At 61.9% G+C, this 56,214-nt stretch carries 53 protein-coding genes, 2 tRNA genes, 1 pseudogene and 1 riboswitch (1 of these 57 running past the window's edge); of the genes and pseudogenes, 29 read left to right on the top strand and 27 right to left on the bottom strand.

The window, feature by feature from the left end:
- Positions 1-79: 79 nt before the first annotated feature.
- Both AO692_RS16640 and AO692_RS16635 read right to left on the bottom strand, forming a co-directional pair.
- Positions 80-1,135 carry an LLM class flavin-dependent oxidoreductase gene (locus AO692_RS16640; protein WP_054311141.1) on the bottom strand — a complete coding sequence of 352 codons (1,056 nt, stop codon included), beginning with the start codon at positions 1,133-1,135 and terminating at the stop codon, positions 80-82.
- Between the two features lie 130 nt (positions 1,136-1,265).
- Positions 1,266-2,207 (bottom strand): LysR substrate-binding domain-containing protein, encoded by a 942-nt coding sequence (locus AO692_RS16635; RefSeq protein WP_054311140.1) that lies wholly within the window; start codon positions 2,205-2,207, stop codon positions 1,266-1,268.
- A 76-nt stretch (positions 2,208-2,283) separates the two neighbouring features.
- Here AO692_RS16635 and AO692_RS16630 point away from each other — a divergent pair, with 76 nt between their 5' ends.
- Positions 2,284-2,463 carry a hypothetical protein gene (locus tag AO692_RS16630; protein WP_054311139.1) on the top strand — a complete coding sequence of 60 codons (180 nt, stop codon included), beginning with the start codon at positions 2,284-2,286 and terminating at the stop codon, positions 2,461-2,463.
- 15 nt (positions 2,464-2,478) lie between these two features.
- On the opposite strand, the gene soxR is transcribed toward AO692_RS16630, so the two are convergent.
- Positions 2,479-2,934 (bottom strand): redox-sensitive transcriptional activator SoxR, encoded by a 456-nt coding sequence (gene soxR, locus AO692_RS16625; protein ID WP_054311138.1) that lies wholly within the window; start codon positions 2,932-2,934, stop codon positions 2,479-2,481.
- A 113-nt stretch (positions 2,935-3,047) separates the two neighbouring features.
- Between soxR and AO692_RS16620 the strand changes: the two genes are divergently transcribed.
- The 6 genes and pseudogenes from AO692_RS16620 (at position 3,048) to AO692_RS16595 (ending at position 8,982) form a co-directional block, all read left to right on the top strand.
- Positions 3,048-3,452: an AraC family ligand binding domain-containing protein gene (locus tag AO692_RS16620; protein ID WP_054311137.1), complete on the top strand. Its 405-nt coding sequence runs from the start codon at positions 3,048-3,050 to the stop codon at positions 3,450-3,452.
- Between the two features lie 7 nt (positions 3,453-3,459).
- On the top strand, positions 3,460-3,837 hold the full coding sequence (locus AO692_RS33155; RefSeq protein WP_054311136.1) for a hypothetical protein: 378 nt from the start codon (positions 3,460-3,462) through the stop codon (positions 3,835-3,837).
- 171 nt (positions 3,838-4,008) lie between these two features.
- On the top strand, positions 4,009-4,392 hold the full coding sequence (gene yidD, locus AO692_RS16610; protein WP_054311135.1) for a membrane protein insertion efficiency factor YidD: 384 nt from the start codon (positions 4,009-4,011) through the stop codon (positions 4,390-4,392).
- Positions 4,393-4,538: 146 nt separating this feature from the next.
- Complete coding sequence (locus tag AO692_RS16605) at positions 4,539-5,744, top strand: D-alanyl-D-alanine carboxypeptidase (protein WP_054311134.1); 1,206 nt, start codon at positions 4,539-4,541, stop codon at positions 5,742-5,744.
- Between the two features lie 231 nt (positions 5,745-5,975).
- On the top strand, positions 5,976-7,961 hold the full coding sequence (gene thrS, locus AO692_RS16600; RefSeq protein WP_054311133.1) for a threonine--tRNA ligase: 1,986 nt from the start codon (positions 5,976-5,978) through the stop codon (positions 7,959-7,961).
- A gap of 84 nt (positions 7,962-8,045) precedes the next feature.
- Positions 8,046-8,982 (top strand): annotated as a pseudogene (locus AO692_RS16595) (lysophospholipid acyltransferase family protein).
- 9 nt (positions 8,983-8,991) lie between these two features.
- Here AO692_RS16595 and AO692_RS16590 read toward each other — a convergent pair.
- Positions 8,992-9,900, bottom strand: a complete 909-nt coding sequence (locus AO692_RS16590; protein ID WP_161808076.1) for a hypothetical protein — start codon at positions 9,898-9,900, stop codon at positions 8,992-8,994.
- Positions 9,901-10,108: 208 nt separating this feature from the next.
- On the opposite strand from AO692_RS16590, the gene AO692_RS16585 reads away from it, so the two are divergent.
- Positions 10,109-10,696 (top strand): nitroreductase, encoded by a 588-nt coding sequence (locus AO692_RS16585; RefSeq protein WP_054311131.1) that lies wholly within the window; start codon positions 10,109-10,111, stop codon positions 10,694-10,696.
- Between the two features lie 7 nt (positions 10,697-10,703).
- On the opposite strand, the gene AO692_RS16580 is transcribed toward AO692_RS16585, so the two are convergent.
- Complete coding sequence (locus AO692_RS16580) at positions 10,704-11,585, bottom strand: CoA ester lyase (RefSeq protein ID WP_054311130.1); 882 nt, start codon at positions 11,583-11,585, stop codon at positions 10,704-10,706.
- Entirely contained in the window at positions 11,585-12,037 is a 453-nt protein-coding gene (locus tag AO692_RS16575; RefSeq protein WP_054311129.1) for a MaoC family dehydratase, read from the bottom strand. Before AO692_RS16575 ends, AO692_RS16580 begins: the two co-directional genes overlap by 1 nt.
- Positions 12,038-12,248: 211 nt before the next feature.
- On the opposite strand from AO692_RS16575, the gene AO692_RS16570 reads away from it, so the two are divergent.
- A complete protein-coding gene (locus tag AO692_RS16570) occupies positions 12,249-13,370 on the top strand; it encodes a DUF2336 domain-containing protein (RefSeq protein ID WP_054311128.1) in 1,122 nt (373 codons plus the stop codon).
- Between the two features lie 39 nt (positions 13,371-13,409).
- A complete protein-coding gene (locus tag AO692_RS16565; protein ID WP_082407398.1) occupies positions 13,410-14,243 on the top strand; it encodes an endo alpha-1,4 polygalactosaminidase in 834 nt (277 codons plus the stop codon).
- Positions 14,244-14,389: 146 nt separating this feature from the next.
- Here AO692_RS16565 and AO692_RS16560 read toward each other — a convergent pair whose 3' ends face one another.
- Together AO692_RS16560 and parE are read right to left on the bottom strand one after the other, a co-directional pair.
- Positions 14,390-16,447, bottom strand: coding sequence for an FUSC family protein (locus AO692_RS16560; protein ID WP_054311127.1), 2,058 nt, complete (start codon positions 16,445-16,447; stop codon positions 14,390-14,392).
- Between the two features lie 68 nt (positions 16,448-16,515).
- Positions 16,516-18,579 carry a DNA topoisomerase IV subunit B gene (gene parE / locus AO692_RS16555; protein WP_054311126.1) on the bottom strand — a complete coding sequence of 688 codons (2,064 nt, stop codon included), beginning with the start codon at positions 18,577-18,579 and terminating at the stop codon, positions 16,516-16,518.
- A gap of 218 nt (positions 18,580-18,797) precedes the next feature.
- Between parE and AO692_RS16550 the strand changes: the two genes are divergently transcribed.
- Positions 18,798-19,970: a diguanylate cyclase gene (locus AO692_RS16550; RefSeq protein WP_054311125.1), complete on the top strand. Its 1,173-nt coding sequence runs from the start codon at positions 18,798-18,800 to the stop codon at positions 19,968-19,970.
- Positions 19,971-20,114: 144 nt separating this feature from the next.
- Here the strand turns inward: AO692_RS16550 and gcvP are convergent, their stop codons facing one another.
- From gcvP to ald, 4 genes are all read right to left on the bottom strand, one after another.
- Positions 20,115-22,928 (bottom strand): aminomethyl-transferring glycine dehydrogenase, encoded by a 2,814-nt coding sequence (gene gcvP, locus AO692_RS16545; protein ID WP_054311124.1) that lies wholly within the window; start codon positions 22,926-22,928, stop codon positions 20,115-20,117.
- 15 nt (positions 22,929-22,943) lie between these two features.
- The gene (gene gcvH, locus AO692_RS16540; protein WP_054311123.1) at positions 22,944-23,312 is read right to left on the bottom strand and encodes a glycine cleavage system protein GcvH; all 369 of its coding nucleotides are present in this window, start codon (positions 23,310-23,312) and stop codon (positions 22,944-22,946) included.
- 8 nt (positions 23,313-23,320) lie between these two features.
- Positions 23,321-24,421 (bottom strand): glycine cleavage system aminomethyltransferase GcvT, encoded by a 1,101-nt coding sequence (gene gcvT / locus AO692_RS16535; protein ID WP_054311122.1) that lies wholly within the window; start codon positions 24,419-24,421, stop codon positions 23,321-23,323.
- Between the two features lie 155 nt (positions 24,422-24,576).
- Positions 24,577-24,663: riboswitch (glycine riboswitch) on the bottom strand.
- A gap of 209 nt (positions 24,664-24,872) precedes the next feature.
- Complete coding sequence (gene ald, locus AO692_RS16530; protein ID WP_054311121.1) at positions 24,873-25,988, bottom strand: alanine dehydrogenase; 1,116 nt, start codon at positions 25,986-25,988, stop codon at positions 24,873-24,875.
- Positions 25,989-26,147: 159 nt separating this feature from the next.
- Here ald and AO692_RS16525 point away from each other — a divergent pair, with 159 nt between their 5' ends.
- Together AO692_RS16525 and AO692_RS16520 are read left to right on the top strand one after the other, a co-directional pair.
- On the top strand, positions 26,148-26,621 hold the full coding sequence (locus AO692_RS16525; RefSeq protein ID WP_024924815.1) for an Lrp/AsnC family transcriptional regulator: 474 nt from the start codon (positions 26,148-26,150) through the stop codon (positions 26,619-26,621).
- 97 nt (positions 26,622-26,718) lie between these two features.
- Complete coding sequence (locus AO692_RS16520; protein WP_054311239.1) at positions 26,719-27,981, top strand: NAD(P)/FAD-dependent oxidoreductase; 1,263 nt, start codon at positions 26,719-26,721, stop codon at positions 27,979-27,981.
- On the opposite strand, the gene AO692_RS16515 is transcribed toward AO692_RS16520, so the two are convergent.
- Positions 27,956-28,615 (bottom strand): 5-formyltetrahydrofolate cyclo-ligase, encoded by a 660-nt coding sequence (locus AO692_RS16515; protein WP_152979859.1) that lies wholly within the window; start codon positions 28,613-28,615, stop codon positions 27,956-27,958. The two genes, AO692_RS16520 and AO692_RS16515, sit on opposite strands and share 26 nt — an antisense overlap.
- A gap of 212 nt (positions 28,616-28,827) precedes the next feature.
- Between AO692_RS16515 and AO692_RS16510 the strand changes: the two genes are divergently transcribed.
- A complete protein-coding gene (locus AO692_RS16510) occupies positions 28,828-30,807 on the top strand; it encodes a bifunctional 2',3'-cyclic-nucleotide 2'-phosphodiesterase/3'-nucleotidase (RefSeq protein WP_054311120.1) in 1,980 nt (659 codons plus the stop codon).
- A 173-nt stretch (positions 30,808-30,980) separates the two neighbouring features.
- Here AO692_RS16510 and AO692_RS16505 read toward each other — a convergent pair whose 3' ends face one another.
- On the bottom strand, positions 30,981-32,237 hold the full coding sequence (locus AO692_RS16505) for a cyclopropane-fatty-acyl-phospholipid synthase family protein (protein WP_054311119.1): 1,257 nt from the start codon (positions 32,235-32,237) through the stop codon (positions 30,981-30,983).
- A 58-nt stretch (positions 32,238-32,295) separates the two neighbouring features.
- Here AO692_RS16505 and AO692_RS16500 point away from each other — a divergent pair, with 58 nt between their 5' ends.
- The 3 genes from AO692_RS16500 (at position 32,296) to AO692_RS16495 (ending at position 33,087) form a co-directional block, all read left to right on the top strand.
- On the top strand, positions 32,296-32,523 hold the full coding sequence (locus AO692_RS16500) for a hypothetical protein (protein WP_054311118.1): 228 nt from the start codon (positions 32,296-32,298) through the stop codon (positions 32,521-32,523).
- A gap of 9 nt (positions 32,524-32,532) precedes the next feature.
- Positions 32,533-32,661, top strand: a complete 129-nt coding sequence (locus tag AO692_RS33880) for a hypothetical protein (protein WP_280138630.1) — start codon at positions 32,533-32,535, stop codon at positions 32,659-32,661.
- 135 nt (positions 32,662-32,796) lie between these two features.
- Positions 32,797-33,087, top strand: coding sequence for a Dabb family protein (locus AO692_RS16495; RefSeq protein WP_054311117.1), 291 nt, complete (start codon positions 32,797-32,799; stop codon positions 33,085-33,087).
- 153 nt (positions 33,088-33,240) lie between these two features.
- Here the strand turns inward: AO692_RS16495 and AO692_RS16490 are convergent, their stop codons facing one another.
- Entirely contained in the window at positions 33,241-33,807 is a 567-nt protein-coding gene (locus tag AO692_RS16490) for an AraC family transcriptional regulator (protein WP_054311116.1), read from the bottom strand.
- Here AO692_RS16490 and AO692_RS16485 point away from each other — a divergent pair.
- Entirely contained in the window at positions 33,801-34,415 is a 615-nt protein-coding gene (locus tag AO692_RS16485; RefSeq protein WP_082407397.1) for an iron ABC transporter permease, read from the top strand. The genes AO692_RS16490 and AO692_RS16485 overlap by 7 nt on opposite strands.
- On the top strand, positions 34,412-35,200 hold the full coding sequence (locus AO692_RS16480; protein ID WP_054311114.1) for an ABC transporter ATP-binding protein: 789 nt from the start codon (positions 34,412-34,414) through the stop codon (positions 35,198-35,200). Before AO692_RS16485 ends, AO692_RS16480 begins: the two co-directional genes overlap by 4 nt.
- 135 nt (positions 35,201-35,335) lie before the next feature.
- Here the strand turns inward: AO692_RS16480 and AO692_RS16475 are convergent.
- Positions 35,336-35,410, bottom strand: a tRNA-Asn gene (locus AO692_RS16475).
- A 204-nt stretch (positions 35,411-35,614) separates the two neighbouring features.
- Between AO692_RS16475 and AO692_RS16470 the strand changes: the two genes are divergently transcribed.
- The 5 genes from AO692_RS16470 (at position 35,615) to AO692_RS16450 (ending at position 39,390) form a co-directional block, all read left to right on the top strand.
- A complete protein-coding gene (locus AO692_RS16470; protein ID WP_054311237.1) occupies positions 35,615-35,872 on the top strand; it encodes a hypothetical protein in 258 nt (85 codons plus the stop codon).
- 177 nt (positions 35,873-36,049) lie between these two features.
- Positions 36,050-36,123, top strand: a tRNA-Cys gene (locus tag AO692_RS16465).
- An 83-nt stretch (positions 36,124-36,206) separates the two neighbouring features.
- The gene (locus AO692_RS16460) at positions 36,207-36,875 is read left to right on the top strand and encodes a protein-L-isoaspartate O-methyltransferase (RefSeq protein WP_054311113.1); all 669 of its coding nucleotides are present in this window, start codon (positions 36,207-36,209) and stop codon (positions 36,873-36,875) included.
- 175 nt (positions 36,876-37,050) lie between these two features.
- Positions 37,051-38,430 carry a TolC family outer membrane protein gene (locus AO692_RS16455; protein WP_054311112.1) on the top strand — a complete coding sequence of 460 codons (1,380 nt, stop codon included), beginning with the start codon at positions 37,051-37,053 and terminating at the stop codon, positions 38,428-38,430.
- Between the two features lie 192 nt (positions 38,431-38,622).
- Positions 38,623-39,390, top strand: coding sequence for a PopZ family protein (locus tag AO692_RS16450; RefSeq protein WP_054311111.1), 768 nt, complete (start codon positions 38,623-38,625; stop codon positions 39,388-39,390).
- A 169-nt stretch (positions 39,391-39,559) separates the two neighbouring features.
- On the opposite strand, the gene AO692_RS16445 is transcribed toward AO692_RS16450, so the two are convergent.
- The 7 genes from AO692_RS16445 to AO692_RS16415 form a co-directional block, all read right to left on the bottom strand.
- Positions 39,560-40,366, bottom strand: a complete 807-nt coding sequence (locus AO692_RS16445) for a DUF72 domain-containing protein (protein WP_054311110.1) — start codon at positions 40,364-40,366, stop codon at positions 39,560-39,562.
- A 411-nt stretch (positions 40,367-40,777) separates the two neighbouring features.
- Positions 40,778-41,212, bottom strand: a complete 435-nt coding sequence (locus AO692_RS16440; RefSeq protein ID WP_054311109.1) for a DUF302 domain-containing protein — start codon at positions 41,210-41,212, stop codon at positions 40,778-40,780.
- Complete coding sequence (uvrA, locus tag AO692_RS16435) at positions 41,209-44,130, bottom strand: excinuclease ABC subunit UvrA (protein ID WP_054311108.1); 2,922 nt, start codon at positions 44,128-44,130, stop codon at positions 41,209-41,211. The genes AO692_RS16440 and uvrA overlap by 4 nt, the downstream gene beginning before the upstream one ends.
- Positions 44,131-44,892: 762 nt before the next feature.
- The gene (locus tag AO692_RS16430; protein ID WP_348271462.1) at positions 44,893-45,210 is read right to left on the bottom strand and encodes a hypothetical protein; all 318 of its coding nucleotides are present in this window, start codon (positions 45,208-45,210) and stop codon (positions 44,893-44,895) included.
- A gap of 44 nt (positions 45,211-45,254) precedes the next feature.
- The gene (locus AO692_RS16425; protein ID WP_054311107.1) at positions 45,255-45,866 is read right to left on the bottom strand and encodes an ATP-dependent Clp protease proteolytic subunit; all 612 of its coding nucleotides are present in this window, start codon (positions 45,864-45,866) and stop codon (positions 45,255-45,257) included.
- A gap of 19 nt (positions 45,867-45,885) precedes the next feature.
- Entirely contained in the window at positions 45,886-46,344 is a 459-nt protein-coding gene (locus tag AO692_RS16420) for an SRPBCC domain-containing protein (RefSeq protein ID WP_054311106.1), read from the bottom strand.
- Complete coding sequence (locus AO692_RS16415; protein ID WP_054311105.1) at positions 46,341-46,655, bottom strand: metalloregulator ArsR/SmtB family transcription factor; 315 nt, start codon at positions 46,653-46,655, stop codon at positions 46,341-46,343. The genes AO692_RS16420 and AO692_RS16415 overlap by 4 nt, the downstream gene beginning before the upstream one ends.
- A 235-nt stretch (positions 46,656-46,890) precedes the next feature.
- Here AO692_RS16415 and ssb point away from each other — a divergent pair, with 235 nt between their 5' ends.
- The 3 genes from ssb to AO692_RS16400 all read left to right on the top strand — a co-directional run bounded on the left by ssb (position 46,891) and on the right by AO692_RS16400 (position 48,866).
- Complete coding sequence (gene ssb, locus AO692_RS16410; protein ID WP_054311104.1) at positions 46,891-47,421, top strand: single-stranded DNA-binding protein; 531 nt, start codon at positions 46,891-46,893, stop codon at positions 47,419-47,421.
- A gap of 68 nt (positions 47,422-47,489) precedes the next feature.
- Positions 47,490-48,410 (top strand): 5'-methylthioadenosine/S-adenosylhomocysteine nucleosidase, encoded by a 921-nt coding sequence (locus tag AO692_RS16405; protein ID WP_054311103.1) that lies wholly within the window; start codon positions 47,490-47,492, stop codon positions 48,408-48,410.
- A gap of 30 nt (positions 48,411-48,440) precedes the next feature.
- Positions 48,441-48,866 carry an OsmC family protein gene (locus tag AO692_RS16400; RefSeq protein ID WP_054311102.1) on the top strand — a complete coding sequence of 142 codons (426 nt, stop codon included), beginning with the start codon at positions 48,441-48,443 and terminating at the stop codon, positions 48,864-48,866.
- Between the two features lie 73 nt (positions 48,867-48,939).
- Here AO692_RS16400 and AO692_RS16395 read toward each other — a convergent pair whose 3' ends face one another.
- From AO692_RS16395 to AO692_RS16385, 3 genes are all read right to left on the bottom strand, one after another.
- Positions 48,940-49,569 carry a MarC family protein gene (locus AO692_RS16395; protein WP_054311101.1) on the bottom strand — a complete coding sequence of 210 codons (630 nt, stop codon included), beginning with the start codon at positions 49,567-49,569 and terminating at the stop codon, positions 48,940-48,942.
- An 81-nt stretch (positions 49,570-49,650) separates the two neighbouring features.
- Positions 49,651-50,028, bottom strand: a complete 378-nt coding sequence (locus tag AO692_RS16390) for a VOC family protein (RefSeq protein ID WP_054311100.1) — start codon at positions 50,026-50,028, stop codon at positions 49,651-49,653.
- 42 nt (positions 50,029-50,070) lie between these two features.
- Positions 50,071-50,598 (bottom strand): hypothetical protein, encoded by a 528-nt coding sequence (locus AO692_RS16385; RefSeq protein ID WP_054311099.1) that lies wholly within the window; start codon positions 50,596-50,598, stop codon positions 50,071-50,073.
- A gap of 84 nt (positions 50,599-50,682) precedes the next feature.
- Here AO692_RS16385 and AO692_RS16380 point away from each other — a divergent pair, with 84 nt between their 5' ends.
- Positions 50,683-51,534, top strand: coding sequence for an AraC family transcriptional regulator (locus AO692_RS16380; RefSeq protein WP_054311098.1), 852 nt, complete (start codon positions 50,683-50,685; stop codon positions 51,532-51,534).
- Positions 51,535-51,805: 271 nt separating this feature from the next.
- The gene (gene gyrA / locus AO692_RS16375) at positions 51,806-54,601 is read left to right on the top strand and encodes a DNA gyrase subunit A (RefSeq protein ID WP_054311097.1); all 2,796 of its coding nucleotides are present in this window, start codon (positions 51,806-51,808) and stop codon (positions 54,599-54,601) included.
- A 163-nt stretch (positions 54,602-54,764) separates the two neighbouring features.
- Here gyrA and AO692_RS16370 read toward each other — a convergent pair whose 3' ends face one another.
- A protein-coding gene (locus AO692_RS16370; RefSeq protein WP_152979858.1) for a GMC family oxidoreductase N-terminal domain-containing protein crosses the window boundary here: on the bottom strand, positions 54,765-56,214 show its 3' portion. Its footprint extends 215 nt past the window's final position; only the last 1,450 of its 1,665 coding nucleotides appear in the window; its start codon lies beyond the right edge, outside the window — the gene reads right to left on this strand; it ends in the stop codon at positions 54,765-54,767.

The following is a 56,214-nucleotide window of genomic DNA, read 5'->3' as shown; positions in this document are numbered from 1 at the left end:
AACTGCCAACGCCAACGAAAAGGCCCGGCGTGGGGAACCACGCCGGGCCTTTCACTTGCATTGCTTGTCGGTACCCTGTTCAGGCCTCTGTCAGCTCCGGCTTTTCCGCCAGGAGGTCGCGCACCAACGGGATCACCTTGGTGCCGTAGAGCTCGATCGAGCGCATCATTTGTTCATGCGGCAGCGGGCCGGACGAGTATTTCATCTGGAAACGCCGGGCGCCCAGCGCCTTCACCGTCGCCGCGATCTTGCGCGCCACCGTCTCCGGCGAGCCGACATAGAGAGATCCACGTTCCACTTCCGATGTGAAGTCGGCGCGGGTGGCTGGCGGCCAGCCACGCTCGCCACCGATGCGGTCGCGCATCACCTTGTAGTGCGGCCACAGCTCTTCAGCCGCCTGCTCGTCGGTGTCGGCAACATAGCCCGGCGAATGCACGCCGACCGGCAACGTCGCTCCACCAAGCTGGTCGAGCGCTTGATGGTAGAGGTCCACATAGGGGCGGAAGCGCTTCGGATCGCCGCCGATGATGGCCAGCATCAAAGGCAGATTGTAGCGTGCGGCACGCACGACCGATTCCGGGCTGCCGCCGACACCGATCCAGGTCTTCAAGTTGCCATTCTCGATCGGCGGATAGACCGATTGATCCTTGAGCGGCGGCCGGATGGAACCCTGCCAGGTGACTGGTTCGCCCTTGCGGACTGCTGCGAACAGATCGAGCTTTTCGGTGAACAGGGTCTCGTAGTCGTTGAGCCGGAAACCGAACAGCGGGAAGGATTCCGTGAAGGAACCGCGACCAAGGATCACTTCCGCGCGCCCATTCGACAACGCGTCGACGGTGGAAAAGCGCTGGAAGACACGGATCGGATCGTCCGAGCTCAGCACGGTGACGGCCGAGCCCAGCTTGATGCGACTGGTGCGCGTGGCAATGCCAGCCAGTACCGTCTCCGGCGCGGAGACGGCGAAGTCGTCGCGGTGATGCTCCCCAACGCCGATGAAGTCGATGCCGACCTGATCGGCGAGAACGGCTTCCTCGACGAGATTGCGGATCACCTTGGCCTGCGGCAACAGCTTGCCGTCGGCGCCAAGCGTGACATCGCCAAACGTGTCCAGTCCGAATTCAACTTTGTCGGTCATGTCATCCCCATGTTGGGCCACCGGCGCGATCCGAGAGAGCGGGCGCCGGGCCTCCTCTGGCCACCGGTCTATCGGTGACGGATTGTCCAATTCGGTGAGTGAGATAGGCGAGGCGGACTGGGTTGCCCATTCATTCGGGGAGCACGCACCGTTCACTTTCGGTTGACGATAGCGCGGCAACACTCGCGGCAAATTCGGCGCGGACCCATTCAGCAAAGATGTGGGCAGGTTCGCTGAGCCCCGAAAGGCTGCGCGCGACGAGGAAATAACCGCCGGAATTGAGCTCCGCTGAAAAAGGCCTGACCAGCGTGCCGGCGGCGAGTTCATCCTGCATGTAGAGGAGATCGACCAGGGCCACGCCATGGCCAAGCAAGGCAGCTTGCTTGGCCAGCGCCATATCGGCATACATCGGCCCCGGCGCCAGCACCTCGGCCTCCTCTTCGCCGGCGAGCCGAAACCAGTTCTTCCAATGTTCGCGGCTTTCTTCGTGCAACAAGGTGAAGCGGCGCAGATCGCCAGGCTTTGCGATTGCAGGCCCGCCGGCGAGCAGGGACGGCGCAAGCACAGGCGTCTCGAGCGCATGGGCAAGGCGTTCAGCTTCCGTGTTCGGCCAGCTTGTGTTGCGGAAGGAAAAGCGCAAGGCGAGCTCGGCCTGGTCGGCGCGGAACTCGATCAGTCGCGGATCGACATCGAGCACGACATCGATGTCGGGGTTCATGCGCCGAAAACGGTCCAGGCGCGGGATCAGCCAGCAGGCAGCGATGGATGCATCCGAACTCACCCGTGCCGTCCGGGTCTGACCGCGGCCGGCGATCTCGGTGAGCATTCTTTCGATGCCGTCGAAACTGGCGCTCAGCTGGGTGAGCAACGCCTTGCCGACCTCTGTCAGAACGACCTTGCGATGCAGGCGCTCGAACAGTGGGGTGCGGAGTGTGGTTTCAAGCTCACGGATCTGGCGACTGATGGCTGCCTGCGAGACGTGCAATTCCTCGGCAGCCCGGCTGAAACTCGCATTCCTGCCTGCCGCCTCAAAAGAGCGCAAGGCTGTGAGCGGCAAACGACTGCGCTTCATTCGCATAACCTCAGGTTATCCTAATGCGAAAATATACTCGTTTGAAGGCAGGCGCCAGAAGGCGTTGAATCCGGTCATGAAACAGACACGCGAAACCGGAGTGAATGTGATGTCCGAGGTCATCCAGGCGCTTCTCGACGCGCTGAAGGTTGCCACTTTCCAGACGTTGAACAGACCACCCCAGCGTCAGGATACTTACCTGCGCACGCGGCCTGAGCGGCGCGGCAAGCCACAGCGACGACATGCAGCGCCGTGATGATGAGCCGGAACGTCAATCGTCGGTCGAAGACTGATCGCCCAGCCAGTAATGCGGGCCGGGACCAAGGGCTCCGGCCTTGTCGTGTGGGTTGACCAATCGGCAATATTCCAGAGACAGGCAGCCGCAGCTGATGCATTGCGCAAGGCCAGTCTTCAGCCGTTCGAGCTCGGCGATGCGCTCGTCGATGCGGGCCGACCAGGGGCCGGAAAGCAGTGACCAATCGGCGCCCTTCGGCACGTGGTCGGTCGGCAGCTTCTCAAGCTCCGAGCGGATTTCGGCAAGCGACATGCCGAGGCGCTGGGCAAAGACGATGAAGGCAAGCCGCCGCAAGGTGGCGCGGGTGAAGCGGCGGTGGCCTGAGCCTCTGCGCTCGGACTGGATCAAGCCACGTTCCTCGTAGTAGCGCAGCGCCGAGGCCGCCACGCCGCTGCGGCGTGAAAGCTGATTGATGGTGAGCGTCGTTTCCATTTCGATCTTTTTGCATGCTTTGCCCTTGATTTCAAGTTTACTTGAACTTGTAGGACGCCAATCACGCCAGTGGACAGCTGGCTCGGATAGCGCCGCCAAGAGGACAAAGAGCGATGAACATGCAGATTTTGAACACTCCGGACATCCGCAAATTCACGGCTGCCTCAGCGCAGGACTGGATGGAATGGTCCGGTGCAAAGCTGGTCGATGTGCTCAATGAAGATGAGGTGCCGACGGCCAAGCTCGGAGCGGTTGGCTTCCTGAGGGCGCCGCGCGGCGCGACGAGCGATTTCATTTTTGCCTATGACGAGGTTCTGGTCGTCACCAAGGGCCGTTGCACGGTTGCGAGCCGAGACGCGTGGCAGACGGCGGGGCCGGGCGACGTGTTCTATCTCCCGGCCGGTACGCCTGGATCGTTCAACGCCATCGAGGATGTGGAACTGGTCTATGTTGCATCCTCTCCGTATGGCGCCGTCAACCGCACCATCAGAGCGGTTCTGCTCGATGCGGCCGAGTGAGCGGGCCATGTCGGAACGCATCGTGCAATTGGCTAGCTTCGACATTCGCCCTGGCAAGCTCGAAGTGTTCAAGCAGGCTATCCGCAAGGCCGTTGCCTTCGCCGAGAGCCAGGGGCCTCAGCTGGCCGTCGAAACCTATATCGACGAGGATTCCATGCGGGCAAGCAGCCTCCAGATCATGCCGAGTTCGCAAGCCGTGCTTACGCATTGGAAGATGGCGGATCCCTATATTCGCGACGTGATGGAAAGCTGCATCATGCGCCGGCTCGACGTGTACGGCGAGCCGAACGAGGAGGTGATGCTCGGGCTGCTTTCCCTCATCGAACAGGGCATACCCGTCACCGTCACGCCGGCCTTCGTCGGCTTCCGGAGAGGACACCACTAGAGCGTTTCCGTTTTTCACGGAAACACGGAAACGCTCTAACTCTTTGTTTTTTCGTAATTCCGGACGGAAAACCGTTGCGCACTTTTCCTGGAATTGCTCTAGCTTACTTGTTGCGAAACCCGCCAGAGCGCGCCATCTAGAGCGGATGAATTCGCGAGCGCGACACCCGCAATGACAGGCGAAGCAGACGGCCACAACTGCGGCCACCGGCATGCAGTCACCCGCGGTCGCAACTGGCCTGGCCCTTGGCGCAAGACCCCGGGCAGGCTGGCCGGGACGGCTTTTGTTCGGACCTACCAGCTCACGCTTTCCGGTTTTGTCGGCAATACCTGCCGCCATCTGCCGACCTGCTCGGAATATGCCTATGAGGCCATCGCCAGGCACGGCCTGTGGGCTGGTGGCTGGATGGGGCTGTTTCGCGTCATGCGCTGCGGCCCAGGCGGCACGCACGGCATCGACAATGTGCCAACGACACTCGATGCCCGCTACGCCTGGTATACGCCGTGGCGCTACTGGTCGATTGGCCGCAAGGCTGGCGAGCGGCCAAATCGTTAAAAAACCACCCACTTTTCGTTAATGAATCCTATTCAATAGTGGCAACGGATTTCACGCGGCGGGCCTGTTCCGGCGGGTGGGGCCGCCGTCGCTTTTTCAATCACACATGCTCCCTCGGGGACGTCTCTACATTTCACGGAGCGATCATGCCGGTCATCAATAAATGGCTCGGGCGCAAGGTCTTTGCGACCTCGCTGACCTTCAGCGCGGTTTTCCTGAGCGCGGCAAGCGCAATGGCCGATGTGTCCTGGGCGGTGCTCGACACACGAACCGGCAATATCCTTGGCCACGAAAACGCCGGCAAGCGTCACGCGCCGGCTTCGCTTGCCAAGATGATGACGCTCTATCTGACCTTCGAGGCAATCCAGAAGGGAAAGCTGACCTGGGACGACAAAATCGTCTTCTCGAAAAATGCGTCAGCCAAAATCCCCATGAAGCTGTGGATCAAGCCCGGCCGGAGCATCAGCGTGCGCGATGCCGTCAACGGGATGATCGTGATTTCGGCCAATGACGCGGCGACGGCAGTCGGCGAACATCTGTCTGGATCGGAAGCTGCCTTCGCGCGACTGATGACCAAACGCGGTCGACAGCTGGGACTTCGAAACACGATCTTCGCCAACCCGTCCGGATTGACCGATCGGACCAGCCAGTTGACGACTGCCCGCGACATGGCGGTGCTCGGCATGGCGCTGGAGCGGGACTTTCCGAAACTGTTCGGCCTGTTCTCGCAGCCTTCTTTCGTCTTTCGCGGCAAGCGTCTGAAAGGCCACAACAATCTGATGTATCGCTATGCCGGCGTCGACGGCTTGAAGACCGGATATACGGCCGTTTCGGGCTACAATCTGGTGTCGTCGCTTGGGCAAGGCAAAGGGCATTTGATCGGCGTCGTGCTGGGCGGAAAGACGGCCCGGAGCCGCGATGCCAAGATGGAAGCGTTGCTGAAGCGCTTCAGCACGAAGGGGGCCGTTACCGCGCCGCCGCTGGTAGCCTCGAATGCGCCGGTGCCGACACGCAGGCCGAAACGACCTGTCGCACCGTCTGAGACGATGGACGAAGTGGCGATCGAACAGGGCGACGGCGACACGGAAGTCGCGCTCATCCCGTCAGCCTGGCAGATTCAGATCGGCGCGCTACCCAGCCAGACAACCGCCGAGGCGTTGTTGGGCAAGGCGCAGAAATTCGTTCGTTCGATCCATGGGGAAGCAGCCGGCCAGATCATGCAGGCTGAGGCGCACGGTACCACGTTCTATCGTGTTCGTTTCGACGGCTTCGAGGATGCGAAAACGGCGGGTAAAACCTGTGCGGCGCTCAAACGGCAGAAGTTCGACTGCATAACGGTCAAAGCCAACTGAGCGCTGGATCGCGTGGTGCGAGCTTCTTCCTCGAAGAGCTGCCTGGGCCGGTCAAATTCAAATAAGGCTGTCAGGCGATCCGATTTGATCCAGCGTGCGGCGTTGCTTTGTCAAAGCAGCTCCGTTTCGCTTTACGTCGGCTGCAACTGCCCCTAAAAGACCGCTCGCCGCCGGGCGTCATCCGGCACAACACCACCCGCGTTCGTATGCGGGACTGGATAGGAGAAGACCATGGCAAACGTTTCCCTCACATTCCCCGATGGTTCCGTGCGCGACTACGATGCCGCGACGACCGGCGCCGAGCTCGCCGAATCCATCTCCAAGTCGCTGGCCAAGAAGGCGGTGGCCTATGCCGTCGACGGCACCCTGCGCGACCTGTCGGATCCGCTGAAGGCTTCCGGCAAGATCGAGATCGTCACCCGCGACGACCCGCGCGCGCTGGAGCTGATCCGTCACGATACCGCCCACGTGTTGGCCGAGGCGGTGCAGGAATTGTGGCCGGGAACGCAGGTCACCATCGGTCCGGTGATCGAGAACGGCTTCTATTACGACTTTGCACGCAACGAGCCGTTCACGCCGGAGGATTTCCCCGTCATCGAAAAGAAGATGCGGGAGATCATCCAGCGCAACAAGCCCTTCACCAAGGAGGTGTGGGACCGCGATCGCGCGAAAAAAGTGTTCCGTGACAAGGGCGAAGGCTACAAGGTCGAACTGATCGACGCCATTCCTGAAAATCAGGACCTGAAGATCTATTTCCAGGGCGACTGGTTCGACCTTTGCCGTGGTCCGCATATGGCTGCCACCGGCCAGATCGGCACGGCCTTCAAATTGATGAAGGTCGCCGGCGCCTATTGGCGCGGCGACGCCAACAACCCGATGCTGACGCGCATCTATGGCACCGCCTGGGCCGACCAGGCGCAGCTCGACCAGTATCTGCACATGCTGGAAGAGGCCGAGAAGCGTGACCATCGCCGCCTCGGCCGCGAAATGGACCTGTTCCATTTCCAGGAGGAAGGACCGGGCGTCGTGTTCTGGCACGCCAAGGGCTGGAAGATGTTCCAGAATCTGATCGCCTACATGCGCCGCCGCCTTGGCGACGACTATCAGGAGGTCAATGCCCCTCAGATCCTCGACAAGTCGCTGTGGGAGACTTCGGGTCACTGGGGTTGGTACCAGGAGAACATGTTCGCGGTGAAGTCCGCGCATGCCTTCACCCATCCCGATGATCCCGACGCCGACCAGCGCGTCTTCGCGCTCAAGCCGATGAACTGCCCGGGGCATGTTCAGATCTTCAAGCATGGCCTGAAGTCCTACCGTGATCTGCCGATCCGTCTTGCGGAATTCGGCAGCGTGCACCGCTATGAGGCTTCCGGTGCCCTGCATGGATTGATGCGCGTGCGTGGCTTCACGCAGGACGATGCGCATGTCTTCTGCACGGAGGAGCAGCTGGAATCCGAGATCCTCAAGATCAACGACCTGATGATGTCGGTCTACAAGGATTTCGGCTTCGACGAGGTGGTGGTGAAACTCGCCACGCGGCCTGAAAAGCGCGTCGGCACCGACGCCATGTGGGATCACGCCGAAGAAATCCTGAAGAATTCGCTCGCCCGGATGGCGCGGGAAGACAACCGGATCAAGACCGGCATCAACGAGGGTGAAGGCACGTTCTACGGTCCCAAGTTCGAATACACGCTGAAGGATGCCATCGGCCGTGAATGGCAGTGCGGTACTACGCAGGTGGACTTCAACCTGCCCGAGCGGTTCGGGGCCTTCTACATCGGACCGGATTCGGAGAAGAAGCAGCCGGTGATGGTCCACCGCGCCATCGTCGGCTCGCTGGAACGCTTCCTCGGCATCCTCATCGAAAGCCACGCCGGTCACTTCCCGCTGTGGTTCGCGCCGCTGCAGGTGGTGGTGGCGACGATCACCTCGGAAGCCGACGACTATGCCCGCAACGTCGTCGACAGACTGAAGGCAGCCGGACTGTCCGTGCAGGCGGACCTGCGCAACGAGAAGATCAACTACAAGGTCCGCGAGCATTCGCTGACCAAGGTTCCGGTCATTCTCGTCTGCGGCAAGCGCGAGGCGGAAGAACAGACGGTCAATGTCCGCCGGCTTGGCTCCCGTGACCAGGAATCGCTGTCGCTCGACGAGGCGATCGCCCGTCTGGTCGACGAGGCGACGCCGCCGGATCTTAAGCGCACGAAAACGGCCTGATCCGGGAAGCGGCGGTGGCTCGATCCACCGCCGTTTTCCCATAGACGTCATGTTGGCGTCATCCAACACGCTTAACGACAGAACATGCTGAGATCGCGCGAAAGACCGTTTCCGGAACTTTCCTACGCCAATGCCGGCCAGCCGGCGTTTACGCGCTGGTTCATTCGCTCGGTCGAGGGGCTTTCGGGACGTGACCGCTTTGCCGCCCTTTATGATCTCTGGCGCCGCAACATCGTGCCGACGGGCGACCGTGTCTTCGGTCGGATGCTCGACCTGATCGATGTCCGTGTACGCTGTGACGACCAGTGGCCGCCCGCCAATCTGCCGGATACCCCGCTGGTGATCGTCGCCAACCACCCCCTTCGGCATCGGCGACGGCATCGCCGTGCTGTCGCTGGCCGAAAAACTCGGCCGGCCATTCAAGGTGATGATCCACAAGGATCTGCTGCGCATCCGCGAGATGGAGCCTTATTCGCTGCCCGTGGACTTTTCCGAGACCAAGGAAGCGGTGAAGGCCAATATGGCGATCCGCCACGAGGCGATGCGCCTGTTGAAGGAAGGCGTGACGATCGTCGTCTTCCCGGCGGGCGGCGTCGCCACCGCGCCGAAAGGTTTCGGCCGCGCCCAGGACCTGCCGTGGAAGATGTTTCCGGCTCGGCTGGTGCAGGAGGCCAGAGCATCGGTCATCCCCATGCATTTTTCCGGGCAAAATGGCCGGCTGTTCCATCTGGTCAGCGGCCCGATGAACCTGGCTGAGCGGGAAGGGCGCCTGGCACGCTTCGTCGGCAAGGCCTCGCTGACGCTTAGAATTTCGCTGCTGATCCGGGAATTCGCCCGGTTGGCTGGCCGCTCCATCGATGTGAAGATCGGCAAGGTGCTGACGCCGGAAGAGTTCGATCCTTTGCGCGATCGCAAGGTTCTGCTGGCAAGGCTCCATCGCGCCGTCTTCGACCTGGCGCCGGTCGAACCTGCTCACCGCGTGAAATTCCTGCGGCGGCGTTTTCGCCGTGCAGCCGCCTGATCAGGGAGATCAGTCGGCGCCCTCGGCCGGGTCGATCGCCGTCGCTTCGGAGGCGACAACCTCGATCTCGCCGTTCTTGCCGGCTTCGACCGTCAGGTCCTTCTGGTAGATGCGGTCGCGATTCTTGGCAATGACCGTATAGTTGCCTTCCGCCAACACCATCGGCGCGAAGGCGCCGACGGCTTCCTTGAGCGAATCGCCGGATTCGTTGAGCACCGACCACGACGTATCGGCCAGCGCTTCGCCGCCGGCCTCGCGCACCAGCTTCAAGGTGATTTCAGCCGCCCGATGTTCGACCGTCGCCTCGGTCAGCTTGCCGGCCTCCACGCGGATGTCGGAGCGGATGACGGCATTGACCGAGCCATACGTCGAGACGACGTTGTAGACGCCGGCATTCAACCGCACGACGGAGTTCGGCTGCACGTTGGGGATGATGAGTGCCTTTTCGTCGTCCTTGCCGGAGCGCGACTCATAAATGGAAAAACGCAGCTTCTCGCGTGGAATGCGGATACCGCCGGCCAGCGTGGCGTCGAGCTTCAGTCCGCCGGCATCGAGAACCATGCTCTCGCGCTTGGCGTCGCGCCCGACGGTGATGCGTTTAGTGGCACCGGCGCGGCCGTAGGAAGCATGCACCAGGTAGCTGCCAGGCTGCAGCTGGAAGGCCGCCGTGCCGCCTTGAGCGGAGGCGACCAACGGCAATTTGCCGTCGGCGCCCGGTTCGGGGAGGAAGACGCGCCAGACCAGGCCGCGTGTGATTTCCTCGCCCTTGTCGGTGAGTTGCGCACTGAGTGTGATTTCGCCGTCGCCGCGGGCAAGCTGCGTGCCCGCATGCGGGGGCGCATAGGTCGAAATGCCGGGCAGTTTGAGATTGTCGAGCGAGTCGGGATCCTTGGCGCCGGCAGCCGACGACAGAGCCATGCCGAGCGCGGCTCCGAAAACAGTCAGCGAAAGTCGGCGAAGCCCGGCGAACATACCTTGCGTTGAAGCCCAAGCCGGTGGCAATTTCAAGGCTGAAGAGTCTGGCAGGGATGCCTCGAGGCTCTTTTCCGGTGCAGTTTGCGCCGTTGCCAGAGCAGCCGATGCCCATCGCGCGCTTCAGCCAATCGAATTTCAGGAGAACCGCGCCATGACGCAACCGATCCTCGACTACCTGCTGACCCGGAATTCCGCGCCCATTCCGGAGCTGAAGGCACCTGCGCCCTCGGATGCCGAAATCGCCACCATCATTGCGGCGGCTTCGCGTGTGCCGGACCACGGCAAGCTGGAGCCGTGGCGTTTCATCCTCTACCGCGGCGAGGCGCGGGTGGATGTCGGCAAGAAACTCGCCGCGCTGGCGGAAAGTCGCGAGGGGCCGCTCAACGACGTTCGTCGCGATCAGGAACTCGCCCGCTTCTCGCGTGCGCCGTTGGTGATCGGTGTGGTGTCCGTGCCGAAAGCGCATCCGAAGATCCCGGAATGGGAGAAATTCCTCTCCGGCGGTATGGCGGCGATGAACCTGATGATCGCCGCCAATGCGCTGGGTTATGGCACCAACATGATCAGCAACTGGTATTCCGATGTGCCGGAAGGCCGCGCGATCCTGGGGTTAGCGCCTGAAGAGCGCGTCATCGGCTTCGTTCACATCGGCACGTTTTCCGGTACGGCGCAGGAACGGCCGAGGCCGGATGTTTCGACGCTTTACGCCGACTATGCGGGACCTTGGAACGCCGGCTAGCAGCAAGCTAGGTGCTGACGCCCGCCGCCTTGGCACGCGCCAGCAGGCGCTCGGCCAACCGCAGATGCGGGCGGTCGTACATCTTGCCTTCTATGCCGACGACGCCGGGATTGCCGGCGGCGGCGAATGCCGCGACGATGGCGGCCGAGCGTTCGACAGCCTCCCTGGATGGCGTGAACGCTGCGTTGATCACGGGCACCTGGGCTGGATGGATGGCCATTTTGGCGGTGAAGCCGTCGCGCTCGGCCTCGAGGCATTCGGCCTCGAATGCAGCCATGTCGCTGAAGTTTGGAAACACGGTATCGACCGCTGCGACTTCGGCGGCGGAAGCAGCGAGCAGGGTCATCGTGCGGGCAAGGCGAAAGACATCGGTGTAGCGGCCATCGTCGTCGCGCGCCGTGCGGGCACCGATCGCTGCCGACAGATCTTCCGCGCCCCAGGTCAGGCCCGACAGGCGGCTGCTTGCGCCGGTATAACTGGCGGCAGCCAGCACGCCCGCCGCCGTTTCGGTGATGATCGGCAGGATGCGGATCGCGCCGTCTGCCAGGTCCGCACGCGCTTCCTGGACACGCAGCTTGGCAGACAATTGCTGGATATCCTGCCCGCTGTTGGATTTCGGCAACATGATGCCGTCAGGCTTCGAGCGGACAACCGCCGCCAGATCGTCGTCGGTCAGCCCGGTGGTCAGATCGTTGACGCGAACATAGATGATCGCTTTCGTATCAGCGCGGTGCTGGGCGATGTACCCGGCCGCGACCTCGCGTGCGGCCACCTTGTTCTGCGCCGCGACAGAGTCTTCCAGGTCGACGATGACGACGTCGGCCTGTGAGGCGAAACCCTTTTCCAGCTTGCGTTCGGAATCGCCGGGAACAAACAGCAGGGAGCGCATCAGGCAGGCCTCTTCAGCATCATCGCCTGCCGGAGGCATTTGGCGACCAGCACATTGTCCTGATTAAAAGCACGATGCTCGAGTTCGACAATGCCGCGATCGGGCTTCGATTTCGATTCACGCACCGAGACCACGGTCGTCTCGACGCGGATCGTATCGCCATGGAACACCGGGTGGGGAAACGTGGTTTCCTTCATGCCGAGATTGGCGACTGTGGTGCCGACGGTGAGGTCGTTGACCGCGATGCCGATCATCAGGCCGAGCGTGAACAGGGAATTCACCAGCGGCTTGCCCCATTCGGTCTTGGAAGCGAAATCAAAATCGATGTGCAGCGGCTGCGGATTGAGCGTCATGACCGAAAACAGCATGTTGTCGCTCTCGGTCACTGTTTTGCGCAGCGTGTGCTGGAAGTTCCGACCGACGGTGAATTCTTCCAGATAGAGACCAGGCATGACGATCCTCCGTTTCCTGCTTGATAGGCCTAGCGCATCGGCCCGAAAATCGGAATCGATTTTCGGAAGCACGATGCGCAGGTTAAAAGTGTTAGAGCGAGGGGCCGCAAGCTGGTTAAGATTTATGGTGAACGCTTCGTAAACCATTTCTGCCTAACGTCTTTTTCGGGTTTGCCGGGTTGGGTTCCGGCTGGGGTATGAAGCGGTGGGCATGATTGTTCCTCATTTCCTGAAATGGGTCGGCACGGCGAGGGTTTCCGAGCGTGCGGCCGCGGCGAGCGCGCTCGCCAGAGCCTATGTCAATCGCGACCTTCCCTTCGAGGATCGGTGTGCTGCCGAGGCTGCTTTGACCCTTCTGCTCGACGATGCCTCATCCAAGGTGCGGGCCGCCATGGCCGAGGCGCTTTCGATGAGCCACCATGCTCCCATCCAGATCATAGCCGCGCTGGCTTCGGACCAGCCGGAAGTCGCCAGCCTTGTCCTTGCGCGCTCGCCATTGTTGACCGACGCAGACCTGATCGACCGCGTCGCCTGCGGCCAGAAAGCGACGCAGGAGCTGATCGCGGATCGGCCGGCCGTTTCCATGACGGTTGCGGCGGCGATCGCTGAAATCGGAGAGGTCGCAGCCTGCGTGACGCTGCTTTCAAATCCAGGCGCTGTGATCGCGTCCATGAGCTACCGCCGCATTGCCGAGCGGCATGGCCACGTGCCGGCAGTGCGCGAGGCGCTGATCGCGCACGACACACTGCCAGCGGATTGCCGCCACATGCTGCTGGTGAAGCTTGGCGATGCGTTGAAGGGCTCGCCACTGGTCCTGGCGCTGATGGGCTCGGCGCGCGCCGAGCGCGTGTTGCGTGATGCCTGCGTGAAGGCGTCGGTCACCCTGATCGAGAGCACGCAAGCAGCCGAACATCCGGCCCTTGTCGAACATCTGCGCCTGCGCGGCGATCTTACGGCATCCTTCATCATCCGCACCGTGGCGCATGGGAAGGTCGATTTCTTCGGCGCGGTTCTGGTGGCGCTTACCGCCCAGTCGGAGCAGCGGGTGAGGGCATTGCTTGCCGGTGGCAACGATGTCGCGCTGCAGGCGCTGCTCACATCCGCTGGACTGTCGTTTGCCATGCACAGCGTCATCCTCACGGCGCTGAAAGTCTGGCGCGAGGTCGCCAATGGCAAGCGCGTCGCCGGCGTGCAGGAGGTGAGCTGGCTGATGCTCAAGGAACTGGGCGGACAAAAGGCTGAAGGCGATCTGGCTATACTCGTGAAGTCCATCCACCTCGATGCGCTGCGCCAGAACGCGCGCGGTCATGCATTGGCCATAGCCGCCGCTTAGAGCTTGGCTGGTGGGCATCGGCCATGGATGACGCTGGATATGCAATCGACCCGGACTTTGGTCGCGGCGACCCTCATCCTGTGCACGGGAACGGCGACTGCTGCGGAACAAGGGCCTGGAGCGGCTAGAGGCTTCGAGACACTTCCTTCCGATGCCATTGCGGACTATCAGCTCGGCGGAGCCTACAACCCTCCGGCCAGGACAAATGTCGTGGTGCGCGACAGCACCGCTGCGCCAGTCCGAGGTCTATACAATATATGCTACGTCAACGGTTTCCAGACACAGCCAGGTATAGCGTGGCCGCCCGAACTGCTGGTCAAGAACAGCAAAGGTAAGCCGCTGGTCGACCCCGACTGGCCGGACGAGCATCTCCTCGACATCTCCTCGGAAAAGCTTCGGGCCGCTGTCCTGAAGCGCCTTGCCACGACCATTTCCGGGTGCGCCCGCTCGGGTTTCAACGCCGTCGAGTTCGACAATCTGGATTCCTTCACGAGGTCAAAGGGGGCGCTCAGGCACGAAGATGCCGTCGCCTTCGCAACTTCGCTGGTGCGTGCCGCGCACAACGTGGGTCTGGCGGCGGGGCAAAAGAACACGCCGCAGCTTTCCGATCGGGAACGAAGGCGGATCGGGTTCGATTTCGCGGTATCCGAGGAATGCCACCGCTACGACGAATGCTCCAAATACACGCGGTTCTACGGCGACCGGGTCATCAATATCGAATATGTCGATGATCTTCGCGGGCGTTTTGCCGACATTTGCGCTGATGCCGCCACGCCACGCGATACCGTTCTTCGTGACCGGGACCTCAAACCTGCACAGCACGGGGGCTACCACCATGATCACTGCGTCGAGCATCGGAGCGTCCGGCAATAGGATGCGGGAGGCCGTATTCGCCAGAACTGGATCGGTCCTGATCCCAGAGCATTTTCGTTTTTTCACGGAAACGCGGAAACGCTCTAACTCTTTGTTTTTACGCAATTCCGGACGGAAAACCGTTACACACTTTTCGGGGATTGCTTTTAGTCCTTGCGGAAGAAATCCGGATAATCCTCCGCCGCCGCGGCTACCACACGCAGTGATGCCGCGACGCGTAGCGCATCGGGCGTTCCGGCGGCAGCAATCGCGGTCGCGTCCGCACGCATGGCGGCGATGCTGGCAGTCCAGGATTCGTTCGGCACACGCACGAGCAGATTGCGCGCCAGTTGCCGCAGAAAATCACTGACGTTTTGCGTGATGGCCGACGGCAGACCGCCGGCCTTCTGGTCGATACGCAGGCGAAGCAGTTCCAACCCCACCATCACCGAGGCGACGCTGCCGTCGAACAGGCCTTCGCTCCTGCGGCCGGCCTGCTGCACGAGCGGCATCATCTGGTTGACGCGGTCGTAAGCGAGGCTTTCGAAGGCTGAACGGCGCGGGATGCGCTCATGCAGGCATAACCGTACCAGGTCCTCGCGCATGGCGCCGGCGATGCGGCTGGCAGTGGCGATCGGATCGACCGGCAACACCACCATGAACACGCCGATGGCGATCAGGATGCCGACCAGAACCGAAATCGAACCGGCGAAGAAAGCGACAGGATCGTAACTCATGCCCTGGTGAGGATTGAGGAAGGCAAGGAAGTTGATGGCGAAGGCGGTGGCGACGCCGACCAGACGTGGATTGGCCATGGCGAGAGCCGCAGGCACCAGGATCGGCACGACAAACAGCACGAACCAGGCGAAGCCGGGCAGGGCCGGCAAAGCAAGCTGGCCGATCACAAAAGCAACGGGCAGTGCGAGCAATGTGCCCTTGAAAAATCCCCAGGCGACCTGAGCGGGATCCGGCCTGGACGCAAACAGGCTGGAGACGACGGCAACAAGGATCAGCGTGCCGGCGGCCTCCGACCAGCGGGTGGCAAGCCAGAAACTGGCGACAAGCATGGTGGCAACCGTGGCGCGGATGGCGTTGCGCCAGGCCGCATGATGATCGCGATGGACGATCAGGGCAGGCTGCCGGCGCTGTCGCATGGCCTTTTCGCTCGTCGGCCGCCGTAGCGCATCGAGGCCGCGCAGCACCTCGCGCAGCGACTGAGCGAATTCGCCGGCGACGGTGAGGCGGGTTATGGTTCCAACCGGGTCCTCGCCTTCACTCGTAACATCAGGAGCATGAAGCGCTTCATTGGCAATTGCGGTGAGCCTGGCCTCCCAAAGCTTTGTGTCTTCAAGGGAATTAGGCGTGTCAACGAGTTCGGCGACAAGCGCCTTCAACTGGCCCCGCACCGGCAGAAGAGCGGCATTCTGGGGGGCGGCGTGGGCATGCAGCATGCGTGCCGCCGAGAGAGCGGAAAGCAGATGGCCGATGGTGCGCCGCACCGGGTGCGCGCGCGTCGCCACGCTTGGCGCCTCGAGCCGCGCATAGGCACGCATTTCGCCCAGCGTCTGCGTGTCGGCGACCAGTTTACGGTAGAGAGCATCGAGTTTTGCCGGTTCCGCGCCCGCGAAGGCGCCGCGTGTATAGGCGGCAAGGTCGAGGATGCAACGTTCCAGCCGCGCCTTGATCGCAGACCCCGCCAGCCGTGGCAGGATCAACCGGCTGGTGACTGCCGCGCAGACGATGCCGAGGATGATTTCGAGGCAGCGGGCGACGGCAAGATCCGTGATCAAATGCGGCTGGCCGAAGGCCGGCAGGCCAACGATCATCGCGGTGTAGCCGGCAAGTGCGGCGCCATAGGCTTCCGGGTTGCGCAGCAGCGAGGAAACGAGCGTGCACAGTCCGATCCACAGCGACAGAACCGTGACGAAGAGCCAGGGGTTGCCGCCGAAGGCGAAAGTAAAACCGATCGCGGCTGCCGCGCCGACAACCGTGCCGATCAGTCGGTAGAAGCCTTTGGCCAACACCATGCCGGCGACCGGTTGGGCGACGATGAAGACGGTCATCATCGCCCATTGCGGGTGTTCGAGCTTGAGGGCGTAGGCCACCAGAAGCGCGATCAGCCCAGCCGAGGTGGTGCGCAGCGCGAAGATCCAGTCGGAGCGGGTTGGCTGAAGCGAGCCGGCGAATGTCGTGCCGACCCATTCCTTCAGCTTCACCCAACTCACCACGTCATCTCCGAAGCGAAATCAAAAGCCGTTTTCAAATCGGCTCGATCGTTTTCGAAACTGTCTTCTCAGATATCCAGGACGTCGGTAGCCGCGAACTCGGCGCGCTCCTGGATGAACCGGAAGCGAGCCTCGGGTTTGGTGCCCATCAGCGCGTCGACGGCATCTTTGGTCGCGGTTTCTTCGTCCAGTACATCGACCCGAAGCAAGGTACGCTTCCTCGGGTCCATGGTGGTTTCCTTGAGCTGGTTTGCCATCATCTCACCAAGGCCCTTGAAGCGACCGATTTCGACCTTGCCGCGGCCGGTGAATTCGGTGCGCAGCAATTCGTCCTTGTGCGCGTCGTCACGAGCATAGGCGATCTTGCCACCTTGGCGCAGCGAATAGAGCGGCGGCACCGCCATGAAGAGGTGGCCGCCGCGGATCAGATTCGGCATTTCCTGATAGAAGAAGGTGATCAGCAGCGAGGCGATATGGGCGCCGTCGACATCGGCGTCGGTCATGATGATGACGCGGTCGTAGCGCAGATCCTCGTCGCGATATTTCGAACGCGTACCGCAGCCCAGTGCCTGGATGAGGTCCGAAATCTGCTGGTTGGCGGCGAGCTTGTCGTTGCCGGCGCTGGCGACGTTCAGGATCTTGCCACGCAGCGGCAGGATGGCCTGCATGGCGCGATCGCGCGCCTGCTTGGCCGAGCCACCGGCCGAATCGCCTTCGACGATGAACAGTTCCGCCCCTGCTGCTGCGTTCTGCGTGCAGTCGGCAAGCTTGCCAGGCAGGCGCAGCTTGCGCACGGCGCTCTTGCGCGACACTTCCTTTTCCTGACGCCGGCGCACGCGCTCGTCGGCCCGGGCGATCACCCAATCGAGCAGCTTCGAGGCTTCCTGCGGATTGTCCGCCAGCCAATGGTCGAACGGGTCCCGCAGAGCGGTTTCGACGATGCGAATGGCTTCGACCGTGGCCAGCTTGTCCTTGGTCTGGCCGACGAATTCCGGCTCGCGGATGAAGACCGAGAGCATGCCGGCGGCCGAAATCATCACGTCTTCGGAGGTGACGATGGAAGCACGCTTGTTGCCGATCAGGTCGGCATAAGCGCGCAGGCCGCGGGTCAGAACGTTGCGGAAGCCCATCTCATGGGTGCCGCCTTCGCCGGTCGGGATGGTGTTGCAGTAGGAATTGAGGAAGCCGTCACCGCCATACCAGGTAACGGCCCATTCCAACGAACCGTGGCCGCCCTGCTTCTCGCTCTTGCCGGAGAAGATCTCGCGCGTCACCTGCATCTCGTCGCCGAGCGAGGCTTTCAGATAGTCGCCGAGGCCACCGGGAAAGTGGAACTCTGCCTTGGCTGGCGTCGGGTCCTTGTCCTTGATCAGAGACGGGTCGCACAACCAGCGGATGTTGACGCCGCCGAACAGGTAGGCCTTCGAACGCGCCATGCGGTAGATGCGGGCCGGTTCGAAATGCGCGCCCTTGCCGAAGATATCGGGATCGGGATGAAAGCGGGTCCGCGTGCCGCGCCGGTTCTGCACGTCGCCGAGGAATTCGAGCCCGCCCTGCGGGATGCCGCGTGAAAAGCGCTGGCGATAGAGTTTGCGTCCGCGCGCGACCTCCACTTCGAGATCATCGGAAAGCGCGTTGACCACTGACACGCCGACGCCATGTAGGCCGCCGGAGGTTTCGTAGACCTTGGAATCGAACTTGCCGCCGGCATGCAGCGTCGTCATGATAACTTCGAGTGCCGACTTGTCCTTGAACTTGGGATGCGGATCGACCGGAATGCCGCGGCCGTTGTCGGTGACTGTGAGGTAGCCGTCAGCGCCCAACTCAACCTCGATGAAGGTGGCATGGCCGGCAACCGCTTCGTCCATCGAGTTGTCGATGACTTCGGCGAAGAGGTGATGCAGCGCCTTTTCATCGGTGCCGCCGATATACATGCCTGGCCTGCGCCGGACCGGTTCCAGTCCCTCCAGGACCTCGATGTCGGCCGCGCTATAGCCTTCACTGCCATCCTTGGCTGCGCTCTGCGTGCGCTTGGCTGCCTGCACGAGCGGGTCGGCAGGACGTGAGCTGGTGCGCGGCGGTTGCTGTGGCTGTTTGTCCGGGTTGCCGAAAAGGTCGTCCATTTCGTCCATGAGCTTTGAAAACGAATCAGGGAGTGATACTGCCATGTTTTGAGGGCCGGATCACAGCAGTTCGTGTTCCGTTCATGGCTTGCGAGTGCTCCTACTCCGAATGGAGACGTCTCGTAAACCATCTGGCGACTTTCTCCTGAGCGTTCGAGCCAGGTTGCCGCAAAATGGGCGATAATGGCGTACAGCGTACGCTGTTGCGATAGCGGGGAAGCGAAACAATGCTGGACTATCAGTCCTTGCTGCTGGCGGCGGCATTGTCCGGCACATGTCTTAGTGTGACGATGCTGGTCATCTGGACCGCGATGCGCCAGAGCCGCTATTTCCTCACAGCTTCCATCGGCTTGATCGTCGTCGCGGCGCACGTCATTGCCTTCTGGCGCTATACCAACAACCCCCAGCCTTGGGTGGGGGCGCTGCTGCTCGGATTGCTGCCGAGTGGCTTCGCGCTGATCCTGGTCGCGGCCGGCCAGTTCTATGGCCACATCCATATTGCGCGGAAGGTGCTGGCCGTCGTGGCCACTTCAATCCTCTCAACCACATTCCTGATGATGGTCGGCCTCGATGGCGTGGCGTTCATGGTGGAATATGCCTTTGCAACCATGCTCCTTCTCTGGATCGGCTGGGTTTTCTGGCAGACTCGTGCCGAGTTTCCAGCTCTCATCACCCTGATGACTGTGCTGTTCGCAATCTGCGCCACCTCGTTCGCCCTGTGTGGTCTTGTGCTTTTGTTGGACGGTAGCTGGGTGCTGGGCAAGGCCCCTGACAATTGGGCCGAGCGCGTCAACATCATCGTTTCGGTGGCGTGTTTGACTGCGCTCGGCGCGCTGCCGATGACCATGCACAATCTGCGGGTAGCCGCCCGGCACCGCAGCGAGGCGCTGACCGACCCTCTGACCGGCCTGCAGAACCGTCGCGCCTTGGTGGATGGCTATCCCGACAAGGCATTCGGTGAGGACCTGGCGGTCGTGATGTTCGATCTCGACCATTTCAAGAATACCAACGATGCCTATGGTCATTCGGCCGGCGACGAGGTGCTGAAGTGCTTCGCAGATGTCATCAGGGCGAATGTGCGTGCCGGCGACAGCGCGTTCCGCCTTGGCGGCGAAGAGTTCGCGCTCGTGATCGCACGTGTCGAGGGGAACTATGTCGAGGCGGCCGCCCGGAGCATATTGGCGGATTTCGCCGGACAGGAAATCCTCACGCAGGCCGGTGTATTGCAGTGTACCGTCAGCGCCGGCGTCGCCTTCGGGTCCATGCAGAAGGCCACTCTGAGCGAGATGCTGACCCGCGCCGACCGCGCGCTCTACCAGGCCAAGCGCGCGGGCCGCAACAGAGTGGTGGTCGATGGGTGGATTACGGAGCCGACGCGACGGCCGGCCTTGCGAGCCTAAACCCCACAACGACTTGCGAGGGCCTCGGTAGGCTGGATGCTGGAGCGCTTCCGCATTTTCAGAAAACGCTCCAGCTCTTTGTTTTTACGCAATCCCGGACGGAAAACCGCTACGCACTTTTCCTGAAATTGCCAAAGGTGCGCCTTATTCGGCGGCGCCGAGATATTCCGACAGCGGCGGGCAGGAGCAGACCAGGTTGCGGTCACCAGCGACATTGTCGATGCGCGATACCGGCGGCCAGTATTTGGCGGCAGTATCCGGATCGGCTGCAGGGTAGGCGGCTTCCATCCGCGAGTAAGGATGAGCCCAGTCGCCGGCGAGCGTCTCGGTTGCCGTGTGCGGCGCATTGACCAGAGGATTGTCTTCCTTCGGCCATTCGCCGCTGGCGACCTTGCCCGCCTCGTTGGCGATCGAGATCATTGCTTCGCAGAACCGGTCGAGTTCGTGCTTGGGCTCGGATTCGGTCGGCTCCACCATCAGCGTGCCAGCCACCGGCCAGGACATGGTCGGTGCATGGAAGCCGTAGTCGATGAGGCGCTTGGCGACGTCGTCGACGGTGATGCCGGCGCTGTCTTTCAGCACGCGGGTGTCGAGGATGCACTCATGCGCGACGCGGCCATTGGCGCCCTTGTAGAGCACTGGATAGTGTCCTTCGAGCCGCCTGGCGATGTAGTTGGCCGACAGGATGGCTGCCTCCGTCGCCTGCTTGAGACCTTGAGCACCCATCATGCGGATATACATCCAGGTGATCGGCAGGATCGACGCACTGCCATAAGGCGCCGCCGAAACCGGGAAGTCCGTGCCAAGGTCGATATGGCCGGGCAGGAACGGTGCCAGGTGCGACTTGACGCCGATAGGGCCGACGCCGGGACCGCCGCCGCCATGTGGGATGCAGAAGGTCTTGTGCAGGTTCATGTGGCAGACGTCGCCCCCGATGTCGCCCGGACGGGCGAGACCGACCAGCGCATTGAGGTTGGCGCCGTCGAGATAGACCTGCCCGCCATTGTCGTGGATGAGTTGGCAAAGCTCCTTCACGCCTTCTTCGAACACGCCATGCGTCGAAGGGTAGGTGATCATCAACGCAGCGAGGTTTGCGGCATGGGCGGCCACCTTGGCGCGCATGTCCTCCATGTCGATGTCGCCGCTTTCCATGCAGCGCACCACCACCACTTCCATGCCCGCCATCGCCGCGCTGGCCGGATTTGTGCCGTGCGCGGAGGAGGGGATGAGGCAGATGTTGCGGTGCGATTCGCCGCGCGAAGCGTGATAGCGGCGGATTGCCAGCAGCCCGGCATATTCGCCCTGGCTGCCTGCGTTCGGCTGCAGCGACACCGCCTGGAAACCGGTGATTTCCGCCAGCCAGCGCTCGAGATCGTCCGTCATCGCCTTGTAGCCCTTCGAATGGGCCTTCGGCGCGAAGGGATGCATGTTGGCCACGCTCGGCCAACTGACCGGGATCATCTCGGCGGCCGCATTGAGCTTCATGGTGCAGGAGCCCAGCGGGATCATGGTGCGGTCGAGTGCCAGATCCTTGTCCGCCAGCTTGCGCAGGAAGCGCATCATGTCGGTCTCGGAGCGGTTCTGATGGAAAACCGGCTGCGACAGGAAACCCTTCATGGCGCGCGGCTTGCCGGGCAGGGCGCGTTCGACCTTGTCGGAAACCGTCGCGCCGAACAGCGCGGCAATCGCCTGCAGGTCGGCTTCGGTCGAGGTCTCGTCGAAGCAGATGCCGACGAGGTCGTCGTTCACCATACGCAGCAGGCGCCCGTCGGCCTGGGCTTCCTTGGCTTTCGCCTTGGCTTGCCCCTTCAATTCGACCGTCACCGTGTCGAAGCGGTCGTTGCCCAGAACGGTGTGTCCCTTGGCCTTCAGGGCTGCGGCCAGCCGTGCCGTGAGGCCATGAACGTGGTCGGCGATGGCCAGCAGGCCTTCCGGACCATGCCAGATGGCATAGGCTGTCGCCATGTTGGCCAGCAGCGCCTGCGCGGTGCAGATGTTGGAGGTCGCCTTGTCGCGGCGGATGTGCTGCTCGCGCGTCTGCAGGGCGAGGCGGAAGCCGGGCCGGCCCTTGGTGTCGACCGACTGGCCGACGAGACGGCCGGGCATCAGGCGCGTCAGCTTGTCCGAGACAGCACAGTACGCGGCGTGCGGGCCACCGAAGCCGATCGGGACGCCGAAGCGCTGCATGGAACCGACGGCAATGTCGGCGCCGAGGCTGGCTGGCGTGTCGCTGACGACGAGCGCCAGCGGGTCGGCAACGAAGATGACGACGGCGCCGGCCGCCTTGGCCTCGGCGATCTTGGCCGAATGATCGCCATAGACGCCGTAGGTGTCCGGCCAGGCGACGACGAGGGCTGCGGTGTTTTCGTCGATGGTCTCGCCATTGACTTCGATGCCGAGCGGTTCGGCGCGGGTTACAACGACATCGCGGCTCTGCGGATGCAGCTTGCCGGCGAAGGCCACCTTGGTGCGTTTGTCGCGGTGATGGCGGACGGCCATGCCGACCGCTTCGGCAAGCGCGGTAGCCTCATCCAGCAGCGAGGCCGATGCCACCGGCAGGCCGGTCAGTTCCGTCACCAGCGTCTGGAAATTGAACAGCATCTCCAGGCGACCCTGGCTGATCTCGGCCTGATAGGGCGTATAGGCGGTGTACCAGGCCGGGTTCTCGAACAGGTTGCGCAGGATCACCGGCGGCGTGTGCGTGCCGTGATAGCCGAGACCAACGAAGCTTTTCAAAACGACGTTGGCCGACATCTTCTCGGCGAGTTCCGCCAGGGCTTCCGCCTCGGAAGCGGCGGCCGGCAGGTCGAGCGGGCGGTCGAGCCGGATCGACTTCGGCACGGCCTGCGAGATCAGCGTTTCCACGGACGGTACGCCGATCGTCGCCAGCATGGAGCGGGCATCGGTTAAGCTCGGCCCGATATGCCGGGTCGAAAAGGGATAAGGAGCAGCGGTCATGGTTTCACGTCCTGCTTAGCCGATATGGGCTTTGTAGCCGGCTTCATCCAGAAGTCCGGCGAGCTGGCCTTCATCGGCGAGCTTCATCTTCCAGAGCCAGCCGTCGGTGGCGGCAGCGGAATTGACCAGCGCCGGATCTCCCGACAGCGCGCCGTTCACTTCGGTGATCTCGCCATCGAGCGGCGCATAGACGTCCGAAGCCGCCTTGACCGACTCGACCACGACAGCGGTGTCACCCTTGGCGAGCTTGCGGCCGACTTCCGGCAGGTCGACGAACACCAGATCGCCGAGCTGTTCCTGCGCATAGTCGGTGATGCCGACGGTGGCGACGTTGCCGTCGACGCTCAGCCACTCGTGATCTTCGGTGAAATAGGTCTTGGCCATTTTGCAAATCATCCTTTGCGGTAACGGTGAGGCGTGAAGGGAAGGGCGCTGACTTCGACCGGAACCCTGGTTCCGCGAACATCGGCGAACAGCTTGGTGCCGGCCTTGGCCAGCGGAGTGGAAACGTAGCCCATGGCAACCGGATGGCCGGCCGAAGGGCCGAAACCGCCCGAGGTGACAGTGCCGGCCGGATTGCCGTCGGCGTCGAACAGAGCAGCACCGCCGCGTACCGGCTGGCGACCCTCCGGCTTCAGGCCCACGCGCTTCCGAGCCGCACCCTTTTCGACGATGGCACGCAGCGCATCGGCGCCGATGAAGGTTCCGGACGAGCGGATCTCCTTCGGCACCGCCCACATCAGGGCGCCGCTAGCCGGATCGGTATCCGGGCTGATGTCGTTGCCGTGCAGGCAAAGGCCCGCCTCGAGCCGCAGGCTGTCGCGCGCGGCAAGGCCGATCCACATGGCGCGCTCGTCAGCCAGCAGCTGACCCAGCAGCGCACGCGCATCCGCCTCCGGCAGGCCGATCTCGAAACCGTCTTCGCCAGTGTAGCCCGAGCGGCTCATGAACCAGTTCGGCCTGGGCTCAAAACCATGCATGAAGGTGAGCGAACTGCCATCGACACCGGCCTTTGCCAGAACTGCCTCGGCTTCCGGGCCTTGGATGGCGAGGAAGACACGGTCGAGCGGTTCGACCCTGGCGTCGAAATCCCTGGCGAGCGCCTTGAGATGCGCCTCATCGGCGATCGCGTTGCCGGCGTTGGCGACGACCATGAAGCGGTCGGCGCCCAACCGGGTGACGATCAGGTCATCGAGGATGCCTGCCTCGTCGTTCAGGAAGAAGGTGAGCTTCGACTGCGAGACTTCGAGAGCCTCGGCGTCAATCGGGCAGGCACGGTTGAGCAGGGCGGCAGCGCCGGCGCCGCTCACTGCAAACAGTTTCATATGCGAGATGTCGAACAGGCCGACATGCTCGCGCGTATGCTGGTGTTCCTTCATGACGCCGGCCGGATAGGTCAGCGGCATGGACCATCCGGCAAAGGCACCGAATTTGGCGCCTGCGGCCTGATGCAGGTCTTCGAGTGGAAGGGTCTTGGTGGCGTCGCCCGTCATGTCTTCTCCAGAGCAGCACAATGATCGGCCGCTGGATGCGACCGCTCCGTGCCCCTCTGTCTGAAGCCTGAGAGACTCGCGCCCCGGAACCCTGTCGGAAGCGCTTACACCTTCGGCGCGAGGGTTTTGGTTGCCCTCGACTTTCCAGAGTGTCTTTCCCGTCTACGGTTCTTTTGCCTGAGAGATTTCGGGCGATTTCCCCTTCGGCGGCAGCTTTCGCTGCTCTCTCCCGCAAACAGGTGAGGCCTCTCACGAAGCCCCAGACGACTCATCCTTAGCTTGGCCGCGACGGATTGTCACCTCTCCGCGACAGATTTTGTCGAGGCTTGAAACATCTTCGGAGACCTTTGCACGGGAATGTGATTGCCCCGGCCTGCTTTGGCGCGAACAAAGCCGCCGAAACGAAAGCGCTTCGGCGGCTTGGAAGGAAGGCGGCGTTCGCCGCTGGCCGTCAGGCGGCCAGGACGGCCTTGGGCTCGACCATCTCATAGCCGAGCGCTTCGGCGACGGCCTTGTTGGTGATCCTGCCCTTGTGGACGTTGAGGCCGTTGCGCAGGTGGTGGTCGTCGACGATGGCTTTCAGGCCCTTGTCGGCGAGTTGCAGGCCGTAGTGCAAGGTGGCGTTGTTCAGCGCATGCGCGGAGGTGACTGGAACGGCACCGGGCATGTTGGCGACGCAATAGTGGATGATGTCGTCGACCACATAGGTCGGCTCGGCATGGGTGGTCGCATGTGAGGTTTCGAAGCAGCCGCCCTGGTCGATGGCGACGTCGACGAGCACTGCGCCCTTCTTCATGCCGGACAGCATTTCACGCGTCACCAGCTTGGGCGCCGCGGCACCCGGGATCAGGACGGCGCCGACGACGATGTCGGCCGAGAAGCATTCTTCCTCCAGCGCCTCGACGGTCGAGTAGCGCGTATGCACGCGGCCGCCGAAGATGTCGTCGAGATAGCGCAGGCGCGGGATCGACCGGTCGAGGATGGTGACATCGGCCCCGAGGCCCGCCGCCATCTTGGCCGCATGCAGGCCGACGACGCCACCGCCGATGACCGCGACCTTGCCAGGCAGCACGCCCGGCACGCCGCCGAGCAACACGCCGCGGCCGCCATTAGCCTTCTGCAGGGAGGTGGCACCGGCCTGGATCGACAGCCGACCGGCGACTTCAGACATCGGCGCCAGCAGCGGCAGGCCGCCGCGGTCGTCGGTCACGGTCTCGTAGGCAACGGCGGTGACGCCCGAAGCCAGCAGGCCCTTGGTCTGCTCCGGATCAGGAGCGAGGTGGAGGTAGGTATAGAGGATCTGGCCTTCGCGCAGTTGCACCCATTCGTTCGGCTGCGGCTCCTTGACCTTCACGATCATGTCGGATTTGGCGAACACGTCAGCAGCCGTCTTGGCGATGGCGGCACCAGCGGCGCGATAGGCGTTGTCATCGGCGCCGATACCGGCGCCGGCACCGGTCTCGACCAGCACTTCGTGGCCGTGGGCGACATATTCACGAACCGAGCCCGGCGTCAGGCCGACGCGATATTCATGGTTCTTGATTTCCTTGGGGCAACCGACACGCATGTTGAGTGATCTCCTCTTGGCCCTGCCGAGCCTTCTCCCTGTAATGAGAACAGTGAACCACCAATCGGGTTGCATGTGTTTGCGAATGCGCTTGCCGGCAGGACCTCAATTCGATAATCGTTGCACGAAATTATCACTTTTTCGCAGGAATCGCGAAGAATGCCCTTGGACAAGATTGATATCGCCATTCTGGACACGCTTCAGAAGGATGGTCGCATACCCAATGCAGCACTCGCCGAGCGGGTTGGCCTGTCACAGTCGGCCTGTTCGCGCAGGCTCGACAATCTGGAGAAATCCGGCGCCATTCGCGGCTATCACGCGCGCCTGTCGAACGCCGCGCTCGGCCATCAGATGACGGCGATCGTGCATATATCGCTCTCCGGCCAGTTCGAGAAGACGCTGTCGGATTTCGAAACGGCGATCAAGCGCTGCCCGAACGTGCTCTCCTGCCATCTGATGTCGGGCGAATACGACTATATCCTGCGTATCGCCGCGCGTGACCTGGCCGACTACGAACGTATTCATAAGGAATGGCTGTCGGCCATGCCTCATGTTACCAAGATCAATTCTTCCTTCGCGCTGCGCGAAATCGTCGACCGAACCGCGATGGGGCTGAAGCCGGAAATGGCGTGATCGGCCGTTGGCCGGCAAGGCCGCTCTGAATATCAGTGCCGCTTGAAATTACGCGTTTGCGCCCGCATGTTTGCTGCGATGCACAAAAGGTGTTGCGATGAACAGCGAACCTCATCATGTGGTCGTGGTCGGCGCAGGTTTCGGCGGCCTGGAATTTGTCAGGGCGATAGCCAAGGCGCCGGTGCGCGTGACGCTTATAGACCAGCGCAACCATCATCTTTTCCAGCCGCTGCTCTATCAGGTCGCGACGACCTCGCTGGCGACCTCCGAAGTCGCCTGGCCGATCCGGCATCTTGTCCGCAACGAGCAGGCGGTGACGACGCTGCTGGCGACGGTGAAGGGGATCGACAAGGATACCAAGCGGGTCCTGCTGGCTGACGGCAGCGATGTCGCCTACGACACGCTGGTGCTGGCGACGGGGGCACGGCACGCCTATTTCGGCCATGACGAATGGGAAGAATTCGCGCCAGGGCTGAAGACGCTGGAAGATGCGACCACGATCCGCCGCCGCATGCTGCTGGCCTTCGAGCAGGCCGAACGTGAAACCGACGCGGCGATGCGTCAGGCCTTGCTCACCTTCGTCATCATCGGCGGTGGTCCGACCGGCGTCGAGCTTGCCGGCACGATCGCCGAACTGGCCCACGCCACGTTGCGCGGGGAATTTCGCAACATCGATACCCGCAATACCAAGGTTGTCCTGATCGAAGCGGGTGAGCGCATCCTGCCGGTGTTCCGGCCCGATCTCTCAGCCTATGCCAAATCCGCACTGGAGCGGCTCGGCGTGACTGTCGAGCTCGGTCGCCCGGTATCGGCGTGCGACGCCGAGGGCGTCGTCTTCGGCGACCAGCGGCTGGCAGCGCGTACCATCATCTGGGCGGCCGGCGTCGCGGCCTCGCCGGCGGCGCAGTGGCTGGGCGCGGAGGCCGACAGGGCGGGCAGGGTGGTCGTCGAGGACGACCTGACCGTGCCAGGACATCCGGAGATCTTCGTCGTCGGCGACACGGCGTTGGCCAAACGCGGAGACGGCCGTCCCGTGCCCGGCATCGCTCCAGCCGCCAAGCAGGCCGGGCGCCATGTCGCCGCCGCGCTCAAATCGCGGCTGGCCGGCGACAACGCAAGACGGCCATTCGTCTACAAGCACCAGGGCGATCTCGCCACGATCGGCAAGCGGGCGGCCGTGATCGATTTCGGCCGCTTCAGCGTCACCGGCTGGCTGGCCTGGTGGTTGTGGGGTATCGCCCACATCTTCTTCCTGATCGGTCTGCGGAACAGGATCGCGGTGGCGCTGAGCTGGCTGTGGATCTATACGACCGGCCAGCGCAGCGCGCGGCTGATCACGCAGGGCCGCCAGTCTCCGTAACCACCGCATCCATCGGGATGTCGTGCGGCTGTGGGTAGATGGTCGGGATGCGCTGCATGTCGTAGCCAATGCCGATCACCAGCGGCTTGCGCGGCAGCGAGGCAAGCGTGCGGTCGAAGAAGCCGCCTCCATAACCCAGCCGGTATTTGTTCGGATCGATGCCCACGATCGGCGAGATGACGACGTCGGGAACAACCGGATCGCCTTCGGCCGGGATCGGGATGTTCCAGACGCCACGTTCCAGCCTGTCGCCATGCCTGTAGGCGCGGAAGATCAGCGGCTGGCCTTTTTCGACGACGATGGGCAGTGCGGTGCGGCCGCCACGTTCGTTCACGCTCTCCATCCAGCCGCGCAGGTCTGGTTCACCGCGGAAAGGCCAGTAAAGGCTGATCATTTTGCCGGCAACATTGCCGATCACGGCATCGAGCCCTTCGGCGATGCGCTTGGCCATCGTCGTCCGGATATCGGCCGATATCGTGAGCCGAGCTGCAATCAGCCTTTCCCGTTCGGCCTTGCGCCAGCGCCGCACGTCGCTCCAGTCGGAAAGCGGTTGCTGGAAGTCAGGGTCAAGCTCGTGCATGAAGCAGGGCGGTGACGCGTACTGTGCCGGTGTCGTGTCGTCGTTGTCGCTCATGCCGATCTTCCCGTGCCGACCGTTCATCCGCGAAGCCTATGCCTGCGAGTTCGTGCAGGTTTGTCGTATCACGACATATCCAGGGTCGGGAGGTCGCAATTCTCGGCCTTTCGTAGCATGGACGTCATCCGAGCCTGCTGGACTTGGGCCGTTTTTGGCGCAAGATTTGGGCCGGGCGGCAGGGAAACAACACGCAAGTGAAGAGATCATCCATGTCCGAACCGCTCCCACCGATATCCCGCCGCGCGCTGCTTCAGGGGGCAGCCGCAACCGGAGCGCTGATCATGCTGCATCCCTTTTCGGCGCGCGCCGCAGCCAATCAGGCGCATCTCAGGATCATGGAGACGACCGACATCCATGTGAACCTGTTGCCTTATGACTATTACGCCGACAAGGCGAACGACACGCTCGGCCTGTCGCGCACCGCCGCGCTGACCGACGCCGTGCGCAAGGAAGCCGTCAATTCGATGCTGGTCGACAATGGCGACTTGCTGCAAGGCAGTCCGATGGGCGACTTCGTCGCCTATGAGCGGGGCATGAAAGAGGGTGACGTTCATCCCGTCATGAAAGGCATGAACCTGCTGGACTACGCCTGCTCGACGCTGGGCAACCATGAATTCAACTACGGGCTTTCCTTCCTCGACAAGGTGCTGGCAGGAGCCGATTTTCCCTTTGTCTGCGCCAACCTGATCCGAGGCACCGAAAAGGCCGCCAACCCGCGAAACGACAAGCTTTATCTCAAGCCGTATCTGATCCTCGACAAAACGCTGAAAGACGGGGCAGGAGCCGAACATCCGATCAAGATCGGCGTGATCGGGTTCGTGCCGCCGCAGATCCTGGTGTGGGATGCCAAGAATCTCGCCGGCAACGTGGTGACGCGCGACATCGTCGAAGCGGCCAAAGCCTGGGTGCCGCAGATGAAGGAGGAGGGGGCCGATATCGTCATCGCGCTTTCCCATTCCGGTATCGACATCAAGCAGGCCGAGATGATGGAGAACGCTTCGTTCTTCCTGGCGGGCGTGGAGGGCATCGATGCCGTCTTCACCGGCCACCAGCATTTGGTTTTCCCCGGTAAGAAGGATTTTCAGCAACTCGCCGGCGTCGATGCCGAAAAGGGCACGCTGCAGGGCAAGCCCGCGGTGATGGCCGGTTTCTGGGGCTCGCATATGGGCCTGATCGACTTGTTGCTCGAGCGCGACGGCAGCAAATGGCGGGTCGTCTCGGCGACTTCCGAAGCGCGGCCTATCTTCGAGCGCGTCGACAACAAGAACAAGGCGACGGTCGAGGACGTAAAGAGCGTGGTCGACGCGCTGAAGACGGATCACGAGGCGACGCTCGCTTACGTGCGCCGTCCGGTCGGCAAGACGTCTGCACCGCTTTATTCGTATTTCGCCCTGGTCGCTGACGATCCCTCCGTGCAGATCGTCAGCCAGGCGCAAAGCTGGTATCTGAAAGACATTCTCAAGAGCACGCAGTGGAAGGACCTGCCGCTGCTTTCGGCGGCGGCCCCTTTCAAGGCCGGCGGCCGTGGCGGCGCCGACTACTATACCGACGTGCCGGCGGGCGACATTGCCATCAAGAATGTCGCCGACCTTTATCTCTACCCGAATACGGTGCGCGCGGTGGAGATCACCGGTGCACAGGTGAAGGAGTGGCTGGAGATGTCGGCCGGCATCTTCAAGCACATCGAGCCAGGCAAGACCGACCAGCCGCTGATCAACACGGATTTCCCGTCCTACAATTTCGACGTGATCGACGGCGTCAGCTATCGGATAGACCTGTTGCAGCCGCCGAAATACGACGCGAAAGGCAACGTCATCACTGCCGGCTCCAGCCGCATCAAGGACTTGATGTTCGATGGAAAGCCGATTGATCCGGCTAAGAAATTCGTCGTTGCCACCAACAACTACCGCGCCGGGGGCGGGGGCAATTTCCCCGACATCAACGAAAGCAAGATCATCTATGAGGCTCCCGATACCAACCGCGATGTGATCGTGCGCTACATCGTCGCCGAAGGTACCATCAACCCTTCGGCTGACGCCAACTGGTCGTTCGTGCCGCTGCCGGAAACCAGCGTGGTGTTCGAAACAGGAGCCAAGGCGAGGGACTTCATCAGTCAGGTCAAGACGCTGAAGATCGAGCCGGCAGGCGAGGGCGAGAACGGCTTTTCCAAATATCGCATCCTGTTGTGATCGCCTGGCACAGGCGGTGCACAGCCGTAGAGTAGAATGCGATCAAGATGAATCAGCATTCCACTCCATCTATTTGTTTTATCGTATGATCTTTCCTCGAAAGGTTCCGTTGCTTCTGCGGCGCGGACCTTCCGTTCGGATCATGCTCCTGCAGGCGGCCGCGACTGGGCGGCTCAGGCCTTGTAGATGACCTGGCGCACGTCGATATAGCTCGAACGGAAGCCCGCCTCGCAATAGTGGAGATAGAACTCCCAGAGTTTCTTGAAGCGGTCGTCGAAGCCGAGGGGGACGATCCGTTCCCAGGACGTCCAGAAACGCTGGCGCCATTCCGCCAATGTGCGGGCATAATCCTGGGCAAAGACGCGCTCGGCCAGATAGGCGAGGCCATGATCGGCGCCGAGCGATTTGAGGATCGTCGGCGTCGGCAGCATACCGCCCGGGAAGACATAGCGCTGGATGAAATCCGGCCGGACGCGATAGGTCTTGTAGGCGGCTTCGTTGATGGTGATGATCTGGAAGCCGGCGGTGCCGCCGGGCTTCAGGCACTCCTTCACCTTGCCGAAAAAGGTCGGCCAGTATTTTTCGCCGACCGCCTCGAACATCTCGATCGAAGCGATGCGGTCGTATTTGCCGGTTTCGTCGCGATAGTCCTGCAGCTTGATGTCGACCTTGTCGCCGAGGCCGGCCCGTTGGATGCGTGCCTTGGCGAAATCATGCTGTTCGCGGCTGATGGTGAGGCCCGTGACGCGGCAACCGATTTCACGGGCGGCGAACTCGGCAAAACCGCCCCAGCCGCAGCCGATTTCAAGAACATGGTCCTGCGTGCCGATGCCGATATCCTTGGCGAGCGCCCGATACTTGGCAGCCTGAGCGCTTTCGAGATCATTGGCACCTGTCGAATAAAGCGCCGATGAATACGTCATGCTCGGGTCGAGCCATTTCTGGTAGAAGGCGTTGCCGAGGTCGTAATGTGCCGAGATGTTGCGTTTCGAGCCTGTGTGCGTGTTCTCGTTCAGCCAATGGCGGACGCGCTGCACGGTGTTGACGATCCAACTGGCACCGCCAGCCACCTTTTCTCCGGTTTCGGTATTCACCACGAAGAGCTCCAGGAAGCTCGTCACGTCCGGGCTCTCCCAGTCGCCGTCCATATAGGACTCGGCAACCCCGATCGTGCCGCCGGTGAAGGCGCGGTTGGGCAGTCGCCAGTTGTTCAGCACCAGTTCGGCGTTCGGGCCGGGGGCCTTGCCCTCAACCAGGACGGCGCGCCCATCGGGCATGCGAACCTTGAGCGAGCCGCGCGGCATGGCCATGGCGGCCTTGAACACCATGCGTGCCTTGGCCGGCAGTCCTTTGACGATTTCGGCGAAATTGCGCTCGTCGAGGCGGATGGCGTCCGTCATCGGCGTCGCGGTTCGGTGATTTTCATTCATAAAGTCCCCTCCTGTTCAGAAGCAGATTCCCTCTGCCGCTCCTGATCGGACCCATCCGTTGCTGCGCCATGCACTGCACGGCGCGGATTTCCTCTCCCGAAAACAACAAAACGGCGCGCCCGGCAGGGCCCGTCGCTTCGTGATGAATCCATTGATGATTTTCTATCGTGTCGCGGCGGCTGGCAAGGGGCAGGCGCGGCGCCCGATTGGGGCAAAGAGCCGTCGCCTGGAAGGTGCTGCGGCGAGCGAAAAGGAGGTTATGAATATGGTAATCGAAATCGACTAGCGTACGCTCATGCGCCTCGTCATCTTCATTGCCGCGATTGCTTTCTTCCTGATCTGGGACGGCCTCTACAATGAGGGCCGCTACATGGATGCGGGAACGAAAGGCATCAGCCACGCGATTGCCTACATCACCGGTTGATCCAGACCATCGACTGGCTCGCCGCGACAACCTGCCGGTTGACGCCAGTGTGCCGCTGGCCCAGAAGCTGCTGATCTCAAAGAATGCAGCGCCCGCCTGGCAATACCTCGCGGGCAAGGTGCCAGGGAGACTGGATTGATCCGGCACATCGTTTTCTTCAGCGTGCGGCCCGACGAAGATGTCGAAAAGGTTCGCACCGGCCTGCTTGCCCTGGGGCGGATCCCGCATTCGCGCCTGTTCGAAGTGACGCTCAATTCCAAGGTCGATCCGATGTGCGACAAGATCGACATCGTCGTCTATGCCGAGTTCGAGGACGCCGCCGCGCTTGCGGCCTACAAGGCGCATCCGATTTATTCCGAGACGACCAACAAGGTGCGCCCGATGCGGGAACTGCGCTTTTCGGCGGATGTCGTGGCGGTCAGTTAAGTCGGTTCCGTCCGACGATTTTGTCGCCGTCGGCATCATGACCGTCAATCAGGACCGCGACGCCGTTTCGTACGAAGATCCTTGTCAGAGTGGCATTTCGACTGACAAGTCACGCTCTGCGACGGAGGGCGTTCGGCTGCACAAGGCAGCGCGTCATGGGTTGCGATGTGGGGCGCTGTTTCGCTGGTTGTTCGTGCCGGTCAATCCGCGGCGGACCTTGCAGCGTTCGATCATTGCTTGAAGGCCATGAGCGGTGCGGTATCCAACTTTTCCGGCGACAGCACGCAATGGCTGGCCTTCCGTCTGCTGGATCGTTGCCCTTGCAGCCCGCAAACGGCGTCGCCATTCGCCAAAGGTCAAGGATGTTTCCGCCCTGAATTTTCTCGTCAGGGTTCGTCGGCTCAGGCCAACAATTGAGCCCCAGGAATCGATATCCGTTTCCAACGACGGCGTTTCGATCAGCGCATCACAGATGCGTCGCAGGCGCAGGTCCTGCGGCATGGGGATGGCAAAATCGGCATCTTGTGCGCGCTCGATTTCGCTGACGATCAGGCGGGCAAGGAGTGCTCCGCGTTCATCCTGAACTTCACCCGAGCTTTCTTCCGCGAGGGCGCGGAGTCCGGCGTCGAGGAGGGCCGAAACACGTATCATCCGGCATCCGTGCGAGAACACAGCCTCATTGACCATGCCGGGTTCCATATAGGCGGTGCACAATTCCAACGGACCCTCTCCAGGCGCTCTCGCGACGATCCGGTGGCGGGTCCGATACGTTGATCCTGTTCGGAGTCGGCCTTTTGTTCGCTTTCAACGCTGGGGTTGCTCTCATTCAGTTCCTGGCCACGGCTGATGCTCTCCAGCAGTTCGTGTTCTGGGGCATGGGCAGCCTGGCGAGAACCACCTGGGGAACCGTGGGCGCGCTCGCGGCGGTGGTGGCCGTTGTTCTTCCGTTTTCGTTGCGTGCGTCGTGGAGGATGACAGCACTGCGGTTTGGCGACGATCGGGCGATGAGCTTTGGTGTCGATGTCGGTCGCGTGCGCTTCTACTCCCTCCTGCGGATAAGTCTGCTGGCCGCGACCGCGGTCGCATTCTGCGGCACAATCGGCTTCATCGGGCTCGTCGGCCCACACATTGCGCGCCTGATTATCGGGGAGGATCATCGCTTCTTCCTGCCCGCAAGCGCGATGACCGGGGCGCTCGTCATGTCGCTTGCGAGCGTGGCAGCCAAGACGATCCTGCCTGGAGCCATCATTCCGATCGGGATCGTCACAGCTTTTATCGGTCTGCCGGTGTTCTTCCTGCTGGTGATGCGGCGGAAGGCAGTCCGATGACGGAAGGCCTCGAAATTCGCGGCCTCGAAGCAGGATACGGCTCTCGACGGATTGTAAACAAGCTGAGCCTGCCACGCCTTGTCCCCGGAGAGGTGATTGCGCTGGTCGGACCGAATGCGGCCGGCAAGTCCACCTTGATGCGGTCGCTTGCGGGGCTAACACCCGCACGCGGAGAAGCCCGTCTGGACGGAGTCGATCTGCTCGCACTCACCCTGACGGAGCGGGCGAAGCGCGTTGCCTTCATGCCTCAATCGCTCCCGTCCGGGATCGCGCTCAACGTTTTCGAGGGGGTGTTCGCGGCCCTGAAAGCAGCGCCATCGAATGGAATCGTGTCGAACGGCCAGCTAAGACGAAGGGCATTCTCGGCTTTGGAGCAGTTTGGTATCGGTGATCTCGCGCTCTATCCCTTCGATCATCTCTCAGGCGGTCAGCGCCAGTTGGCGAGTCTCGCACAGGCAACGGTCCGGGAACCTCGGTTGCTGCTGCTCGATGAACCGACGAGTGCGCTCGATCTCGCACATCAGATTCGCGCCATGCGTCTTGTGCGAGACTATGCACGCAGGAGCGAAGCCATCGTCGTGGCGATCTTGCACGATCTGTCGCTCGCATGTCGTTGGGCTGATCGTACCGCCATTCTGGCGAAGGGCGATCTGATCGCTTTCGGTCAACCCGCTGAAGCGATCACTCCGCAAACGCTTCGGCTGGCCTACGGCGTCGAAGCGCGTGTGGAGACGAATGAAGCGGGGCGATTGCGCATCGACATCGAGGATGTCCTGCCGACTTAACTGGTTGCAGCGCAAGGAAGCCCGCTTGGCGGGAAGGGGAAGATCGTTTTAACGACGCAGTTGCGCCTTAAGCGATCTACTGGAAAGTCTGCATTGCATAGAGCAGGGTACGATACTCGCAGTTTCGTACCGAAGTGGCTCCCCGGGCCGGATTCGAACCAGCGACCAACCGGTTAACAGCCGGTTGCTCTACCACTGAGCTACCGGGGAACAGGGCTCTCGTGTGAACGGGGGTGGCTATAGCGATCCTTTTCGGCTTTGCAAAGCGGGAATTCGTATTTTTTCGAAGGTTTTTCTGTGGCGCGTTCTCGCAATCGCCACGTCATGCCATCATATCAGGCGCCGATGCCGGTAAACAGGGCGTTTGAAGCCCGGTCAGGCAAGGGAGCAAGGATGAGCGGAGCGGTGCAAGGCATGAACGCAGACAGCGAGCCTCGCAAACGAAAACACAAGATTTCGGCGTTCGGGCGCGACTTCGCATTGCCGCGGTCGCGTGCGTTGCGCATCGCCATTGGTGTGGCGTTCCTGTTTGGTGGCCTGCTTTGGTTCCTGCCGGTGCTGGGCCTGTGGATGTTGCCGGTCGGCTTCCTGGTGCTTTCCTACGAGTTCGCGGTGATTCGACGCCATCGCCGCCGTATCGTGGTCTGGTGGGAGCGCCGTCGGCGCTCGTAGGCGGCCTCTCATCCGCGCAGTCTGGTGCTTTTCCATCGCCGCCGTCCCGGACGATGCGGCCGCCTTGGGGCGGCTGTTCAGAATAGGTTAGGGAATTGTTTCCAGAATGAAGCCTGTGTCCTTGACTGCCAAAACGGCCCAACCTATTGAAGCGCCGTGGAACGCCGGGAGCGATGAGGCCTCGTGGCGGAGTGGTTACGCAGAGGACTGCAAATCCTTGCACCCCGGTTCGATTCCGGGCGAGGCCTCCAATCCCAAGCCGGCGTCCTATGCCGGTGGGCGTTCTTGATGACTGTAGGCGCGGCACGTGCGCCGGAAGCGGGACGGTTGGAACATGAGCGCTGATTTCTCCGCACGCCGCGTGAAGATGGTCGATGGCCAGTTGCGCACCACCGATGTGACGAACGCTTCGCTGCTCGACGCCTTCCTTACAGTTCCGCGTGAGGCTTTCCTGCCTGCCAGCCAGAGCGATCTCGCCTACATCGATGAGGATATCCGCATCAGCCGCGTCGCCGGTGAACCGCGCTACCTGATGGAGCCATCGCCCTTGGCCAAGCTGCTCCAGCTCGCGGGAATCAGTGCTGACGATACCGTTCTCGATGTCGGATGCGGTACCGGCTACTCCGCAGCAATCCTTTCCCGGGTGGCGAAGTCCGTCGTTGCTCTGGAAAGCGATTCGGGCCTGGCGGAAGCGGCACGCACGACCCTGTCGTCGCTCGGCTACGACAATGTCACCGTTGTCGAGGGCGCATTGCGCGACGGCGATCCCCAAAAGGGGCCGTACAATGTGATTTTTGTCGGCGGCAGCGTCGAGGAAGTGCCGCAGGCGCTTCTGGACCAACTCGCCGAAGGCGGCCGACTCGTCGCCGTGGAAGGCCACGGCAATGCCGGTGTCGCACGTCTGTTTTTGAAGACTACTGGTATCGCGACCGGGCGGCGTGCATTTAATGCGGCAATAAAGCCACTACCGGGATTCGAACGTGTGCGTGTTTTCGAATTCTGAGAGATTTGCTCTTGCGGCTCGCGTCGCGGCATGATGGCTTGTGTTAACAGATCGTTGCCGGTGGTTCGGATTTGGGGAGACGGGCTAACGGCAGGGAACACAAACACGCGATGACGGTTGCCAAAATGACGGCAGCCGTTCTTGCGTGGTTTCCAATGAAGAATGAGGATTTGCCGTGCATTCTGTGAACAAGAGTTTCCTCGCTATTCTACTTGCTTCGGTGACCGCGCTTTCTCCCGCCGCGGCATCTGCCGAAACTATTCTCGGCGCACTGTCCAAAGCCTATCAGAACAACTCGACGCTGAATTCAACGCGCGCCGGCGTGCGGGTGACCGATGAAGGCGTGGCGATTGCCAAGTCGGGCTGGCGCCCGACCATCACCGGTTCGGCCAGCATCGACTATTCGAGCACGCGTGGAAACAATGCCGGTCGCCTGACGACCGGCAATTTCGGCGTGCAGATCAACCAGACCCTGTTCGACGGCTTCCAGACCAAGAACAATGTGGCCGCAGCGGAAGCGCAGGTGCGGGCTTCCCAGGAAGGGCTGAACAATCAGCAGAATGCCACGCTCTTCGCGGCTGCCCAGGCCTATATGAACGTCATCCACGACCGCCAGGTCGCGAGGCTGACGGAACAGAACCTGAAGGCCTTGACCGAGCAGGTACGCGCCGCGCGGTCGCGTTTCGAAGTGGGCGAGGGCACTCGCACCGACGTTGCGCAGGCGGAAGCTCAGCGCTCGACCGCGCAGGCGCAGTTGAGCGCGGCGCAGGCCCAGGCGCTGGCCAGCGCGGGTGTCTATCGCCAGATCATCGGTGATCAGCCAGGCAAGCTGAAAGCGCCGTCGCCGCTGGGCAAACTTTTGCCATCGAACATCGAAAATGCGATCGCGGCGGCCAACAACGAAAATCCAGCCATCCTGGCCAACCAGCATCTGGTCGATTCCTCGGGCTTTGGCGTCAAGGCGGCGGAGGGTGCTCTGCTGCCGCAGGTGAGTGCATCGGCGGGCATTTCCCGCAATTACCGGGATGCATCGCCCGGCAGTATCCTGAGCCCGGACGGTTCGTCGACCTCGGCCAGCGTTGGTGCGACGCTGACGGTGCCGATCTATTCCGGTGGCCGCACGGCCGCGACGGTGCGCCAGCAGAAGGAACGGCTCGGCCAGGCCCGTATCGAGGTCGACGTGGCACGCGATCAGGTTCGCAATGCTGTGGTCGCGGCATGGACCGCCTATCAGGCTGCCCGGGAGAATGTCGACGCCAACCGCGCTTCCATCGCGGCCGCGCAACTGGCACTGAACGGCGTGATCGAGGAGCGCAATGTCGGCCAGCAGACCACGCTGGACGTCCTGAACGCGCAGAACGTGGTTTTCAGCGCGCAGATCAATCTGGCCGCTTCCGAGCGCGATGTGGTCATTGCCAGCTACGGCATTCTGCAGGCGATGGGCCGGCTCACCGTCGAGCGCCTTGGGCTGCGGGTGGCGAAGTACAATCCGGAAGAGCACTACAAGGCCGTCAAGGACAAGTGGTACGGCCTGCGTACGCCGGATGGTCGCTAACTTCTCTCGGATCGATGAATTTGACAGCCCCGCAAAGCGGGGCTGTTTTATTTTCTAATCTGTTGAAACCGCCCGAGTCCCCAGTTTGGGGATTCTCCGATTGCAATCGGTCGGTTACGCTTGACGCATGATTCGAACCGGCCTTGGTGCCGGGCGAAAATGCAACAGGTTTCCAGGGCGGCGAATGTGACAATGGCCACGGCAGCAAGCAGCGCGCAACGCGAACCTTCGATGGAAGAGATCCTGGCTTCCATCCGCAGGATCATCGAAGACAGCGACACAGGCCGCAAAAGCACGATTGAGACGGTCGAGACGCGTCAGGACGATGAAGTGGCGACGACGCAATCCGCACCTGTCGAGGCGCCTGAAGTCGATGCATTCCGCAGCGAGTTGCATGCCGAAACACCGAACAAGCCGGTCAGCCTAGCCGAGGTTCAGGCACAGCTTGCCGCCGAAGCGCCTGAACCACGCCCGGCAGCGTCCGTGATCACGCTGGCTGAAATCGGTACGATGACAGCTTCCGAACGGTCCACGCCGCAGCCGGTTGCCGACAGGGAAGAGGCTGCAGGTCAGCTTCGAGCCGCCTGGCCTCGCGAGGTCGAGATTGTTTCCGGTACAAAAGCGGATGAAGCCTTGGAGCAGGAAGACGCCGTTTTCGCAACGCAGCCCGATAATGTCGATACCATCCGTGAGCAGGCCGAATTCGGGGTCCAGCGTGCGGCGGCGGTTGAAACCGCGGCGTTGCGGCCTTCCCTGATTTCTGAACATACCAGCCGTCAGGTGGCTGCTTCCTTTGAAGAATTATCGGAAGCTTTCGCCGGGCGAGCCAAGAAGACCTTCGACGACATGGCTGCCGAGATGCTGCGCCCAATGCTTCAGGACTGGCTGGACAACAATTTGCCGACGCTGGTCGAGCGCCTCGTGCGCGAAGAAATCGAACGCGTTGCGCGAGGCTCCTGACCCGACCTTTCTATCGTAAGGCATGAAAGCCGCTTCAAGCACATCGGCCCGAAAATCGGAATCGATTTTCGGAAAGCACGATGCGCAGATACAAAAGTTTTAGAGCGTCCTTTGCGCGTCCGAATGGACGCGCGGCGCTCTAATGAGGCGGCTTTCGTTTTTTAGTTCTTCAATTTCCGACGCGCTTCATCAGCGCCATCGCGCCGAACGGCGCGCGGACCTTGCCCTCGGTGATGAAGTAGACGAACACGTCTCTCGGCTTTACTTCGGCCTTGGTGCTGGGGTCGGCGCGCTTCAGGTCATCAGGTTCCTTGCCGGCGGCCCAGACTTTGGCGCGTTCGGCCCATTGGTCGAGCGCTTTCGGCGTATAGCAATCCGGGTTGTCGTCGCTGCCCGTCTGGAGCCGTGCATAGACGAAGTCGCCGGTTGCATCGGCGATCGCCGGATATTTGGCATGGTCGGCATAAACGATCGCGACATTGTGCTTGCGCGCCAGCGCGGGGAATTCGGGCACTGTGAAGGAATCGTGGCGGACCTCCACCGCATGGCGTAGCGCCACGCCGTCCTGCTTTTCGGGCAGGAGTGCGAGGAAGGCGCCGAAGTCGTCGGCGTCGAAGCGCTTGGTCGGGGCGAACTGCCAAAGAATCGGCCCCAGCTTGTCGCCGAGTTCCGAGACGCCTGAGTCGAGGAAGCGCTGCACCGATTCGCCTGCTTCGCCCAGCACCCGGCGGTTGGTCGCAAAGCGGATCGCCTTCAGCGAAAATACAAAATCGTCCGGAGCATCCTTCGCCCATTTGGCAAAGGTCGGCGGCTTGAAGGTCGAGTAGTAGGTGCCGTTGACCTCGATTGTCGGCACCTGCCGCGAGGCGTAGTTGAGCTGCTTGGCCTTCGACAGCGTCTCCGGATAGAACGACGTGTCCCAGGGCTCGAACGTCCAACCGCCCATGCCCGACCGGATCCTGCCTGCTGCGCTCATTTTCATCCTCCACTGGGTCGTTCGGTTGATCGGGTGTGTCTGCTCAGGCAAGTCAAACCACGGCAAGGCGTTACAGACCATCCGAAATCGGCAACCGCTGACGATCCTCCTGCCAACTCCGTTCAGCATTCCTGGCCTTCGCGGCGTGGCAAGCTGGGCTGGATCGTCGCGGCATGCCGCTTTTTAAAGCCTTGCCGTTCCAGCCCAAAGCCGCGCATCTCCCCCAATTGAGGTATGTACCTTGGATCAAGATGCGCTAAAATGAGACAGACCGTTAATACCGTTCTCCCGGTTCTTTGGCTCGGGGGTGGTGCGCGGTGCCAACGGCCGCGTTGCCGCCAAATGCTAGGGGAGAGCAGGCGAGTTAGACTTCGTCTGCTCTTTTTTTGTTCAGCCCAGGCTGGGAGATCGTCAATGCGCGCGAGGCTCTGAAGCCTGCTGTTTGCGCCCGGCCGCCATTCCGATGACCTTGCCCATACCGTCGGCAATCGCCTGGACCGCTGTCACGCTGGCGTCGCCCAGCCCATGGCGGGCAGCGATCCAGTCAGCCGCGTTGTATGAGAGCCAGACCTTGCCGGCTTCGTCTTCCCACGCAAGCGCCTTCACCGGCAGGTCGATGCCGGCAATCTGCTTGTCCTGCATCAGCGGCGTGCCACCCTTCGGATTGCCGAAGATCAAAAGCTGCGTCGGGCGAAGCGACACACCGACATCCCGCGCACCGGCTGCATGGTCGATGCGAGCGAAGACGTAGAGGCCCAGCCGGGCCACTGTCTCCGCCAGCCGGTCGGTGGTTTCGGCGACCCCGAACCGGCTCTCGACGGAAACCACGCCCACGCTATCGGTCACTCGGCCGCCTCGCGCTTGCCTTTCGGCCGGCGCTCCAGAAGCTCCTTGAGGAACTGGCCGGTGTAGCTGCGCGGTTCCGCGACGATATCCTCGGGTGTACCAGAGGCCACCAGCTCACCGCCACCGTCGCCACCCTCGGGGCCGAGGTCGAGCACCCAGTCGGCTGTCTTGATGACCTCGAGATTGTGCTCGATCACGATGACGGTATTGCCCTGATCGACCAGCTCATGCAGCACTTCGAGCAGCTTCGCCACATCGTGGAAATGCAAGCCGGTGGTCGGCTCATCGAGGATGTAGAGCGTCTTGCCGGTCGCCTTGCGCGACAGTTCCTTGGCGAGCTTGATGCGCTGTGCTTCACCCCCCGACAATGTTGTTGCCTGCTGGCCGATGTGGATATAGCCGAGGCCAACCTGGTTGAGCGTGATCAGCTTGTCGCGCACCGCCGGCACCGCGGCGAAGAACTCGACGCCTTCCTCGACCGTCATGTCGAGCACGTCGGCGATGGACTTGCCCTTGAAAGTGACATCCAGCGTTTCGCGGTTGTAGCGCTTGCCGTGACAGACATCACAGGTGACGTAGACGTCCGGCAGGAAGTGCATCTCGATCTTGATGACGCCATCGCCCTGGCACGCCTCGCAGCGGCCGCCCTTGACGTTGAAGGAGAAGCGGCCCGGCTGGTAGCCGCGCGCCTTCGCCTCGGGAAGCCCCGCGAACCAATCGCGGATCGGCGTGAAGGCGCCGGTATAGGTCGCCGGGTTGGAACGTGGCGTGCGGCCGATCGGGCTCTGGTCGATGTCGATGACCTTGTCCAGGAACTCAAGCCCTTCGATGCGGTCATGCTCGGCCGGATGCTCACGCGAACCCATGATGCGGCGCGACGCCGCCTTGAACAGCGTCTCGATCAGGAAGGTCGACTTGCCGCCGCCCGATACGCCGGTGACGGCGGTGAAGGTACCGAGCGGGAATTCGGCGGAGACGTTCTTCAAATTGTTGCCGCGCGCGCCGACGATCTTGATGCGCTTGCCCTTCTTGCCGGGGCGGCGCTCGACCGGGGTCTCGATCTCGAGCTCGCCGGACAGATATTTGCCGGTGATCGAATTGGGGTTGGCCATGATCTCGCGCGGCGTGCCCTGCGCGACGATCTGCCCGCCATGGATGCCGGCCGCCGGGCCGATGTCGACGACATAGTCGGCAGTGAGGATGGCGTCCTCATCGTGTTCGACGACAATCACCGTATTGCCGATGTCGCGCAGATGCTTCAGCGTTTCGATCAGGCGCGCGTTATCGCGCTGGTGCAGGCCGATCGACGGCTCGTCCAGCACGTAGAGAACGCCGGTGAGGCCGGAGCCGATCTGCGAAGCGAGGCGGATACGCTGGCTTTCGCCGCCCGACAGCGTGCCGGAATTGCGCGACAGCGTCAGATAGTCGAGACCGACGTCGTTGAGGAAACGCAACCGTTCGCGGATCTCTTTGAGCACCCGTACGGCGATTTCAGTCTGCTTCTCGTTGAGCTGCGCCGGCAATTCGGTGAACCAGGCATCGGCCTTGCGGATCGACAACTCCGTCACTTCGCCGATGTGCTTGCCTGCGATCTTGACCGCCAGCGCTTCGGGCTTGAGGCGGTAGCCGCCGCAGGCGGGGCAGGGCGTGGCCGACATGAAGCGCTCGATCTCCTCGCGCATCCAGGCCGATTCCGTTTCCTTCCAGCGCCGCTCGAGATTGGGGATCACGCCCTCGAACGTCTTGGTGGTCTTGTAGGAGCGCAGGCCGTCGTCATAGTTGAAGGTGATCTCGCGCTCGCCGGTGCCGCGCAGGATGGCCTGCCGGGCATCGTCCTTGAGATCCTTGAACTTGTCGCCCAATTTGAAGTCATAGACCTTGCCCAGCGCTTCCAGCGTCTGCGAATAATAGGGCGAGGTGGATTTCGCCCACGGTGCCACAGCACCGTCGCGCAGGGTTATGTTGTCGTCCGGCACGACGAGGTTTTCGTCGATGGCACGCTGGCTGCCGAGGCCGTCACAGGTCGGGCAGGCACCGAACGGGTTGTTGAAAGAGAACAGCCGCGGCTCGATTTCCTGGATGGTGAAACCGGAAACCGGGCAGGCGAACTTTTCCGAAAACAGGATGCGTTCGTGTGTCTCGTTCTTCGATTTGTAAGCGGATTCTTCCGCTGTCGCTGCCGCGGGCAATGGTTTGTCGGCGAATTCCGCGACTGCGAGCCCTTCTGCCAGTTTCAGCGCCGTTTCCATGGAATCGGCCAGACGCGTAGCGAGGTCGGCACGCACGACGATGCGGTCGACGACGACGTCGATGTCGTGCTTGTACTTCTTGTCGAGCGCCGGCACGTCGGCGATCTCGTAGAAGGTGCCGTCGACCTTGACGCGCTGGAAGCCCTTCTTCTGAAGCTCCAGCAGCTCCTTCTTGTACTCACCCTTGCGGCCGCGCACCATCGGTGCCGTGATGTAAAGGCGGGTGCCTTCCTCCAGCGCCAGCACGCGGTCGACCATCTGCGAGACGGTCTGGCTCTCGATCGGCAGGCCGGTGGCCGGCGAATATGGCACACCGACGCGCGCGAACAGCAGGCGCATATAGTCGTAGATTTCGGTGACGGTGCCGACCGTCGAACGCGGATTGCGGGACGTGGTCTTCTGCTCGATCGAGATGGCGGGCGACAGACCGTCGATCTGGTCGACGTCCGGCTTCTGCATCATCTCCAGGAACTGGCGGGCATAGGCAGAAAGGCTTTCGACGTAGCGGCGCTGCCCTTCCGCATAGATTGTGTCGAAGGCAAGTGACGATTTGCCCGAGCCGGACAGGCCGGTCATGACGACGAGGCTGTCTCGCGGCAGATCGAGATCGACATTCTTCAGATTGTGCTCGCGCGCGCCGCGAATGGAAATGTACTTATGGTCGGCCATGCCGCTCCGCCGCCTCAGCTTTGCAATGTCTCGGATCGGCGAACCCTGCCGCCGTCCGCTCATATGGGGTATTTTCGCCGCAAGATCGAGAGACTCCGGCCAATCCCAGCGTTTAACCGCCTTTCGCGCGAGCGAGCAAGCAAAAAAGAACAAAGGCCGAACGTGCTCCTGACAAGGCGATGTCAGCAGAACGTGACGTTCCGGATCGTTCCGATCACAATTTTTGTAATCGATCGGTCATCGGTTGACGCTACGGAAGCGAAGGCGCAAGGTCGGTTCGTCGCCTGAACCGATCGCCCTGTGGCGATCCTCGTGCCGGAAGGCGGTCTGCGAGGCGCCGCAGACCAAACGAGTGAGAGTTCGGGAAGACGGCAAGAGCAACCAGCAGAAGGAGCGAGGCATGACCCCACCGGACAGTCCCTTCGGGCTCCACCTGTCGTTGGAGCCGCGGCAGGCATAGGTGTCAGGAAGGCAGTGCTTTTCTGCGCAAACCGTGACCTGCCGATCCCCTACAATCAGAGACCACTAGTCGGGTCGTCGGCTGTGAGCCGCGAAGCACCCGAAACCCAAAACCGGTAAAACGCTCCCGGTAGACCTGGGTAAAACCCTCAAAAGCCCCGTCCGCATGCCATGGGCAGCGGCGGGGCTGTTATTTTGAGCTGACAGGGACCCTCATCCGACCCGTTTGGAGCGCCTTGCACCCATTCAGACGTGCAAAGGAATCTCCTGCGCTTTTGAAGCAGACATCGTGCCTGAACGCGTTCAGCGTCGCGGCGCAGGAATGTCGCCGGCGCCGACATCCACGATCACCGAACCGGAAATGCGCACGTCCATGTCGCCAACCTTGAATTGGCGGCCGGTGGCCGGGTCATAATCGTCAGGTTCCGGCTGCGGGGCAGCCGGTTTGACGATGCTGTAGCCGCCATTGACCCCGGGAAGGGGCTTTGCCGTCTGTCTGGTCGCTTCTCCTGCAAGCGCAATCGGGGCCGAGAGGGCGAGAATTGCGAGAGCAGCGAAATTCGTACGGATAAAGGCAGCCATGAAGTTCATGGCTGCAACATAGGCATGTTCGGTCGACACGGCCAGTGCCGGCTGTCTCCCATGCTGTCAGAAAACCCGAAGGCTCATGCGGCGGTGGCGCGTTTGCGCGTGTCGTAGACATGGTCGACCAGTCCCCAGGCCTTGGCGTCCTCGGCGCTCATGAAGTGGTCGCGGTCGAGCGTGTTCTCGACCTCTTCGATCGTGCGGCCGCAATGCTGTGCATAGAGTTCGATCATCTGCCGCTTGGTTTTAAGGATGGCCTCTGCATGACGCTGGATGTCCGATGCCTGGCCCTGGAAGCCGCCGAGCGGCTGGTGCAGCACGACCTTGCTGTTGGGTAGCGCGATGCGCCGGCCAGGGTCGCCAGCCATCAGCAGGAATGAGCCCATCGAGGCGGCAAAGCCCATGCACACCGTCGAGACCGGGCAGGAGATGTAACGCATCGTGTCGTAGATGGCGAAGCCGGAACTCACCACGCCGCCCGGCGAATTGATGTAGAGCGATACTTCTTTTTCCGGATTATCCGCTTCGAGCGTCAGCAACTGCGCGCAGATGATGGCGGCCATGTTGTCTTCGATCTGGCCGTTGACGAAGATGATGCGTTCGCGCAGCAGCCGGGAGAAAATGTCGAAGGAGCGTTCGCCGCGGCTCGACTGCTCGATCACCATGGGCACAAGGTTGGCAACACCGGACATCGTATTGGTTCCTTTTGATTCAGGCGGCCATGCGCCATTGCGGCGCGTTGGCTGAGGCGAGGGTCCTGTTGGGCCTGGGGGCATTGATAGCGACGCTGCAATTGGCACCGGAAATGCTGCAGGTGGCTGTTGTCGCTGCGATGAAGCCGTCATGCACGACGCGCAGGTGTGTCCCGCCATTGGCAGTACGCGCCAGTTCGAAGGTGACGACGCTGTCGAAGCCGCTTGTCCCTTTGGATCCGGCGTCCCGTTCATGCCAGGAATAGCGCAGCAGGCGGCCAGGCTCCGCTTCTAGCACCGTGCAATCGATACCGCCTTCGGTGCCGAGCGAAAAACGATGCCCGGTTTCGGCCTTGATGTCGTTCGGCATCAGCCAGGCCGCGACGATTTCCGGCTCGGTGAGCGCGCGCCAAACCTTTTCCGGCGCCTCGGGCAGATCGCATTCGACAACGATGTCTTCATGGGGTTCGCGGGTCATTGATCCATCTCCTTCAGCACGGTCTTCAGCCTTTCGATGCGGTCAGGCCAGAAGGCGCGGTAACGTTCGATCCACCCGAGAAGTGGTGACAGCCCCTCCGGGTCAGCGCGGTAGAAGGCGTTGCGTCCCACGCGGCGCTCGCTCACCAGCCCGGCGCCACGCAGCACGGCAAGATGTTGCGAGACAGCCGGTTGCGAAACCGGCGTGCCGGCGCGCAGTTCGGAGACGGTCATCTCGCCGGCCGCAAGCCGCTCGAACAGCGCGCGCCGGGTGGGGTCTGCCAGGGCCCTGAAGATTTCGGATTCGATCATGCCAAAAACATAAGTGAATACTTATCTATTTGGCAAGAGCCGTTTCGCACAAGGATTGGAAATAGGCCTGTATCCGTTCATTTGCTGCCATTCCTTGACAAAGCACCGCGTTAAGAACTAGAACATAGATAGAACAAAAACCTTGTGGGAAAGGCGTGTCCGTGGAGGCGGGCAGGCCCCTCAGCCTATATGGTGCGGCGAGAATTCTGGTTTCGGATGAGCGCGGAGAAGTGTGATGGCTGGTAGCGTCAACAAGGTCATTTTGGTGGGCAATCTGGGTGCGGACCCCGAAACCCGCCGGCTGAACTCGGGCGATCCGGTCGTCAACATCCGCATCGCTACATCGGAAACCTGGCGCGACAAGAATTCGGGCGAGCGCAAGGAAAAGACCGAGTGGCACAATGTCGTCATCTTCAACGACCAGCTCGCCAAGGTGGCTGAGCAATATCTGAAGAAGGGCATGAAGGTTTATGTCGAGGGGCAACTGCAGACCCGCAAATGGCAGGACCAGAGTGGCCAGGAGCGTTACACGACCGAAGTCGTGCTGCAGAAGTTCCGTGGCGAGTTGCAGATGCTCGATGCACGCGGGCAGGGCGAAGGCGGCCAAGTCGGTTATTCCGGTGGCAACCGCGACAGCTTCGGCCAATCCGGCCCTGGCGATTTCGGTGGTGGCCGCAACTCGGGCGGCGGTTCCGGCGGCGGAAACGGCAATCGTGGCGGCGGCGGTGGCGGATCGCGCGAACTGGATGACGAAATCCCGTTCTGACCGTTGAGAACCGGGTCCTCCCGGCCAATGCCTCTAAAAAGTGCTATCCCGGCGAAGGAGCCTGAAGCATGAGCGCTATCGCACGCGTGATGGCTTTCGGTCTGCTGTTCCTCGTCATGTTTTCCGCTGCCGTCCCGGCAGCGGAACGGCTCGACGACAAACCGCGTGTCGCGATTGTCTCGGCCTTTCCACCGGAATGGGTAGCGTTGCAGGCCGATCTTGCCGACCGCGCCGAACATGAGATCAATGGCCGCAAGTTCATCACAGGTAAGCTTGCCGGCAAGGATGTCGTGCTGTTCCTGAGTGGAGTCAGCATGGTCAACGCATCGATGACGACCCAGTCCGCGCTAGACCGGTTTGTCGTCACTTCCGTGGTGTTTTCCGGCATTGCCGGTGGCGTCGATCCCGCGCTCAGCATTGGCGATGTCGTCGTTGCCGATCAGTGGGGCGAATATCTTGAGGCGGTCTTCGCGCGCAAGGTTGGCGACGGCTACGAAATTCCGCCTTTTATTCCCAAGGATCAGTTCGCCGGTTACGGAATGGTCGTGCCGCGTTCGGTGACTGTCACGCGCAAGGGCGGCAGCGGCGATGAAACGAAGTTCTGGTTCCCGTCCGACCCAGCCTTGCTCGAGGCAGCCCGCAAAGTTGCAGCCAAGCTCGATCTGCAAGCCTGCGCGCCGGAGAACAAATGTCTCGCCAAGCCGCCGAAGATCATTGTCGGTGGCAACGGTGTTTCCGGGCAGGCCTTCGTCGACAATGCCGAATTTCGTGACTATGTGCACAAGACCTTCGACGCCAAGGTGCTCGACATGGAAAGTGCTGCTGTCGCACATGTGACCTACAGCAACGGCGTACCGTTCCTGGCGGTGCGCAGCCTGTCGGATCTCGCCGGTGGCGGTGAGGGCGCCAATCAGATGGCGACCTTCATGGCGCTGGCCTCGATAAACTCGGCCAATGTCGTCAAGGCGCTGCTGGCGGAAATGCCGTAACCTCGACTGTAAGATACAAGGAAATCAGGAATGAAGGCGCGTATCAAATGGGTTGAGGGCCGCACATTCGTGGGCGAGACCGGCAGCGGCCATAAGCTGGTTCTGGGAACGACGCATGGCGATGACGGCAAGACGCCGGGCCCGAGCCCCATGGAACTGCTTTTGATCGGCACCGGCGGCTGTTCGGCCATCGATGTCGTGCATATCCTGGAAAAGGGGCGTGAGGCGGTTGAAGACTGCGTCGTGGAGCTCGATTCCGATCGCGCGCCAACGGACCCGAAGGTGTTCACGCGCATCCACATGCACTTCATCGTCAAAGGCAAGGGCCTGTCGCATGACAAGGTCAAGCGGGCGGTTCAGCTGTCGGCCGAAAAATACTGCTCGGCCTCGATCATGATGGGCAAGACGGCGACGGTGACGCACGATTTCGAAGTGGTGGATACGGCCACTCAATAAGGTCTGTGCATGCGCCACTTGTGCGCCCGCGCTTTGATCGCATCTGCTCAAATATGGTCGTTGCGTGAGTTGATCAGCTCGCCGCCAGCGCCTTGATGCCGTCGGCGACGAACTGGACGGCGAGCGCGGCCAGGATCACGCCGAGCAACCGCGTCAGAATCGAGCGCCCGGTCTGTCCCAGAATTCCGTCGATGCGCTCCGCCAGCACGAACACCAAGTAGGTGATGAGCAGGCAGGCGAGGATGATGCCGAGCAGCGACAGCTGGCCTCCAATACCCTGGAACGAGCTCGACAACAGGACCGTGGCCGAGATTGCACCGGGGCCGGCGATCAGGGGGATGGCCAATGGGAAGGCAGCGATATTGTGGATGTGATCCTTGGTGATCGCCACATCCGCGCTTTTCTCCTTGCGGTCCTGCCGGCGCTCGAAAACCATTTCGAAGGCGATGAAGAAGAGCAGGAAGCCGCCGGCCACGCGAAAGGCCGGCAAGGTGATGCCGAACACTGAGAGGATCGAAGCGCCGGCCACCGCAAACAGCGCGATGACCATAAAGCCGATGATCGAGGCACGAACCGACACCTGGCTGCGCTGCTCCCGATTCATGCCGCGCGTCACGGCAAGGAAAAGCGGCGCCAGCCCCGGCGGATCGATGGTCACGAGCAATGTCACGAAGGCGTTGAACAGGCTTTCGTAGTTCGGCATGCCGTACCCCTCCTGCGGCGCAACCGAATGATTGGTAGCGCGATCGCGGGGAACTTGCCAACTATCTGTGCGGCAGGCGGACTAGCCCTCTGCGCTGCAATAGGCCTCGATGCGATAGCCATCGGGATCTATGGCGAAGGCAGCGAAATAGGTGTCGCCATAGTCGGCGCGTAGTCCTGCCTTGCCGTTGTCATCGCCACCACTGGCGAGTGCCGCAGCATGGAATGCATGAACGCTGTCTCGGCTGGGTGCCGTGAAGCAGAAATGCAGGCCGGACGCCATATCGGCGGGCACCGGACGTTCAACCTCAAGAATCCAGAGCGCCACCTGTTCGTGGCCATAACCCAGCGAACCAGGCGCTTCGCTGAGACAGGAATAACCGAGCGGTGCCAGGACCGCGTCATAGAAAGCCTTGGAGCGGGACTGGTTTGCGACACCGATCGAGACATGGTCGAGCATTTTGAACCTCGCGTTGAATCTGAGTTGATGAACAAAGGGACGTCAGGCGACGCGCCGTGCCAGGAATTCGACTTGCAGGTGCCAGCCTCTTTCGTCGCCGGCCCGCTCGCCGAGCCAGCGGAACGAATTGCCGGTGATTTCGGTGAAGCGCCAGCGTGTCCTTGTTCCGCTGCCGTCGCCGCCGATCTGGACGATGTCCGCACCTTCGGCCCGGCCGGTTTGTCGGCTGTAATATTGCGTGCGCGGATCGCTCCACAGGATGTGCCAGGCATCGATGCCCGGGTCATAGATCCGCAGCGTCGTGCCATAGAATGTCCACGGGCCGAGTTCCGGCGAAGGTCCAGCATTGCGGGCGGGCAAAATCCAGACGTCCTGGACGGCGCGTCCCTCCAGTGCCCAGCCGAAATGGATCTCGCCGCGACCGGTCAGCAATCTGCCGTCATCGGTCCAGCGTTTGGCATCGAAGCTCCAAGCGCCGGCGAAACGGCCGTAAAGAGCGAGCTTGTCGGCGTGCGCGACGAGCGGACCCGGCGCATGCAGCGCCTCAGCGAAGGTATTCTGGCTATGCATAACGCCCTCAAACCTGTCAGGAGACATGGTCGGCGTAACGCTTGCCGGCTGTCTGGGCTTGGGAAAAATTGCTAAATCGCGGACATGAGCCAGCAGGTGCGGATACTTGCCAAAAAGGCCGGATGGAGCGTGGGCGACATCGTCTGTACGGCGACGGTGGGGGAGCGGCCGTTCGAGGAAGAGCACGGCTCGTTCTGTATCGCTGCCGTCACACGCGGTACTTTCCGCTACCGTTCACGGCAAGGAACGGCGGTGATGACGCCAGGCGCCTTGCTGCTTGGCAATGCCAAGACATGTTTCGAATGCGGGCATGAACACAGCAGCGGCGACCATTGTCTATCCTTCCAATTCTCCTCCGAGATGTTGGAAGGCGTTCTGGCGGATGTGCCCGGAGGGAAGCATGTGGAATTCGATGCGCCGAACCTGCCGGCACGTCCGGAGCTTGTTGCGCTGCTCGCGGATGCCGAAGTCGCACGCAGCGAAGGTGATGCCGATGAATTGGAGGAAGTCGCGCTGCGACTGGCAGGTGCGACCGTGACCATGCTGACGGGATCGCTGACAAGGCCGGCAAAGATCAGCCAACGTGATGAAAAGCGGGTCTCCGAAGCGATACGTTTGATCGAGGCCAAGGGTGAGGAGCAGCTCTCGCTATCCGAATTGGCAGACCGGGCCGCGACCAGCCCATACCATTTCCTGCGTTCGTTTCGCGCGATTGTTGGCATGACCCCGTATCAGTTTCTGCTAAGGACACGGCTGCATCGCGCGGCCGTCCGGTTGCGGGTCACCGGAGACGCCGTTTCGGAAATCGCCCTAGAGGCGGGTTTCGGCGATCTGTCTACTTTCAATCGTCGTTTTCGGAAGGTCATGGGGCGAACGCCGACCGGATACAGGCTATCCAGCCAGCCTGTTTCAGAACTGCGCCGGCTATTTGTCTGAAAGGCAAAATCCGTCGCGACCTCAGGTTGTCGCGGAAGAGATTTCGCGGTTGCCGCAGCAGGAAGCGGCCGGTGCATTTCACACGGTCGCCACAATCTGCCGGGCGCCATTCGTGCTGCGTTTTTTGGATCTGTCTATCTATTTGAAATAACTCGAAAAATAAGCACTGGAAAACGGCCGCTTTACAGCGAAAATCCGCGCCCTCGCATTGGAGAATGGCGCGGCTTTCCTATATAAGAGGCCAGTGATTCCCAGCTGATTGCGATCCATTTTGACCGACCAGAAAACACCGCAGGGGCCGGACGGCCCTTCAGGCATCGAGCCGATTTCCATCATCGAGGAGATGCAGCGCAGCTATCTCGATTACGCCATGAGCGTGATCGTCAGCCGCGCGCTGCCCGATGTGCGCGACGGCATGAAGCCGGTGCACCGGCGCATCCTGTTTGCCTCGCATGAGAGCGGTTACCACTGGAACCGCAAATATGTGAAGTCGGCCCGCCCGGTTGCCGACGTGATGGGTAAATACCACCCGCATGGCGACGCCTCGATCTATGACGCCTTGGTGCGTATGGCGCAGGATTGGTCGATGCGCGTGCCGCTCATCGACGGACAAGGCAATTTCGGCTCGATCGACGGCGATCCGCCGGCGGCGATGCGTTATACAGAATCGCGTCTGACCAAAGTCGCGCATGAATTGCTGGAGGACATCGACAAGGATACCGTCGATTTCCAGGATACCTATGATGCGTCAGGGCAGGAGCCACGCGTTCTGCCGGCGCGTTTTCCGGCATTGCTGGTCAACGGTGCGGGCGGCATTGCCGTCGGCATGGCCACGAATATCCCGCCGCACAATCTGGTGGAAGTCTGCAACGGCGCTATCTCCGTCATCGACAATCCGGCCATCGACCTCACCGAGATTATGGAGATCATTCCCGGTCCGGACTTCCCGACGGGCGGCCTGATCCTTGGTCGTTCGGGCATCTACAATGCCTATTCGACCGGCCGTGGTTCGGTCGTCATGCGCGGCAAGGTGCATGTCGAGGAAATGCGCGGCGAGCGTGAGGCGATCGTCATCACCGAGGTTCCCTATCAGGTGAACAAGGCGTCGATGATCGAGAAGATGGCCGAACTGGTGCGTGAAAAGCGCATCGAGGGCATTTCCGATATCCGCGATGAGAGCGATCGTCAGGGCTACCGCGTGGTGATCGAGCTGAAGCGCGATGCCAATGCCGAGGTGATTCTCAACCAGCTTTATCGCTTCACGCCGCTGCAGACGTCGTTCGGCGCCAATATGGTGGCGCTCAACGGCGGCAAGCCTGAAGTGCTGACGCTGCTCGACATGCTGCGCGCCTTCGTGGCTTTCCGTGAGGAAGTCATCAGCCGGCGCACCAAATTCCTGCTGCGCAAGGCGCGCGAGCGTGCGCACGTCCTGGTCGGTCTGGCCATCGCGGTTGCGAATATCGATGAAGTCATCAAGCTGATCCGCAACGCGCCCGATCCGCAAACGGCGCGCGAGCAGTTGATGACGCGCCGCTGGCCGGCCGCCGATGTCGAGGCGCTGATCCGTCTGATCGACGATCCGCGCCACCGCATCAACGAGGATGGCACTTACAATCTGTCCGAAGAACAGGCCCGCGCCATTCTTGAACTGCGCCTGCAGCGCCTGACCGCGCTCGGCCGCGACGAAATCGCCGATGAACTGAACAAGATCGGCGCTGAAATATCTGATTTCCTTGCGATTCTTGCGTCCCGGGCTCGTATCCAGCAAATCGTCAAGGATGAGCTCATCGCCGTGCGCGATGAATTCGGCACGCCGCGCCGTACCGAGATCACCGATGCCGGCGCCGACATGGAAGACGAGGACCTGATCCCGCGTGAGGACATGGTCGTCACCGTGTCGCATTCGGGCTACATCAAGCGCGTGCCGCTCTCGCTCTACCGGGCGCAGCGACGTGGCGGCAAGGGCCGCTCGGGCATGTCGACCAAGGACGAGGATTTCGTCACACGACTGTTCGTGGTCAACACGCACACGCCGGTGCTGTTTTTCTCCTCGCGCGGCATCGTCTACAAGGAAAAGGTCTGGCGTCTGCCCATCGGCAATCCGCAGTCTCGTGGCAAGGCACTGATCAATATGCTGCCGCTCGAACAGGGCGAACGCATCACCACGATCATGCCGCTGCCGGAGGACGAGGCAAGTTGGGCCGAACTCGACGTGATGTTCGCGACGACGCGCGGCACCGTCCGCCGCAACAAGCTCAGCGATTTCGTCCAGGTCAATCGCAACGGCAAGATCGCCATGAAGCTGGAGGAAGAAGGAGACGAGATCCTCGGCGTCGAAACCTGCACCGACAACGACGACGTGCTTCTGACCGCGAATTCGGGTCAGTGCATTCGTTTCCGCGTCGATGACGTGCGCGTGTTCCAGAGCCGCAACTCGGTTGGCGTGCGCGGCATCAGCATGGGCGAGGGCGACCGTGTCATCTCAATGGCGATCATAGAACATGTCGACGCGGATCCCGCGCAACGTGCAGCCTATCTCAAGCGCTCTGTCGCCGAGCGGCGCCTGGCCGGCGCGGGAGAAGAGGAAGAGGTCGCGCTGACCAACGAGGACGTTTCGGAAGAAGCGCAGCTTTCCGATGAGCGCTACGAATTCCTCAGGCAGCACGAGCAGTTCGTGCTGACAGTCACCGAGTTCGGTTATGGGAAGCGTTCCTCGTCCTACGATTTCCGCCTGACCAATCGCGGCGGCAAGGGTATCCGGGCCACCGACGTATCGAAGGTTGGCGAGATCGGCCCTCTGGTGGCGGCATTCCCCATCGGCAATGACGATCAGGTCATGCTTGTCTCCGACGGTGGCCAGGTCATCCGTGTGCCGGTGCACGATATTCGCTTCGCGAGCCGCGCCACCAAGGGCGTCACCATCTTCAACACCGCCGAGGGTGAAAAGGTGGTGTCGGTGGAGCGTATTTCGGAACCGCAAGGCGATGATGAAGCTGGGGATGAAGAGGCGGCCGAAAACGGCGACAATTCAGCCGATGATGGCAGCAACGAAGGCGGAGAGGCCTGAGGTCGCGCTGCCTGCTCCTGAGCAGAATTTTGTGAAAAGGGTGGCTTCCGAGCCACCCTTTCACAATTCGAATGCCAAGCGCCACCCTGGAGCGTTTCCGTTTCTCACGGAAACGCTCTAACTCTTTGTTTTTACGCAATTCCGGACGGAAGACCGCTACGCGCTATCGCGCCGCCAAGGTTTCGATGTCGACGGAGCGCGTGTTGCGGGCAGACAGGATCATTTCCGCTGCCTTGGCAGCGATCATCATGGTCGGGGCGTTGGTGTTGCCGCTCACCAGAACGGGCATGATCGAGGCATCGACGACACGCAAACCCGACAGCCCGCGCACCCGGAGCGATGGATCGACCACAGCCAGAGGGTCGGTGCCCATCTTGCAGGACCCTGCCGGATGGAAATCCGTGACGGCATGGGCGCGAATGAAGTCTTCGATCTCCGTCTCGTCCCGAATGCTCGGCCCAGGAAAAAGTTCTCCGCTGCAGTAGGGTTTGAGCGCCGGTGCGGCGAGGATCTGGCGGGCGCGCTTCACGGCTCTGACCATCATGGCCATGTCGGTTTGCGCGGAAAGATAGTTCGGGTCCACCAGCGGTTCGTCATGCGTGTCAGACGAGGTCAGCCTGATCTCGCCGCGGCTCTGAGGCTGCAGGAATGTGGCGTTGAGTGTCATGCCATGGCCCTTCGGCCATTGTTCCACTTCGTCCATGGCGTAGATCGGCAGGAAATGCACGGCGAGATCGGGCCTGCTCTTCACTGCCGAACTGCGAAAATAAGCACTTGCTTCGCACCAGGTGGACGAGGCCGGTCCTCGACCGGTCAAGGCAATCCGCAGGCCATGGCGCAGGAACGGCAAGAGGCGATCCTGCCCGTCATAAGACAGCGGCTGGCTGCAGCGGCCCGCGATACTGACATGCATGTGGTCGTGAAAATTCTTGCCGACGCCGGGCAGGTCGTGAACCGGCTCAATACCGATGGCGCGCAACTCATCCGCCGGCCCGATCCCGGACCGTAGCAGAAGGGAGGGTGAGCCGATCGCGCCGGAGGAAACGATAATTTCGCGTCGGGCGTAAAAGTGGCGGATCTCACCGTCCGGTAGCGTCGCCTTGACGGATACCGCTTTTCGGTTGGCAAGGATGATACGAGAGGCCAGCACGCCGGTTATCACATCGAGGCTCCGTCTTGCCATGGCGGGGTGCAGATAGGCCCGCGCCGTGCTCCAGCGATAGCCGTTGCGATTGGTCACCTGGAAGATGCCAGCGCCATCCTGCCAGATGCCGTTGAAATCCAGGTTTTTCGAGATGCCGCACTCGGCTGCGGCCTCGATGAAGGCGTGGGACAGCACGTTGGGCGTGGGAATATCGCGCACATGCATAGGCCCCGAGCTGCCATGGAACGGCGCTCCATGGTTTTGATTGTTCTCTTCGGCGATGAAATAAGGCAGGACGTCCGGCCAATCCCAGCCGACATTGCCGAGTGCGCGCCAAGCGCGATAGTCGGCCGGATTGCCACGAATATAGATCATTCCGTTGATGGAGCTGCCGCCACCCAGCACATGTGCCTGAGGAATGGCGCAGCGACGTCCCGCCAGATGCGTTTGAGCCATTGTTCGATATATG

Source organism: Mesorhizobium sp. 1M-11 (assembly GCF_001303895.1).
Taxonomy (GTDB): Bacteria; Pseudomonadota; Alphaproteobacteria; order Rhizobiales; family Rhizobiaceae; genus Mesorhizobium.
Note: the sequence above shows the minus strand (reverse complement) of the source record. Positions and strands in the feature narration are given on the sequence as shown.

What these genes read in the sequence shown, in the direction of transcription:
- AO692_RS16640 (WP_054311141.1), bottom strand. Translation starts at nt 1,135, where the DNA reads ATGACCGACAAAGTTGAATTCGGACTGGACACGTTTGGCGATGTCACG.
- AO692_RS16635 (WP_054311140.1), bottom strand. Translation starts at nt 2,207, where the DNA reads ATGAAGCGCAGTCGTTTGCCGCTCACAGCCTTGCGCTCTTTTGAGGCG.
- AO692_RS16630 (WP_054311139.1), top strand. Translation starts at nt 2,284, where the DNA reads ATGAAACAGACACGCGAAACCGGAGTGAATGTGATGTCCGAGGTCATC.
- soxR (WP_054311138.1), bottom strand. Translation starts at nt 2,934, where the DNA reads ATGGAAACGACGCTCACCATCAATCAGCTTTCACGCCGCAGCGGCGTG.
- AO692_RS16620 (WP_054311137.1), top strand. Translation starts at nt 3,048, where the DNA reads ATGAACATGCAGATTTTGAACACTCCGGACATCCGCAAATTCACGGCT.
- AO692_RS33155 (WP_054311136.1), top strand. Translation starts at nt 3,460, where the DNA reads ATGTCGGAACGCATCGTGCAATTGGCTAGCTTCGACATTCGCCCTGGC.
- yidD (WP_054311135.1), top strand. Translation starts at nt 4,009, where the DNA reads ATGACAGGCGAAGCAGACGGCCACAACTGCGGCCACCGGCATGCAGTC.
- AO692_RS16605 (WP_054311134.1), top strand. Translation starts at nt 4,539, where the DNA reads ATGCCGGTCATCAATAAATGGCTCGGGCGCAAGGTCTTTGCGACCTCG.
- thrS (WP_054311133.1), top strand. Translation starts at nt 5,976, where the DNA reads ATGGCAAACGTTTCCCTCACATTCCCCGATGGTTCCGTGCGCGACTAC.
- AO692_RS16590 (WP_161808076.1), bottom strand. Translation starts at nt 9,900, where the DNA reads ATGGCTCTGTCGTCGGCTGCCGGCGCCAAGGATCCCGACTCGCTCGAC.
- AO692_RS16585 (WP_054311131.1), top strand. Translation starts at nt 10,109, where the DNA reads ATGACGCAACCGATCCTCGACTACCTGCTGACCCGGAATTCCGCGCCC.
- AO692_RS16580 (WP_054311130.1), bottom strand. Translation starts at nt 11,585, where the DNA reads ATGCGCTCCCTGCTGTTTGTTCCCGGCGATTCCGAACGCAAGCTGGAA.
- AO692_RS16575 (WP_054311129.1), bottom strand. Translation starts at nt 12,037, where the DNA reads ATGCCTGGTCTCTATCTGGAAGAATTCACCGTCGGTCGGAACTTCCAG.
- AO692_RS16570 (WP_054311128.1), top strand. Translation starts at nt 12,249, where the DNA reads ATGATTGTTCCTCATTTCCTGAAATGGGTCGGCACGGCGAGGGTTTCC.
- AO692_RS16565 (WP_082407398.1), top strand. Translation starts at nt 13,410, where the DNA reads ATGCAATCGACCCGGACTTTGGTCGCGGCGACCCTCATCCTGTGCACG.
- parE (WP_054311126.1), bottom strand. Translation starts at nt 18,579, where the DNA reads ATGGACGAAATGGACGACCTTTTCGGCAACCCGGACAAACAGCCACAG.
- AO692_RS16550 (WP_054311125.1), top strand. Translation starts at nt 18,798, where the DNA reads ATGCTGGACTATCAGTCCTTGCTGCTGGCGGCGGCATTGTCCGGCACA.
- gcvP (WP_054311124.1), bottom strand. Translation starts at nt 22,928, where the DNA reads ATGACCGCTGCTCCTTATCCCTTTTCGACCCGGCATATCGGGCCGAGC.
- gcvH (WP_054311123.1), bottom strand. Translation starts at nt 23,312, where the DNA reads ATGGCCAAGACCTATTTCACCGAAGATCACGAGTGGCTGAGCGTCGAC.
- gcvT (WP_054311122.1), bottom strand. Translation starts at nt 24,421, where the DNA reads ATGACGGGCGACGCCACCAAGACCCTTCCACTCGAAGACCTGCATCAG.
- ald (WP_054311121.1), bottom strand. Translation starts at nt 25,988, where the DNA reads ATGCGTGTCGGTTGCCCCAAGGAAATCAAGAACCATGAATATCGCGTC.
- AO692_RS16525 (WP_024924815.1), top strand. Translation starts at nt 26,148, where the DNA reads ATGCCCTTGGACAAGATTGATATCGCCATTCTGGACACGCTTCAGAAG.
- AO692_RS16520 (WP_054311239.1), top strand. Translation starts at nt 26,719, where the DNA reads ATGAACAGCGAACCTCATCATGTGGTCGTGGTCGGCGCAGGTTTCGGC.
- AO692_RS16515 (WP_152979859.1), bottom strand. Translation starts at nt 28,615, where the DNA reads ATGAGCGACAACGACGACACGACACCGGCACAGTACGCGTCACCGCCC.
- AO692_RS16510 (WP_054311120.1), top strand. Translation starts at nt 28,828, where the DNA reads ATGTCCGAACCGCTCCCACCGATATCCCGCCGCGCGCTGCTTCAGGGG.
- AO692_RS16505 (WP_054311119.1), bottom strand. Translation starts at nt 32,237, where the DNA reads ATGAATGAAAATCACCGAACCGCGACGCCGATGACGGACGCCATCCGC.
- AO692_RS33880 (WP_280138630.1), top strand. Translation starts at nt 32,533, where the DNA reads ATGCGCCTCGTCATCTTCATTGCCGCGATTGCTTTCTTCCTGATCTGG.
- AO692_RS16480 (WP_054311114.1), top strand. Translation starts at nt 34,412, where the DNA reads ATGACGGAAGGCCTCGAAATTCGCGGCCTCGAAGCAGGATACGGCTCT.
- AO692_RS16470 (WP_054311237.1), top strand. Translation starts at nt 35,615, where the DNA reads ATGAACGCAGACAGCGAGCCTCGCAAACGAAAACACAAGATTTCGGCG.
- AO692_RS16460 (WP_054311113.1), top strand. Translation starts at nt 36,207, where the DNA reads ATGAGCGCTGATTTCTCCGCACGCCGCGTGAAGATGGTCGATGGCCAG.
- AO692_RS16450 (WP_054311111.1), top strand. Translation starts at nt 38,623, where the DNA reads ATGGCCACGGCAGCAAGCAGCGCGCAACGCGAACCTTCGATGGAAGAG.
- AO692_RS16445 (WP_054311110.1), bottom strand. Translation starts at nt 40,366, where the DNA reads ATGAGCGCAGCAGGCAGGATCCGGTCGGGCATGGGCGGTTGGACGTTC.
- uvrA (WP_054311108.1), bottom strand. Translation starts at nt 44,130, where the DNA reads ATGGCCGACCATAAGTACATTTCCATTCGCGGCGCGCGCGAGCACAAT.
- AO692_RS16425 (WP_054311107.1), bottom strand. Translation starts at nt 45,866, where the DNA reads ATGTCCGGTGTTGCCAACCTTGTGCCCATGGTGATCGAGCAGTCGAGC.
- AO692_RS16420 (WP_054311106.1), bottom strand. Translation starts at nt 46,344, where the DNA reads ATGACCCGCGAACCCCATGAAGACATCGTTGTCGAATGCGATCTGCCC.
- AO692_RS16415 (WP_054311105.1), bottom strand. Translation starts at nt 46,655, where the DNA reads ATGATCGAATCCGAAATCTTCAGGGCCCTGGCAGACCCCACCCGGCGC.
- ssb (WP_054311104.1), top strand. Translation starts at nt 46,891, where the DNA reads ATGGCTGGTAGCGTCAACAAGGTCATTTTGGTGGGCAATCTGGGTGCG.
- AO692_RS16405 (WP_054311103.1), top strand. Translation starts at nt 47,490, where the DNA reads ATGAGCGCTATCGCACGCGTGATGGCTTTCGGTCTGCTGTTCCTCGTC.
- AO692_RS16400 (WP_054311102.1), top strand. Translation starts at nt 48,441, where the DNA reads ATGAAGGCGCGTATCAAATGGGTTGAGGGCCGCACATTCGTGGGCGAG.
- AO692_RS16395 (WP_054311101.1), bottom strand. Translation starts at nt 49,569, where the DNA reads ATGCCGAACTACGAAAGCCTGTTCAACGCCTTCGTGACATTGCTCGTG.
- AO692_RS16390 (WP_054311100.1), bottom strand. Translation starts at nt 50,028, where the DNA reads ATGCTCGACCATGTCTCGATCGGTGTCGCAAACCAGTCCCGCTCCAAG.
- AO692_RS16385 (WP_054311099.1), bottom strand. Translation starts at nt 50,598, where the DNA reads ATGCATAGCCAGAATACCTTCGCTGAGGCGCTGCATGCGCCGGGTCCG.
- AO692_RS16380 (WP_054311098.1), top strand. Translation starts at nt 50,683, where the DNA reads ATGAGCCAGCAGGTGCGGATACTTGCCAAAAAGGCCGGATGGAGCGTG.